At 60.1% G+C, this 55001-nt stretch carries 55 protein-coding genes and 1 pseudogene (1 of these 56 only partly in view); 15 read left to right on the plus strand and 41 right to left on the minus strand.

From position 1 onward, the window contains the following. From AC07R0_RS05380 to AC07R0_RS05400, 5 genes are all read left to right on the plus strand, one after another. Positions 1-1549 (plus strand): SPM autocatalytic domain-containing protein (locus tag AC07R0_RS05380; RefSeq protein WP_495104083.1); only part of this gene is annotated, 1549 nt, incomplete at its 5' end. Between the two features lie 143 nt (positions 1550-1692). Continuing rightward, on the plus strand, positions 1693-3852 hold the full coding sequence (locus tag AC07R0_RS05385) for a peptidase domain-containing ABC transporter (protein ID WP_495097919.1): 2160 nt from the start codon (positions 1693-1695) through the stop codon (positions 3850-3852). Further along, positions 3825-5207 (plus strand): HlyD family type I secretion periplasmic adaptor subunit, encoded by a 1383-nt coding sequence (locus tag AC07R0_RS05390; RefSeq protein ID WP_495075955.1) that lies wholly within the window; start codon positions 3825-3827, stop codon positions 5205-5207. The genes AC07R0_RS05385 and AC07R0_RS05390 overlap by 28 nt, the downstream gene beginning before the upstream one ends. Positions 5208-5340: 133 nt before the next feature. Further along, the gene (locus AC07R0_RS05395) at positions 5341-6000 is read left to right on the plus strand and encodes a hypothetical protein (RefSeq protein ID WP_495104084.1); all 660 of its coding nucleotides are present in this window, start codon (positions 5341-5343) and stop codon (positions 5998-6000) included. A 30-nt stretch (positions 6001-6030) separates the two neighbouring features. Next, the gene (locus AC07R0_RS05400) at positions 6031-7833 is read left to right on the plus strand and encodes a glycosyltransferase family 4 protein (protein WP_495104085.1); all 1803 of its coding nucleotides are present in this window, start codon (positions 6031-6033) and stop codon (positions 7831-7833) included. A 14-nt stretch (positions 7834-7847) separates the two neighbouring features. On the opposite strand, the gene AC07R0_RS05405 is transcribed toward AC07R0_RS05400, so the two are convergent. From AC07R0_RS05405 to AC07R0_RS05415, 3 genes are read right to left on the minus strand one after another with little or no spacing between them, the layout of a single operon-like run. After that, positions 7848-9701, minus strand: coding sequence for a glycosyltransferase (locus AC07R0_RS05405; RefSeq protein ID WP_495104086.1), 1854 nt, complete (start codon positions 9699-9701; stop codon positions 7848-7850). Beyond that, positions 9701-10642 (minus strand): hypothetical protein, encoded by a 942-nt coding sequence (locus tag AC07R0_RS05410; protein WP_495104087.1) that lies wholly within the window; start codon positions 10640-10642, stop codon positions 9701-9703. The genes AC07R0_RS05405 and AC07R0_RS05410 overlap by 1 nt, the downstream gene beginning before the upstream one ends. Before the next feature lie 13 nt (positions 10643-10655). Then, positions 10656-11603, minus strand: coding sequence for a UDP-glucuronic acid decarboxylase family protein (locus tag AC07R0_RS05415; RefSeq protein WP_495076088.1), 948 nt, complete (start codon positions 11601-11603; stop codon positions 10656-10658). A 327-nt stretch (positions 11604-11930) separates the two neighbouring features. Here AC07R0_RS05415 and AC07R0_RS05420 point away from each other — a divergent pair, with 327 nt between their 5' ends. Continuing rightward, a complete protein-coding gene (locus tag AC07R0_RS05420) occupies positions 11931-12581 on the plus strand; it encodes an outer membrane beta-barrel protein (protein ID WP_495104088.1) in 651 nt (216 codons plus the stop codon). Here AC07R0_RS05420 and AC07R0_RS05425 read toward each other — a convergent pair. Continuing rightward, positions 12574-13497: a LysR family transcriptional regulator gene (locus AC07R0_RS05425; RefSeq protein WP_495104089.1), complete on the minus strand. Its 924-nt coding sequence runs from the start codon at positions 13495-13497 to the stop codon at positions 12574-12576. The genes AC07R0_RS05420 and AC07R0_RS05425 overlap by 8 nt on opposite strands. A gap of 103 nt (positions 13498-13600) precedes the next feature. On the opposite strand from AC07R0_RS05425, the gene AC07R0_RS05430 reads away from it, so the two are divergent. Further along, positions 13601-14371, plus strand: coding sequence for an SDR family NAD(P)-dependent oxidoreductase (locus AC07R0_RS05430; protein WP_495104090.1), 771 nt, complete (start codon positions 13601-13603; stop codon positions 14369-14371). A 7-nt stretch (positions 14372-14378) separates the two neighbouring features. Here the strand turns inward: AC07R0_RS05430 and AC07R0_RS05435 are convergent, their stop codons facing one another. The 3 genes from AC07R0_RS05435 to AC07R0_RS05445 are packed head-to-tail and all read right to left on the minus strand — an operon-like array spanning position 14379 to position 16506. Then, positions 14379-15323, minus strand: coding sequence for a GlxA family transcriptional regulator (locus AC07R0_RS05435; RefSeq protein WP_495104250.1), 945 nt, complete (start codon positions 15321-15323; stop codon positions 14379-14381). Between the two features lie 20 nt (positions 15324-15343). Further along, positions 15344-15949: a DJ-1/PfpI family protein gene (locus AC07R0_RS05440; protein WP_495104091.1), complete on the minus strand. Its 606-nt coding sequence runs from the start codon at positions 15947-15949 to the stop codon at positions 15344-15346. Beyond that, positions 15946-16506 carry an isochorismatase family protein gene (locus AC07R0_RS05445; RefSeq protein WP_495104092.1) on the minus strand — a complete coding sequence of 187 codons (561 nt, stop codon included), beginning with the start codon at positions 16504-16506 and terminating at the stop codon, positions 15946-15948. The genes AC07R0_RS05440 and AC07R0_RS05445 overlap by 4 nt, the downstream gene beginning before the upstream one ends. A 152-nt stretch (positions 16507-16658) precedes the next feature. Here AC07R0_RS05445 and AC07R0_RS05450 point away from each other — a divergent pair, with 152 nt between their 5' ends. Continuing rightward, on the plus strand, positions 16659-17288 hold the full coding sequence (locus AC07R0_RS05450; protein WP_495075945.1) for a DNA-3-methyladenine glycosylase I: 630 nt from the start codon (positions 16659-16661) through the stop codon (positions 17286-17288). 193 nt (positions 17289-17481) lie between these two features. Here the strand turns inward: AC07R0_RS05450 and groL are convergent, their stop codons facing one another. From groL to AC07R0_RS05480, 6 genes are all read right to left on the minus strand, one after another. Further along, positions 17482-19134 (minus strand): chaperonin GroEL, encoded by a 1653-nt coding sequence (gene groL / locus AC07R0_RS05455; protein ID WP_495075944.1) that lies wholly within the window; start codon positions 19132-19134, stop codon positions 17482-17484. Between the two features lie 50 nt (positions 19135-19184). Continuing rightward, the gene (locus AC07R0_RS05460; protein ID WP_495104093.1) at positions 19185-19475 is read right to left on the minus strand and encodes a co-chaperone GroES; all 291 of its coding nucleotides are present in this window, start codon (positions 19473-19475) and stop codon (positions 19185-19187) included. Between the two features lie 304 nt (positions 19476-19779). Continuing rightward, positions 19780-20178 carry a hypothetical protein gene (locus AC07R0_RS05465; RefSeq protein WP_495104094.1) on the minus strand — a complete coding sequence of 133 codons (399 nt, stop codon included), beginning with the start codon at positions 20176-20178 and terminating at the stop codon, positions 19780-19782. Further along, entirely contained in the window at positions 20163-21059 is an 897-nt protein-coding gene (locus tag AC07R0_RS05470) for an EAL domain-containing protein (protein WP_495104095.1), read from the minus strand. The genes AC07R0_RS05465 and AC07R0_RS05470 overlap by 16 nt, the downstream gene beginning before the upstream one ends. 29 nt (positions 21060-21088) lie before the next feature. Continuing rightward, positions 21089-21727, minus strand: coding sequence for a response regulator (locus AC07R0_RS05475; RefSeq protein WP_495097933.1), 639 nt, complete (start codon positions 21725-21727; stop codon positions 21089-21091). After that, on the minus strand, positions 21724-23256 hold the full coding sequence (locus tag AC07R0_RS05480; protein ID WP_495104096.1) for a PAS domain-containing sensor histidine kinase: 1533 nt from the start codon (positions 23254-23256) through the stop codon (positions 21724-21726). Before AC07R0_RS05480 ends, AC07R0_RS05475 begins: the two co-directional genes overlap by 4 nt. A gap of 183 nt (positions 23257-23439) precedes the next feature. Here AC07R0_RS05480 and AC07R0_RS05485 point away from each other — a divergent pair, with 183 nt between their 5' ends. Further along, on the plus strand, positions 23440-24159 hold the full coding sequence (locus tag AC07R0_RS05485; RefSeq protein ID WP_495075938.1) for a helix-turn-helix domain-containing protein: 720 nt from the start codon (positions 23440-23442) through the stop codon (positions 24157-24159). A 24-nt stretch (positions 24160-24183) separates the two neighbouring features. On the opposite strand, the gene AC07R0_RS05490 is transcribed toward AC07R0_RS05485, so the two are convergent. The 5 genes from AC07R0_RS05490 to AC07R0_RS05510 all read right to left on the minus strand — a co-directional run bounded on the left by AC07R0_RS05490 (position 24184) and on the right by AC07R0_RS05510 (position 33666). Beyond that, positions 24184-25848, minus strand: coding sequence for a putative bifunctional diguanylate cyclase/phosphodiesterase (locus tag AC07R0_RS05490; protein WP_495104097.1), 1665 nt, complete (start codon positions 25846-25848; stop codon positions 24184-24186). Positions 25849-27197: 1349 nt separating this feature from the next. After that, the gene (locus tag AC07R0_RS05495; protein WP_495104098.1) at positions 27198-29324 is read right to left on the minus strand and encodes a TIM-barrel domain-containing protein; all 2127 of its coding nucleotides are present in this window, start codon (positions 29322-29324) and stop codon (positions 27198-27200) included. A 63-nt stretch (positions 29325-29387) separates the two neighbouring features. Beyond that, the gene (locus AC07R0_RS05500; protein ID WP_495104099.1) at positions 29388-30674 is read right to left on the minus strand and encodes an ABC transporter substrate-binding protein; all 1287 of its coding nucleotides are present in this window, start codon (positions 30672-30674) and stop codon (positions 29388-29390) included. 229 nt (positions 30675-30903) lie between these two features. Then, positions 30904-31866, minus strand: a complete 963-nt coding sequence (locus AC07R0_RS05505; RefSeq protein WP_495104100.1) for an IS1595 family transposase — start codon at positions 31864-31866, stop codon at positions 30904-30906. Between the two features lie 105 nt (positions 31867-31971). Further along, on the minus strand, positions 31972-33666 hold the full coding sequence (locus AC07R0_RS05510) for an EAL domain-containing protein (RefSeq protein WP_495104101.1): 1695 nt from the start codon (positions 33664-33666) through the stop codon (positions 31972-31974). Positions 33667-34015: 349 nt separating this feature from the next. Between AC07R0_RS05510 and AC07R0_RS05515 the strand changes: the two genes are divergently transcribed. Next, positions 34016-34645 carry a YitT family protein gene (locus AC07R0_RS05515; RefSeq protein ID WP_495097937.1) on the plus strand — a complete coding sequence of 210 codons (630 nt, stop codon included), beginning with the start codon at positions 34016-34018 and terminating at the stop codon, positions 34643-34645. Between the two features lie 52 nt (positions 34646-34697). On the opposite strand, the gene AC07R0_RS05520 is transcribed toward AC07R0_RS05515, so the two are convergent. After that, a complete protein-coding gene (locus AC07R0_RS05520; protein ID WP_495104102.1) occupies positions 34698-35162 on the minus strand; it encodes a tellurite resistance TerB family protein in 465 nt (154 codons plus the stop codon). 46 nt (positions 35163-35208) lie between these two features. After that, positions 35209-35454, minus strand: coding sequence for an oxidoreductase-like domain-containing protein (locus tag AC07R0_RS05525; RefSeq protein WP_495104103.1), 246 nt, complete (start codon positions 35452-35454; stop codon positions 35209-35211). 246 nt (positions 35455-35700) lie between these two features. Between AC07R0_RS05525 and AC07R0_RS05530 the strand changes: the two genes are divergently transcribed. Further along, on the plus strand, positions 35701-37098 hold the full coding sequence (locus AC07R0_RS05530; protein ID WP_495104104.1) for a sensor domain-containing diguanylate cyclase: 1398 nt from the start codon (positions 35701-35703) through the stop codon (positions 37096-37098). On the opposite strand, the gene AC07R0_RS05535 is transcribed toward AC07R0_RS05530, so the two are convergent. The 5 genes from AC07R0_RS05535 to AC07R0_RS05555 all read right to left on the minus strand — a co-directional run bounded on the left by AC07R0_RS05535 (position 37085) and on the right by AC07R0_RS05555 (position 42880). Continuing rightward, positions 37085-37930 carry a peptidoglycan DD-metalloendopeptidase family protein gene (locus AC07R0_RS05535; protein WP_495104105.1) on the minus strand — a complete coding sequence of 282 codons (846 nt, stop codon included), beginning with the start codon at positions 37928-37930 and terminating at the stop codon, positions 37085-37087. The two genes, AC07R0_RS05530 and AC07R0_RS05535, sit on opposite strands and share 14 nt — an antisense overlap. Positions 37931-37974: 44 nt before the next feature. Next, positions 37975-40011 (minus strand): fused MFS/spermidine synthase, encoded by a 2037-nt coding sequence (locus AC07R0_RS05540; RefSeq protein WP_495104106.1) that lies wholly within the window; start codon positions 40009-40011, stop codon positions 37975-37977. A gap of 135 nt (positions 40012-40146) precedes the next feature. After that, the gene (locus AC07R0_RS05545) at positions 40147-41175 is read right to left on the minus strand and encodes a sensor domain-containing diguanylate cyclase (protein ID WP_495104107.1); all 1029 of its coding nucleotides are present in this window, start codon (positions 41173-41175) and stop codon (positions 40147-40149) included. A gap of 9 nt (positions 41176-41184) precedes the next feature. Next, a complete protein-coding gene (locus AC07R0_RS05550; RefSeq protein WP_495104108.1) occupies positions 41185-42366 on the minus strand; it encodes an S-methyl thiohydantoin desulfurase domain-containing protein in 1182 nt (393 codons plus the stop codon). A gap of 298 nt (positions 42367-42664) precedes the next feature. Further along, positions 42665-42880 carry a hypothetical protein gene (locus AC07R0_RS05555; protein ID WP_495075925.1) on the minus strand — a complete coding sequence of 72 codons (216 nt, stop codon included), beginning with the start codon at positions 42878-42880 and terminating at the stop codon, positions 42665-42667. Positions 42881-43222: 342 nt separating this feature from the next. Here AC07R0_RS05555 and AC07R0_RS05560 point away from each other — a divergent pair, with 342 nt between their 5' ends. Beyond that, on the plus strand, positions 43223-43768 hold the full coding sequence (locus AC07R0_RS05560; RefSeq protein ID WP_495075924.1) for a ferritin-like domain-containing protein: 546 nt from the start codon (positions 43223-43225) through the stop codon (positions 43766-43768). Positions 43769-43874: 106 nt separating this feature from the next. On the opposite strand, the gene AC07R0_RS05565 is transcribed toward AC07R0_RS05560, so the two are convergent. The 3 genes from AC07R0_RS05565 to trxC form a co-directional block, all read right to left on the minus strand. Then, on the minus strand, positions 43875-44123 hold the full coding sequence (locus AC07R0_RS05565) for a hypothetical protein (protein ID WP_495075923.1): 249 nt from the start codon (positions 44121-44123) through the stop codon (positions 43875-43877). A 141-nt stretch (positions 44124-44264) separates the two neighbouring features. Then, positions 44265-45320 (minus strand): alkene reductase, encoded by a 1056-nt coding sequence (locus AC07R0_RS05570; protein WP_495104109.1) that lies wholly within the window; start codon positions 45318-45320, stop codon positions 44265-44267. 106 nt (positions 45321-45426) lie between these two features. Beyond that, the gene (trxC, locus tag AC07R0_RS05575) at positions 45427-45864 is read right to left on the minus strand and encodes a thioredoxin TrxC (protein ID WP_495104110.1); all 438 of its coding nucleotides are present in this window, start codon (positions 45862-45864) and stop codon (positions 45427-45429) included. A gap of 109 nt (positions 45865-45973) precedes the next feature. Between trxC and AC07R0_RS05580 the strand changes: the two genes are divergently transcribed. After that, positions 45974-46885, plus strand: coding sequence for a M14 family metallopeptidase (locus AC07R0_RS05580; RefSeq protein WP_495104111.1), 912 nt, complete (start codon positions 45974-45976; stop codon positions 46883-46885). A 55-nt stretch (positions 46886-46940) separates the two neighbouring features. Here AC07R0_RS05580 and udk read toward each other — a convergent pair whose 3' ends face one another. From udk to AC07R0_RS05625, 9 genes and pseudogenes are all read right to left on the minus strand, one after another. Then, positions 46941-47597, minus strand: coding sequence for a uridine kinase (gene udk / locus AC07R0_RS05585; RefSeq protein WP_495104112.1), 657 nt, complete (start codon positions 47595-47597; stop codon positions 46941-46943). 56 nt (positions 47598-47653) lie between these two features. Further along, positions 47654-47976: pseudogene (locus AC07R0_RS05590) on the minus strand (hypothetical protein). 67 nt (positions 47977-48043) lie between these two features. Continuing rightward, a complete protein-coding gene (locus AC07R0_RS05595) occupies positions 48044-48241 on the minus strand; it encodes a type II toxin-antitoxin system RelE/ParE family toxin (RefSeq protein ID WP_495104251.1) in 198 nt (65 codons plus the stop codon). A 92-nt stretch (positions 48242-48333) separates the two neighbouring features. After that, positions 48334-48567, minus strand: coding sequence for an addiction module protein (locus AC07R0_RS05600; protein WP_495104113.1), 234 nt, complete (start codon positions 48565-48567; stop codon positions 48334-48336). 189 nt (positions 48568-48756) lie between these two features. Next, positions 48757-49101, minus strand: a complete 345-nt coding sequence (locus AC07R0_RS05605) for a HepT-like ribonuclease domain-containing protein (RefSeq protein ID WP_495104114.1) — start codon at positions 49099-49101, stop codon at positions 48757-48759. Then, positions 49091-49399 (minus strand): nucleotidyltransferase family protein, encoded by a 309-nt coding sequence (locus AC07R0_RS05610; protein WP_495104115.1) that lies wholly within the window; start codon positions 49397-49399, stop codon positions 49091-49093. The genes AC07R0_RS05605 and AC07R0_RS05610 overlap by 11 nt, the downstream gene beginning before the upstream one ends. Before the next feature lie 105 nt (positions 49400-49504). After that, a complete protein-coding gene (locus tag AC07R0_RS05615) occupies positions 49505-50044 on the minus strand; it encodes a DUF924 family protein (protein WP_495104116.1) in 540 nt (179 codons plus the stop codon). Between the two features lie 3 nt (positions 50045-50047). Continuing rightward, positions 50048-50341, minus strand: a complete 294-nt coding sequence (locus tag AC07R0_RS05620) for a type II toxin-antitoxin system RelE/ParE family toxin (RefSeq protein ID WP_495104117.1) — start codon at positions 50339-50341, stop codon at positions 50048-50050. Further along, a complete protein-coding gene (locus tag AC07R0_RS05625; RefSeq protein WP_495075914.1) occupies positions 50338-50571 on the minus strand; it encodes an addiction module protein in 234 nt (77 codons plus the stop codon). Before AC07R0_RS05625 ends, AC07R0_RS05620 begins: the two co-directional genes overlap by 4 nt. Before the next feature lie 203 nt (positions 50572-50774). Between AC07R0_RS05625 and AC07R0_RS05630 the strand changes: the two genes are divergently transcribed. Further along, on the plus strand, positions 50775-51524 hold the full coding sequence (locus tag AC07R0_RS05630) for an NYN domain-containing protein (RefSeq protein WP_495075913.1): 750 nt from the start codon (positions 50775-50777) through the stop codon (positions 51522-51524). Here the strand turns inward: AC07R0_RS05630 and AC07R0_RS05635 are convergent. Both AC07R0_RS05635 and AC07R0_RS05640 read right to left on the minus strand, forming a co-directional pair. Continuing rightward, positions 51508-51642 carry a zeta toxin family protein gene (locus AC07R0_RS05635; RefSeq protein WP_495075912.1) on the minus strand — a complete coding sequence of 45 codons (135 nt, stop codon included), beginning with the start codon at positions 51640-51642 and terminating at the stop codon, positions 51508-51510. The two genes, AC07R0_RS05630 and AC07R0_RS05635, sit on opposite strands and share 17 nt — an antisense overlap. Then, entirely contained in the window at positions 51642-53492 is a 1851-nt protein-coding gene (locus AC07R0_RS05640; RefSeq protein ID WP_495104118.1) for a glutamine--tRNA ligase/YqeY domain fusion protein, read from the minus strand. The genes AC07R0_RS05635 and AC07R0_RS05640 overlap by 1 nt, the downstream gene beginning before the upstream one ends. A 135-nt stretch (positions 53493-53627) precedes the next feature. On the opposite strand from AC07R0_RS05640, the gene AC07R0_RS05645 reads away from it, so the two are divergent. Continuing rightward, on the plus strand, positions 53628-53993 hold the full coding sequence (locus AC07R0_RS05645; protein WP_495075910.1) for a hypothetical protein: 366 nt from the start codon (positions 53628-53630) through the stop codon (positions 53991-53993). A gap of 106 nt (positions 53994-54099) precedes the next feature. On the opposite strand, the gene AC07R0_RS05650 is transcribed toward AC07R0_RS05645, so the two are convergent. After that, complete coding sequence (locus tag AC07R0_RS05650) at positions 54100-54912, minus strand: helix-turn-helix transcriptional regulator (protein ID WP_495104119.1); 813 nt, start codon at positions 54910-54912, stop codon at positions 54100-54102. 18 nt (positions 54913-54930) lie between these two features. Beyond that, positions 54931-55001, minus strand: the 3' portion of a protein-coding gene (locus tag AC07R0_RS05655; protein WP_495075906.1) for a LysE family translocator. The gene runs 526 nt beyond the window's last position; the window shows 71 of its 597 coding nt (coding positions 527-597); its start codon lies beyond the right edge, outside the window — the gene reads right to left on this strand; the stop codon is at positions 54931-54933.

Genomic DNA, 55001 nt, shown 5'->3' on the forward strand with positions numbered 1-55001 from the left:
GGACGTGGCTGCGCTGAAGACCAGCCAGATTGCGGCGCTGAGCACCAACAGCGTGGCTGCCCTGACCACCAACCAGATCGTGTCTTTGACGACGTCACAGATTGCTGCTTTGACGACGGCCGGAGTGGCTGCGTTGAGTACCAGCCAAATTGCTGCGATCGAAACGGTGGATATTGCGGCGCTCAAAACGGCTCAAATAGCAGCTTTGACAACGACAGGGGTCGCTGCGCTGGCAACCAACCAAGTTCAGGCGCTCACCACAGCGGATATTGCCTCACTTACCACGTCGCAAGTGTCTGCTTTGACGACAAATCAGGTAGTGGCATTGACGACAGGTCAAGTGGCTTCGTTGACAACGGCTAGCGTTGCTGCCTTGACGACGAACCAGATTGCTGCCATCGAGACTATTGACATAGTTGCTCTGAAGACGAGTCAGATCATTGCGCTCACCACAAACGAGATCGTAGCGCTGACAACCAACCAGGTTCAGGCGTTTACGACAACGCAGGCGGAGAGCTTTACGTCTACGCAGATATCGGCCTTCACTACCGCGCAGATATCCCATCTGACCTTGAGCACGCCAATTATTCTGGATCTGAACGGAGATGGCGTTAAAACATTGAACATCTCATCGGGTGTGACTTTCGATCTGTTCGCTGATGGTTCCAAGGTCAACACGGGTTGGGTCAGCAGTGGAGATGGCTTGCTGGTCATGGATAGAAACCATGATGGACTGATCAACGATGGCTCCGAGTTGTTTGGCTCGTCCACGAAGCTTGCAAACGGATCCAAAGCCAGTGATGGATACGCGGCGCTCGGTGAGTTGGACGCCAACCATGATGGCGTTGTCAATAGTGAAGATGCCGGTTTTGCTGACTTGCGGGTGTGGATTGACAGCAATTCTGATGGCGTCAGCGAATCAGGTGAGGTCAAAACGCTGTCGTCATTGGGTATTACCAGCATCAGTGCCAAGGCAACGGTTCAGATTAGTCAAGACAACGGCAACTTGGTGGGATTGACTTCCAGCTATGAAACATCTGACGGTGCAACCCACGCAGCAGCTGATGTGTGGTTTGTTGCCGACCAGAAGGATGCCAGCACCCCAGCTGTGACGGTGGACCAAGTGATAGCGTCACTGAATCCGACGGCAACGCTTGCGGTGGCTGCTACTGAGGTGGTTTCGTCTAAGTTGCAAGAAGTTGTTCAGCCTGTGCTGGACTCTGCGAAGACCAGTGCTTCGACGCAAAGTGTCGATTTGCGCTCCAAGGTCAGCAGTCTGGCCCAGGTGATGGGGGCATTTGATGGGACTGGGGTAGGAGGTGATGCGTCGATGCCACATATTGACTTGGCTTCTGCCGCGCTCACCAAACCCGCTGCCGCCACTTTGGCTGTGGGCAGTATGGTGGATGTCATGAAACAGTTTGACGCAAACGGCAATTTGATTGCAGGCCAGGGCAGTACGATGGCTGCAACTGTGAAGCCTTTGAATGTCTCCGGCATCCAGGATTCCGCGCAGAAGGGGTTCTTGGCGGGCACTGGCGGTAAGTAGTCCTGCTGCTTCTATCTGAGGACAAGGTGGAGGGTGAAAACCCTCCACCTTTTTTTATGCATCAGGTGGCAGAACTGGCGCTGCAAAAGGCGTCATATCAAGCCATTGAATTCACTGTTGCATGTTGAAATGTAAAGACATGTATGCGTGATTCAACCATGTCAGAACGATTTCCTCACTCAACCGTACAGTGCATTGCTGCACTTGCCCAGCATCACCGGTTGCCGGTGAATCCTGAGCGTTTGATTGAGGACTATGCGCTGGTTTCAGAGGAACCCGGTCCTGCTACCGTGCTGCGCATTGCCGCAGACATAGGGTTGAAGGCGAAGTTTGACCATTTTTCGTGGGAGAGTCTGCAGGAGCAGGCGGGGGTATTCCCCTTGATTGCCCGCATGACCGATGGCAATTGCATGATTGTCATGTGCGCGAATGTGAACGGTGATGGGTTGGTGGCAGTGCTGAACCCTCTAGCAGACAATCCCACTGAAATCTTGCGCCTGGATCGCGCTAAGTTTTGCGCACTTTGGCAAGGTGACGTGTTTTTGATGAAGCGCATTTACGCGCTGCCGGAACAAAATCAGCCGTTCGGCTTTCGTTGGTTCATTCCCGAAATTCTCAAACAAAAAGCAGCGCTGAGAGATATCGCGGTTGCGGCGATTGCCATGCATGTTCTGGCGCTGGCGTCTCCCATGTTCTTTCAATTGGTGATTGACAAAGTGCTGGTGCACCAAAGCCTGGCAACCTTGTGGGTGCTTGCGATAGGCATAGTGATTGCCTTGGTATTTGATTCGCTATTTGGTTTTCTACGTCAAATACTGACTCTTTCCGCCACGAACAAGATTGATATGCGGTTGACGCGCCGTACCTTTGCGCATCTCTTGTCGCTGCCTATCGATTACTTTGAGACAACCACTGCCGGTGTAATTACGCGCCACATGCAACAAGTGGAGAAGATTCGAAGCTTCTTGACCGGGCGGATGTTCTTTACCGTGCTGGACGCACTGTCTTTGTTCATTTTTCTGCCCATACTTTTTACCTATTCGGTCAAGCTTGCCCTGGTCACTTTGGTTTTCACCTTTTTGATTGCCGGGGTGGTTGCTGCCATGGTGCCGGTATTTCAAAAGCGCTTGAACGATCTGTATAGCGCCGAAGGCGAGAGGCAATCCATGATGGTCGAGACCATCCATGGAATGCGGACGGTAAAGGCCTTGGCTATTGAGCCAGCGCAGCGGCGTCTGTGGGACCAGCGCTCTGCCCAATCCATCAATATGCATTTTCGGGTAGGGAAAATTTCAATTACTGGTAACGCTGTCACTGATTTTTTGGGCAAGCTGTTACCTGTAGTAATTATTGTGTTGGGTGCACAGGAAGTGTTTGACCAAACCTTGTCTGTTGGCGCATTGATTGGCTTTCAAATGATCTCGGGCCGGGTTGTCGCGCCCTTGATTGCAATTGTCAGTTTGGTGAATGAGTATCAAGAGACCGCTTTGTCTGTGCGCATGCTGGGGGAGGTGATGAACCGTCCTTCGGAGGGGCGGGCCAGTGCTGGTGGCTTGCGTCCGGAATTGGCTGGAGAAATTTCGTTTAACGAAGTCACCTTCCGTTACCCGGGGTCCAGCCATGCTGCATTGGACCGCGCGAGCTTCACTATTGCGGCAGGCTCTGTTGTGGGAATTGTGGGGCGGAGCGGATCCGGCAAGACCACTTTGACCAAGCTGATCCAGGGCTTGTACGGCGTCCAGGAAGGGATTGTGCGCTTCGATCGCACAGATGCGCGCGAGATCGAACTGGCCCATTTACGCCGCCAGATCGGAGTGGTGTTGCAAGAGAATTTCTTGTTCCGCGGTTCGGTTCGGGACAATATTGCAGTTGCTAAACCTGAGTCCACGTTCGAGCAGATTGTTGCCGCAGCTGAAGCTGCAGGAGCTGCAGAGTTTATTGAACGGCTTCCCCAGGGATACAACACGCTGCTGGAGGAAAACGCGTCCAATTTGTCCGGTGGGCAGAAGCAGCGCCTATCGATTGCCCGCGCGCTGTTGTCCAAGCCGCGGATTCTGGTTCTGGATGAAGCGGCCAGCGCCTTGGATCCTGAAAGCGAAGCCATTTTTATCAGCAATCTTTCGCGTATTGCTGTTGGGCGGACTGTGATCATGATTTCCCACCGCCTATCCACGCTGGTCAACGCCAGCGCCATTCTGGTTATGCAGCATGGGCGTCTGGTTGATAGCGGTCGGCACGATGAGTTGCTGACCCGATGTGAGACTTACCAACATCTATGGAATCAACAAACAAGCCATTTGTGAAGCGATGGCTTTCTTTCAAATGGGGCAAAGGCTCCAAGAAAAAGACTGTCGTTGAATATCTGCCAGACGCGGACGAAATTGAGCGCACGCCGGTACCCAAGTTCGCGCAAATAACCTTGCGCGTACTGTTTGCCGCCCTGGTCATCTTTGCCATATGGGCCAGCTTGTCTCAATTGGACGAAGTGATTGTGGCTCAAGGCCGCCTGGTCAATCCTTTGCCGAATGTGGTTGTGCAGCCGCTGGAAACTTCCATCGTGCAAAGCGTCGATGTGCGCGTGGGGCAGGTGGTCAAGAAGGGTGAAAAGCTGGCCTCATTGGATGCTACGTTTGCCCAGGCTGATGAAACCCAGTTGCAAGCGCAATTGAATAGTCTGGAAACCCAGGTTCAAAGCCTGGGGCGCGAACTGGAGGGCGGTGGCGTCACCGGCAGTACCGGGACACAGACGGCCGATGGCCAACTGCAGGCCAATTTGTCGTTTGAGCGACGGGCTAATTACAAAGCCCAGCAGATGAAGATGACGGAAACTGCCGCCAAGCTACGCGCTGCATTGGCGACGAACCGGCAGGATCAGCAGTTTGTGGCTTCGCGTCTGAAATCTTTGAAAGAAATAGAAGCGATGCAGGAGAAGATGGTGGCCCAAAAGATTGGTGCACCCTTGCAATTGCTTGAGGCACAACAGAGAAGTAAAGAAGTTGAGCGTGATCTGGAGTTGTCCCGTAGCCGCGAGCAGGAAATACGACGCGAACTAGGTGCTTTTGAGGCGGAAAAGTTGGCCTTTGAGAAAAGTTGGCGGCAAAAAGCAATGGAGGACATGTTGGTTCTCTCGCGCGAGCGCGACTCGGTCAAAGAGCAATTGCAGAAGGCCGACAAGCGCCGCAGGTTGGTGACTTTGGTGTCTCCCGTGGATGCAGTTGTGCTGGAGATTGCCAAGCTGTCTCCCGGCTCCATTGTCAAAGAGGCGGAAACATTTTTTACCCTGGTGCCCATGAACGTGGTGTTGGAAGCTGAAGTGCATATCGACTCAGTCGATGTTGGTTATATCAAGCTCGGCGACCCGGTCCATATCAAGCTGGATGCATTCCCCTTTCAACGCCATGGAACACTGGATGGCCGGGTTCGAACATTGAGCGAAGACGCATTTCGTAAAGATACACAGGTCAAAACCGGTGGAGATGCTTACTACATGAGCCGTGTCAGCATCGACAAAGTAAATCTGAAAAATATGCTGGAGAATTCCAGAATTCTGCCGGGCATGACTTTGAATGCAGAAATTGTGGTGGGTAAACGCACTGTCATGTCTTATTTGGTGTGGCCGCTGACCAAGGGTCTTGGTGAAGCGGTGCGAGAGCCGTAGGGCTTAATTTATTCAAAACCACATGTCGAAAATAATGAAGGCTTATTGCATTGGCCATACCATGCCATTGTTCAGGCCGCCTGTTTTTTTTGAAATGTTATGCCCCGCTTCTCTGGGTATACAGAATGAGCTGGTGATTGACGACAACCGATTTGGCACAGCGATCGATGGTGGCGGCTTGGCCGAGTACTCTCAGCTCTTTGGCTTGCACGATTTGCTGCTGTCGGGTGACGTGGTTGCAGAGCATTTATTTTTGTTTCAATACCGCAAGTTTGTATCTACCCTGATGGGTGGAGTAGAGTCAGTTTCTCCCTGGATACGGGTGCTTACGCCAGATTTGGCTCCGGCTATTTTCCCCACTCAGGAGCAATTGGATGCTTTTTCCGGGCGTTTGGCCGTAGGTTCCATTTTTGACTTTGGGGAGAGTATTTCTAGCAATTACGCGCGGGTGCACGTGATTGATGATTTGGTCATGTTTGCTGCCGCCTGTGCAGACAGCGGTGTTTTGGACAAGGCGGACATCAAAGCATTCGCTACTTTGCGTGGAATCATTCCGTCTCCCGCCGTGTGCTGCATACATGTGGATGTATTCATGAGAATCATCAGCATATTGAAAGCTGTGTGGAATGCTTACTCGTCCGATTACCAGGTTGCGCGTACGGGATACCAGCGGCGGGTTGCCGGTTATCTGCTGGAGCGACTGCATAGTTTTTTATTGTGCAAGTGGCTTATGGACAATAGTGAGCCCCATATACAAATTTGGCAGCGCTATGTAGTAACTGAAGTGAAATAATTTAAAGCGGCAACAGACATGTCTTCTTCAGTGCGAAAAATTTTAATTGATGCGGTATTTTTCCAATACAACCGCTCCGGCATTGCCCGTGTCTGGCACTCCTTGCTGTTGGAGTGGCTACAAGATGGATTCGCCGCACAGTTATTGGTGTTGGACCGCCAAAATACAGCGCCGCGCATTCCCGGCATTGCTTACCGCAACATTCCCTCCCACAACTACGCCGCACCAGATGCTGATCGGGCACTGCTGCAACAAGTGTGCGACGAAGAGGGCGCCAGCTTGTTTGTGTCCAGCTACTACACGATACCGATTTCGACGCCGTCGGTATTCATGGCCTACGACATGATTCCTGAGGTCCTGAACTGGGACACGGCGACCAAAGCCATTTGGGTGGAAAAGCATGCTGGCATTCGCCATGCCAGTGCCTATATAGCCATATCGCAAAACACGGCGAATGATCTGTGCCGTTTTTTCCCAGCCATCCGTCCAGAGCAGGTGACGGTGGCCCATTGCGGAGTGGACTTCAAGGCCCCGGAGCCTGAGCAGCTTGCGTTATTCAAGGCACAGCACGCCATCGCGAAACCCTATTTCTTGCTAGTGGGTAGCCGTGGTGCCTACAAGAATGCCCATTTGTTCTTCCAGGCGTTTGCCACTCTGGGTGAACTACGGGGCCAATATGCGATTGTCTGCACCGGTCCCTGGTCGGCGCTGGAGCCCGAGTTCAGCATCCATGTGGGCGACGCCAGTGTGCACATGATTGAGGTGGACGATGCAAGCTTGCAATGCGCCTACAGCGGAGCCATTGCCTTGGTCTACCCCTCACTGTACGAAGGCTTTGGTATGCCGATTACCGAGGCCATGGCTTGTGCCTGCCCGGTCATCACTTGTCCTACGGGCTCTATACCGGAGGTCGCTGCCGACGGCGTGCTGTATGTGGATCCCACGGACGTGGCGGCCATGGCGAATGCTTTGTACCAGGTGCAGGGGCCAGTCATGCGTGCTGTGCTGATAGCCAAAGGTTTGCAGCGCGCTGCGCAGTTCTCCTGGGGGAAAATGGCCTTAGAGGTCAAAACTGCCTTGTTGCAGGTGGATCTGTCCGCGCAAGCACCGCGTCCAAGTACTGTGGTGCAACACGCAACGTATAAGAAACCGGGGGCCAATATGCTGTCTGAAATCATTCCAGCCGAGATCATTAACGACGATTTTTACAAGGTGCTGAATGCACTGGCCAGTCGCGACGATTTGAAGAGTTTTCTGGAGATCGGATCTTCCAGTGGTGCGGGTAGCACCCATGCATTTGTCTCTGCTCTGCGTAATCGCGTTGATGCGCAGAGCACGCGGCTGTACTGTATGGAGCTGAGTACCGAGCGCTTTACCGCTTTGCGCAATGCCTATGCGGACTGTGACTTCGTCAAGGTCTATAACCAGTCTTCCGCTGCATTGGATGAGTTTCCATCAGAGCAGGAAGTGGCGTTTTTCTACGCCAGCACGCGGACGACCTTGAACGCCTACCCCCTTGAGCAGGTGTTATCTTGGTTGCGGCAGGACATTGCGTATATGCGCGCTGCGGGTCTGACACACAACGGTATAGAACTGATCAAAAAAGAAAACCAGATTGTTGACTTTGATATGGTGTTGATCGACGGCTCAGAATTCACCGGTGAGGCCGAGCTGTACCACTGCATGGGTGCGCGCGTCATTGCATTGGATGACGTGAACTCACACAAATGCTTCAACGCCTACCGCATATTGACCAACCATGTCGCCTATGCGCTGACCCACCAGAATATGGAGTTGCGAAACGGCTTCGCGGTATTTGAGCGCAGGTTCTGAGGTCTGCGCACGCACTACCGTTTCACAAATACGGCGAAGCCATTCGAAATTTCGGCGTCTGCAAATATGAGTTGGTAACTGGGGTCTTGCACCAGCTGTTGCAGGCTGTGGTGGTTTTTAAAGGTTTGTGTGCAGGCCAGAAGGATGATCTTGCATCCATATAGCTGCTGCAGTTCTGCAAAGCCGGTGAATTCACGGCCATCAATCAGTACCATGTCGAACTGCTCTAAGCCCAGTTTCCCCAGCAGTGTCTGTATGCCATTGGGCTCCAAGGACGTGGCTTCCATCTCGGCCCTGTCCTGCCGCAGCCAGTCCAGCACGTTGGCTAGCGGGTAGTCCCTCAACTTTCCGCTTGTTGTTGCGTAAAACTGGCTTACATCCGCAGCCGAGGGGAAGACTTCCAGCGGTACCGTGCTGGCGTGGTGGCAATGGACAAAATTCTTCTGTCCGTGGCGTTGCTGCATGGCTGTGCAGGGCGAGAGGGCACTCTCCATGCAGTGTAGCTGCGGATGGACGGGGTTGTTTCCCAACTGCTCTACCAGTACCTCCAGTTGCGGACTGTTGGTGGCGCCCACCGCCAGCACATGCCGTATGTCGGTACGCGCTGCGAGTAACGCGATGAGTGCAGGTAGAGCTTTGCTCTGGGGCGGGGTAGTCAGGCCGCCTTGTATATATTGCATTTCTGCACGCAGGCTGGCGGCGTGGGGTGTAGCTCCAATGGTCTCGGCAATCTGTATCTGGAATGCCGCACACTGCAGGGCTTCCGTAGGGTTGGGGTAGATGTGCTGATGACCCCGGTAGCTTTCTTCCGCTGTTGCGTGCGCCAGGTCGAGCTTGGATTGCACGCCCCCCAGCAGTCCCAGGCAATGGCCTTTCCAGGGCAGGCCATTGCGTGCGAACCATGCTTGGGTGCCGCGCACCATCTGGCGGTTGATTTCGAAGGGGTTGATAACGTGCCGAAAGCTTTCGCGGATGCTTCCGTGTGCCTTTGGGGCTGCCAGCAAGCGTTGGATATGTGCCACTAGTGCATGGGCTTCGGGTTCTGACCGGGAGATGCACCCTGGCAGCTGTAGCGAGAGGTCCTGCAGCGGCCCGCGTATGTCCTCGCACACCAGCACCGGTACATCGTTCAATAGTGCTTCCATGACCGAGTTGGATATGCCCTCGGTAGTGGATGTATGTACCAAAAGGCGCGCGCGGGCCAGGTAGGCAGAGACTACGCTGTTATTCGCCCCAATAGGGCGGCCATCGATGACGATGCGCCCATCGATACGCATCAGCGCATAGGGGTCGAACGGGTAGTGAAAGTATTCAATCGACTTGCCCGCCTTGCGCACTACCTCGAAAAATGACTCCAGCAGCTGTGGGTTGGAACCTAGCGACTGGGCGAACAGGTAAGCCGTGACGTTTGCCGCCAGCAGGGACTCGATCAGCAACTGCCCGCGCTTGAGCGCCACAGGCGAGAAGACGGACACCACATCTACGGTCTTTAGTGCGGCAGGTACGGTACCCGTGAATGGCAGACCTGCGTTATGCAAGCCGTAAGGCAATTCCTGCGTCAGGGTGCGCAGGAATCGGGCGCCCACGCCCTCGAAGCGCTCAATCACCTTGTCCGGATACTGCTGTCGAGCCTGGGCCACGGTGGCTGGGTGCGCGAACATGGCACCGATGCAGCGCGGCTGGGGCAGCCAGTCCACAATGTCCTGGTAGCCATTGGCGGCAGTCAGCACATAGTAGTTTTGCTCCTCAAACAGGCGCACACGTTCTGCGGTGGGTCTCCAGTCGCCCTGGCACAGCACCAGGATGCCGGGGCTGTCCTCGCAGCGCTCTTTAAATATCTGGGCGTCTTGCAGGGTGGCGTTGGCCATCAACCGGTCTTTCGTGTGAGCAGTTTGCGAAAGTCTGCGTAGCCCATGGGGTCCAGCAGCCGGGAGGTGCGGCCCTCTAGCTTCTGAGTCCAGTAGTGGCGAAACAGAGGTGAGAAATCGAATTTGCGTTCTGCCAGTGTTTGGAAGTAACGCATCAGCGTGTCACGTTGGACTTCTTGCCAGTCCTCTACCACCAGCACTGGCAGTTCCGTAAACAGGTTGGACATGGCATTTCTTTTGACGATGGGAATGCAACCCAGCAGAATCGCCTCCCAGGTACGGTGGCAGTCCATGCCCGCGCCTTCGGGGCTGACGACGAACATGCATTCCGCTTGCCGGAGCCAGGTGCTGTTGCGTGGCACGGCATTGGCCTCGAAGAAGCACACCGACTTGTCCACCTTGTCAAAGCACTCCTGCCTGTCTCCACGTCCCATCGCGAAATGCCAGTTGCAATAAGCCGTCAGGTAGCGCAGATGGAAGTCAGGCGACGCGGCCAGCGTGTTGAGCAATGCGTTTTCCTGCGCCATCGGCGAGATGGCCGTAATGCCCCACATGCCGGGGCGCTCCCACATGGTGTGGTAGTCCATGCCAATGGGAAGCAGGGACAGCTTCGGGTGCTGGCTCACCAGGTTCTGCGCATGCCAGGCCAGCAAGTAGTCGCTGGCCAGCAATGTAGCTATGGCCGGGTGGGCCAGCAGGGCATCGTTGATGGGCACATCGCTGTCACCACTGACCAGTACGAACGGGCTGCTAATCTGCGGTAACAGTTGCACGGCAAAGTTCAGCAGGGCGTCCGTACAGACATAGATGGAGCCACCCGGCCGGTGGTTCTGCAGCAGTTCGGGCTCCAGGCCGGGGTGGCTGGAGACCGGCTTGGCGTGGTGGCTGCCGCAAGACTTCAGCATGCCCCGGCTAGACACAAAAGTCGCGAGCTGTTCCATGCGTGTCCGGTCTTTAGGCTAGCTGTGCGAAATAGGCGATGGTCTTTTGCAGTCCTTCGTTCAGCGGAATGGTGGGCGACCAGTCCAGCATCTGGCGGGCCAGCGTGAGGTCGGGTTTGCGCTGGCGCGGGTCGTCTGCGGGCATGGGGAGGTGGACGATCTTGGATGTGGTGCCTGTCAGGGCGATGACTTGCTCGGCCAGTTCGCGCATGCTGAACTCTCCGGGGTTGCCAATGTTTACCGGGCCGGTGAATTCGTCCGGGCTGTCCATCATGCGGATCATTGCTTCCAGCAAGTCGTCTACATAGCAGAAGCTGCGCGTCTGGCCACCATCGCCATACAGCGTGATGTCCTTGCCCTGCAGGGCTTGCATGATGAAGTTGCTGACCACGCGGCCATCGTCCGGGTGCATGCGGGGGCCGTAGGTATTGAAGATGCGCACCACCTTGATACGCAGTTGGTGCTGGCGGTGGTAGTCGAAGAACAGGGTTTCCGCACAGCGTTTGCCTTCGTCGTAGCAACTGCGGATGCCGATCGGGTTCACCCGGCCCCAGTACGACTCCTGCTGCGGATGCACTTCGGGGTCGCCATACACCTCGGAGGTGGAGGCCTGCAGAATCTTGGCCTTGCAGCGCTTGGCCAGGCCCAGCATATTGATGGCGCCGTGCACACTGGTCTTGGTGGTCTGCACCGGGTCGTGCTGGTAATGCACCGGGCTGGCGGGGCAGGCCAGGTTGTAAATTTCGTCAACTTCAACGTATAGCGGAAACGTCACATCGTGGCGCATCAGTTCGAAATTGCTCTTGTTCAGCAAGTGGGCCACATTGCTCTTGCTGCCGGTGTAGAAGTTGTCCACACACAGCACATCGTCGCCGCGCGCCACCAGGCGATCACACAGATGGCTGCCCAGGAAGCCTGCGCCACCGGTGACCAAAATTCTCTTTTTCGACTTCTCACGCATGGCGTCTCCTTGATTCATGTCGGTATTGCAGGCGAAATATGCTGCATCTATAACGATCATAAGGCTGCGTGTAGGTGTCAAACGGCGCAAAAGCACGTGTCAACGCCCTCGTCAGTGCGTTACCCGCGCTGATTTTTATTACATCGGCTTTACCGAGCCTGCACCGGGCAGACAGTTTGGGACGCTTCAATGGCGTTGTGCAGGTGCTACCGGTCTTTGTGTCCGGTACGCAATCCGTTTTTCAGCATCTCCCGCTGCCTGTGCGAGCGGGCATGCGGAGTCCGCTGGGCGCAGTGCGCGCGGCGGCTCCATCACCAAGGAATAGGTATGAAATTGAATACTGTTTTTGCCACCCTGGCGCCGCTGGGCCTGGTTCTGGCCATGCCTCTGGCCCATGCGGCTGACCCTACGGGCGACGTGTACGTGGGCGGTGGCTTGTCCATGAGTCGCGCATCGGGTCTAGGCGGAAAGATCGATTCGGCGCTGGCCAACCAAGGTGTGGTCAGTAGCAGCTCTGCCGATAGCAGCAGTACCAACCCGAATTTCCGCCTGGGCTACCGCGTCAGTCCGAACGTGGCCGTGGAAGCCAGCTACGACCGGGTGGGCAAGATGGACGTGCAGTCCGCCATATCGTCGCCCTCGGCAGACAGCGCGGCGGGCTCCTGGAAAGCCCATGGCCTGGGCCTGCACGTGCTGGGCATTGCGCCGATAGACAACAAGTGGTCGCTCTATGGCCGCCTCGGGGTTGAGCGCTGGAAGACCAACTTGGACCTTTCCTCCACCAGCGGTTCCACCAACTATTCAGGCAGTAGCACGCACACCTCGCTGGCCCTGGGCGCAGGCGCGGCCTATGCCATCACGCCGAATGTGGATGCCACGGCCGAGCTGGTGCATTACACCCATGTGGGGGACGACACCAACACCGGCCGTACAGGCCTGAACCAGTTCAACCTGGGCCTGCGCTACCACTTTATGTGATGTCTGCCCGTGGTGGCTGAATGTGTGGTGTGATCACCTGCGCCAGCCAGTCCATCACGGTGCGTACGCGCTTGGACAGGTTGCGCCTATGGGCGTAAAGCAGCGTCAGCGGCATCGGGCGCGGCACGAAGTCGGGTAACACTTCCACCAGCAAGCCCCGGCTCAGCAGTGTCTTGAGCCCCGTGTCTGGCACCTGTATCAGCCCTAGGCCGGCCAGGCAGGCGGCGGTATAGGCCTCGGCATTGTTGACGGTCACGGCGCCGGCCATCGGCAGGTAGTGGTCCTGCGCACCGATGGCGTATTCAAAACCCAGGGGCTTGGTGCCCAGTGTGCTGGCGTAATGCACTAATTGGTGCCCGGCCAGGTCTTCCAGTGATTGCGGATGGCCATAGCGCTGCAGATAAGCCGGGCTGGCGCAGTTGCGCATGCGCATGGCGCCCAGCGGCCGGGCTACCAGGCTGGGGTCCAGCACCGGGCCGCCCCGCAGCACGCAGTCAAAGCCTTCGCGCACCAGATCCACCCGGCGCTCAGTACTGCTCAGCTCCACCTCCAACAGAGGGTGGGCTTGTAGCAGCTCGGGCAGGCGGGGGATGACAATGTCGCGCGCCATGCCGGTAGCCATGTCCACCCGTACCCGCCCGCGCAGGGCCTGCACGCCAGGTTGCTGGAACATGGTCTGCAGGTCCTCCATGTCGGCCAGCAGGTCTTTGCTGCGCTCGTAGAAGGTTTGGCCGTCTTGCGTCAGCTGCACCCGGCGCGTGGTGCGGTGCAGCAGGCGTGTGCCCAACTGGTTCTCCAGCTGCTGCACCGCCGTGGAAACGCTGGCTTTGGGCAGGCCCAGGGCGTCTGCCGCCTGGGTAAAGCTGGCTAGTTCCGCCACCCGGGTGAAGATGTGCATGCGGTCTACAGGGTTCATTGTTCAATTATCGCGAACAAACAAATCATATTTTTGATATTTATCTGGGTTGAGGCGATCAATAGACTTGCACCCATCCTTAACCACTCTGAACGGACGCAGCATGCCATCCTCTACCAATACCCCTATCGCCATCGTTACCGGCGGCAGCCGTGGCCTGGGTAAAAACGCCGCACTGCACATCGCCCAAACGGGCAGCGATGTCATCCTGACCTACCGCAGCCAGGCTGCCGAAGCCGCTGCCGTAGTAACTGAAATCCAGGCCCTGGGCCGGCGCGCTGTCGCCCTGCAACTGGACGTGGGCGATAGCAGCAGTTTTGCCGCTTTTGCGGTGTCGGTGAAGCAGGTGCTGGGCGAGCAGTGGCAGCGCGAAAACTTCAACTTCCTGGTCAACAACGCCGGTGTGGGCATCCACGCCAGCCTGATGGAGACCACCGAGGCCCAGTTCGACACGCTGGTCAATATCCATCTCAAAGGTGTTTTCTTCCTGACGCAAAAGCTGCTGCCGCTGATGGCCGACGGTGGCCGCATCGTGAACATCTCGTCTGGTCTGGCCCGGTTCGCACTGCCCGGCTATGCCGCGTATGGCGCGATGAAGGGCGGCATTGAGGTGCTGACCCGCTACATGGCCAAGGAGCTGGGCCCGCGCGGCATCGCGGTGAATGTGGTGGCGCCGGGCGCTATCGAGACCGATTTCGGTGGCGGTGCGGTGCGTGACAACGCGCAACTGAATGCTTTTGTGGCGTCGCAAACCGCGCTGGGCCGCGTGGGCGTGCCCGATGATATCGGCGGTGTTATCGCCTCTTTGCTGACGCCGGCCAACCGCTGGGTCAACGCGCAGCGTATCGAGGCCTCTGGCGGCATGTTCCTGTAAAGCGGCTTCAGGCCGGCCGCGCCTGCGAGGGGGCGCCGCTCAGCCCCAGCTGGTGCCAAGCCCGGCGCAGCTGCGTGTCAGAACTGAAACCCGCCAGCTCTGCTGCCTGGTTCACGCTGTGGCCGGACTGCAGCGCTGTTTGGGCCACCGCCAGACGGATGCGGCGCAGGTACTGCAGCGGCGCGATCTGCGTGTATTCCACGAACAGGCGCGTCAGATGCCGGGGCGAGGTATGGGCGATCTCGGCCATGCGCGGCACCGTCCAGCCGTGGCGCGGGTCCAGGCTCACAGCGTCTTGCACCCGGTGCAGGGCAGGGTGCATATGGTTGCGGTAGCTCAAGAAGGGCGATAGCTCGGGGTCGTGCGGCCCGCGCCGCAGCGCCACCACCATGGTCTGTGCCACCTGGGCGGCGATCGGCTCGCCGCAGGTATCGGCTATGCGCTGCAACACCAGATCGATGCCGGTGGTCACGCCTGCGCTGCTGTACACCGGCGCATCTTCCACAAACACCCGGTTGGCCACCACCTCGCAGTACGGCTCCACGCCGCGCAACTCGTCCAGATGCTGGTGGTGCGTGGTCACGCGTCTACCGGCTAGCAGTCCCGCATGGGCGGCCAGCAGGGTGCCGGCGCACACGGTGACCAGTTCCAGCTGCTGCCGCTGCGGGCGCAGGCCGCGCAACCAGTGCAGCACAGTGCGGGCCGGTGCGTTGTCTACGTCGATGGTGCTGCCAGGCAGACCGACCAGCACTACCCAGCTGGGTGCGGCCAGTACGGCCGGCAGCGGCCGCAGACCGGTCAGCAGGGCGCCTACGGAAGACACGTTGTCCGCCTCCGGTCCGACGAACTGCAAGGCAAAGCGCTCGGGCTGGCCCTGGGCCCGCAGGCACTGGTTGGCAATGCGCAGCGCCTCGGCCGGGCCGGCCCAGTCGAGTAGCAGGCTGTTCGGCATCAGCACGAACAGCACCTGGATTACGGCTGGGGCTGCCACGCGTAGTCCATTTGGCGGGCGGTGCGCACTGCCAGGTCATGGCTGGCCAGCTTGCCCACCAGGTGCAGGCACATGTCGATGCCAGCGCTGATGCCGGCCGATGTAATGGTGCGTCCGCAATCCACCCAACGCGGGCCGGTTTGCACGTCCAGTGCCGGGAACAGCCGCTGCAGATCGGCCACGTCTTCCCAATGCGTGGTGACTGGGCCGCTTTGGATCACGCCGCTCTGCGCCAGCAGAAAGGCGCCGGTACAGACCGAGGCCACCGTGCTGGCTGTACCCGCGGTGGCGGCGATCCAGTCAATCGTCGGCTTGCAGGCCATGGCCGTATCGACCACCCCGCCGGGGATGACTAGCAGGTCGGTTGCGGTACAGCTGGCGAAGGTGGCGTCGGGAATTATGCGTAATCCGGCTCTGGCGAAGACTGTATCTGCGCTGCGTGCTACGCATTGTGTAGCAAACAGCGGTGCGTCGTGGGGATGGCTGCGGGCGTGGACCCGGCTGGCGGTGGTGAACACCTCGTAGGGGCCGGCGAAGTCCAGTGCTTCCACATTGTCGAACACCAGAATGGCGACGTGGATGCTCATGCTGCGGCTCCGGCCAGGGCTTGGTCTACCGTGCAGATGCGGGCGAAACGCTCCGTCAGCACGGCCGCGGTGCGGGCCTTGATGTCGGCGGCGGCCAGCACCGAGCCGTCCAGGTGCTGCATGTCCCAGGTCAGCGTGGCGTCCAGGCAGTAGTCCACCGACCAGCCCAGGTCGGATGCATGGCGAGTGGTGGTTTCGCAGCATTGCTCGGTGCGGATGCCGCTGATGATCAGCTTGCCGGTGCCGTTCTGTGTCAGCCAGACCTGCAGCCCGGTGTCGACCAGCGCGCTATGGCGGCTTTTGGTGAAAGTGGCGGCGGCTTCAAACGGCGCCAGGCCTTGAATCGGCTGGATGTGGCCAGATTCGACGGCGAAAGCGTTGTCGGCGGTCTTGGGGCCGTCCACATGGAAGATCCGCACGATGGGAATGGCACGGGCCACACAGCCTTCGATCAGGGCGTTCTGCTCTGCCAGGTAGCCGGGCAGGGTGGCTGGCGTAAAGTATGGGCGGTGCCGGAAGGATTCCTGGGCGTCGATCAGAATAAGACAGGTTTTCATGGTGTGCTTCTTTCAAATGGGTTGTTGTATGTGTACTATTTTTGTGCGGCAGCGCATGGAAATCCATTTGAAGTGCGACCAGTATCGATCATTTTGAGACATTACGCCTGTGTGTCGTGCCTGGCTGCAGGACGGATGGTTCAAAATGCCGCATGGACTCTTTACCCACCTCTACCGACAGCCCGCAGCCCCAGCGCTGCTTCTGGTGCGACAGCTCCGAGATCTATCGCAACTACCATGACCGCGAATGGGGCTTCCCCGTGGGCAACGACACCCGGTTGTTTGAAAAGATCTGCCTGGAAGGCTTCCAGTCGGGCCTGAGCTGGCTCACCATCCTGCGCAAGCGCGAGAGCTTCCGCGCTGGCTTTGCCGGGTTTGACATCGCCACGGTGGCGCGTTTCGGTCCGAAAGATGTAGAGCGCCTGCTGGGCGACGCTGGCATCGTGCGCCACCGCGGCAAGATCGAGGCTGCCATCAACAACGCCCAGTGCGCCGAGAAGTTGCTGGAGAAAGAAGCCTCGCTGGCCAGCTACTTCTGGCGTTTCGAGCCCAGCGCTGCGTCACGCCCCAGCCGCCTGACAGTAGAGGCACTGCGTGCCATGGGTCAGTCACCCGAGTCGGTGGCGCTGTCCAAGGAGCTCAAGCGCCAGGGCTGGAAGTTCGTCGGCCCCACCACCGTCTACGCCTTCATGCAGGCCATGGGCCTGGTCAACGACCACCAGGAAGGCTGCCACGTGCGCCAGGCCGCACTGGATGCGCGCAAGGCTTTCAAGCTCGCCTAAGCTTTCCTGTTGACCATAAAAAAACCCCGCAGAGTTCGCACTCTGCGGGGTTTTTTTATGGTCTTTTTCGACGTGTGTCGAATGGGACGGATTTCGTTGCGCAACGGGTCGTCCGCTAGGCGCCAAGTCGCAGACAGTGGCATCGCCACGGCAAGACTTGGTAACGACGCGGGCGGCCCGTTTCGCGGCGAAATTACATGCCCATGTCGCCCATGCCGCCCATTCCGCCCATACCACCAGGCATGCCGCCGCCAGCACCAGCTTCGTCTTTTGGAGACTCAGCGATCATGGCTTCGGTCGTCAGCATCAAGGATGCGACGGAGGCTGCGTTTTGCAGAGCGGTACGGGTCACCTTCGTTGGGTCCAGGATACCCATTTCGATCATGTCGCCGTATTCGCCGTTAGCAGCGTTGTAGCCGAAGTTGCCCTTGCCGGCCAACACAGCTGCGACGACCACGGAGGCTTCTTCGCCAGCGTTGAACACGATTTCGCGCAGAGGTGCTTCGATGGCTTTCAACACCAGCTTGATGCCGGCGTCTTGGTCGGCGTTAGCGCCTTCGATCTTGCCAGCAGCTTGCTTGGCGCGCAGCAGAGCCACACCACCACCAGCCACAATGCCTTCTTCCACAGCAGCGCGGGTAGCGTGCAGGGCGTCTTCAACGCGGGCCTTCTTTTCCTTCATTTCGATTTCGGTGGTCGCGCCAACCTTGATCACGGCAACACCGCCAGCCAGCTTGGCCACGCGTTCTTGCAGTTTTTCACGGTCGTAGTCGCTGGTCGCTTCTTCGATTTGAACGCGCACTTGCTTGACGCGGGCTTCGATGTCGGCAGCTGCACCGGCGCCATCAATGATGGTGGTGTTTTCTTTGCCCACTTCGATGCGCTTGGCTTGGCCGAGGTCAGCCAGGGTGACCTTTTCCAGGGTCAGGCCGACTTCTTCAGCGATAACCTTGCCGCCGGTCAGGATGGCGATGTCTTCCAGCATGGCCTTGCGGCGGTCGCCGAAGCCAGGAGCCTTCACAGCCACAACCTTCAGGATGCCACGGATGGTGTTGACCACCAGGGTCGCCAGTGCTTCGCCATCGACTTCTTCAGCGATGATCAGCAGAGGACGGCCAGACTTGGCAACTTGTTCCAGGGTAGGCAGCAGGTCACGGATGTTGCTGATCTTCTTGTCGAACAACAGAACAAACGGGTTGTCCAGCAAAGCGGCTTGCTTTTCTGGGTTGTTGATGAAGTAGGGCGACAGGTAGCCGCGGTCGAATTGCATGCCTTCAACCACGTCCAGCTCGTTGGCCAGCGACTTGCCGTCTTCCACGGTGATCACGCCTTCCTTGCCGACCTTGTCCATGGCGCTGGCGATGATGTCACCAATGCTGGAGTCAGAGTTGGCGGAAATGGAGCCGACTTGGGCGATTTCCTTGGAGGTGGTGGTGGGCTTGGAAGCCTTCTTCAGCTCTTCCACCAGGGCTGCCACAGCCTTGTCGATACCGCGCTTCAGGTCCATCGGGTTCATGCCGGCGGCCACGTACTTCATGCCTTCGCGGATGATGGCTTGTGCCAGCACGGTTGCGGTGGTGGTGCCGTCACCAGCCAGGTCGGAGGTCTTGGAAGCAACTTCCTTGACCATCTGCGCACCCATGTTTTGCAGCTTGTCTTTGAGTTCGATTTCCTTGGCCACGGACACACCGTCCTTGGTCACGGTAGGGGCACCGAACGAGCGCTCCAGAACCACGTTACGGCCTTTAGGGCCCAGGGTCACCTTGACTGCGTTAGCCAGGATGTTCACGCCTTCAACCATGCGTGCGCGGGCTTCGCCGCCGAAAACTACGTCTTTTGCTGCCATGAGAATTTCTCCGGATTCAATTAATTAAGGGGACGGTGAAAGGCGAGAAATTACTTCTCGACGACTGCGAACAGGTCGTCTTCCTTCATCACCAGCAGTTCGTCGCCAGAAACCTTGACGGTTTGGCCGCTGTACTTGCCGAACAGAACGCGGTCGCCGACCTTGACGGACAGGGCGGAAATTTCACCCTTGTCGTTCTTTTTGCCTGGGCCTACAGCCAGCACTTCGCCTTGATCTGGCTTTTCAGCAGCAGAGTCAGGAATCACGATGCCGGAAGCGGTCTTGGTTTCGCTGTCAATACGCTTAACGATCACGCGATCGCCGAGGGGACGTAGGTTCATGGAATCTCCTAAAGATGAAATGTTGCAAAAAGGGGATGAAGCAAAAGTGTTAGCACTCATTGCCTTCGAGTGCTAATGATAAGGGCTTCTTGTGTCAATTCAAGGTCAGAGGCTGCAAATTTGGAAAATTGGTTGCGGATGGGCGGGGCGCAGCCTGTGGAATGCGTATCGGGGCGGGTGTCGGTTTCCGCCGCCCCCCTTGTTTCAGATTGAAAAACGTGCAATGAAATCACTCACGGTTACGACGCGACATCGTGCGTCCTTTGCCACGTGGCTTACACCGCCCAGTCTGACTCCGGCAGTTTCATGCCGCAGTCAGCAACTGCTCCACCATTGGTTGAAGTTCAGACCACGGCAAAGTCTCGCCGGGTGAGGACCCCGAAGAACTTGCCTGCATGGCCGCGGAACTGCTAAATACGGCCAGCCTGGCATACGGAGAAGATCGACGTGCATGGTGCTTGAGTGCACCCAACATGTCTACGGCCAGCATGGCATCAATGAGCACTATGTCCACCTGCTCGGTCAGCAGTGTGAATACCGCGTCGGTTGCACTCGACACGTCGAGGACGCGACTTGCGGGTACCAGCGCGGTGCACCATTGACGAACCTGGTCCCGGTACAGCCCCGATTCGAATACGGTCAGGATGCATAGTGGATGCAGGTTCGGTGCATCACCGCGTGGCCTGTTCAGCCGGTTGTACACAACGCTCTTCCTTCCATTGAATCGCCTGATACCACTAGTTCGCCCCATGAACCGGCAAGATGTTCTTGGGCGGAGTTTCGGTGATGCGCCGGCCACCGGGTTTGATTTGGGTCAATACTTTTGTCAGCGTCTGACATCCTGTCTGACATCCTGTTAGTAAGCCCAATCCAGGATAGGCATCCGGCCAGTTGGCTGAACGTAATCTGAACTTCCATCGGGGGGATCAATAAAATGCCCTGGAGCTCGTTGCCTTCAAGAGCGAGTACTAAGCACTGCTGCTCTTCGGCTTCGATGTCTTCGGCAATGCAGCACAGATCCAGCCGGTGCGCCACCTCCCCGATCAGCCGCGCGATCTTGCAGGTGCTTGGGTTCACGGCGATGCCGGAGACGAATCGGCGAGCAATCTTGAGGGACGGGATCGAAAAGCACCGCAGGCAGACCAGTGAAGAATAGCCAGTGCTCAAAGGTAGGCTGGATTTGCGAAACGCCCGCCGCAACGGTATGGCCATGCGGTCGATCAGCGGTGTCTCCATCAACTTGAATCCGATCAGATCGCATGAAACCTGATGCCGATCCATTGCTATGGCCAAATATCGCGTGCGACGGTCGCGGCGGAGCTTCAGCGATGAAAAATGGAGCGCGAGCACCATCCTTGTTGTCAATGAATCCCGCATCGCCTGTGGTGTGGCGCTGACCCAGCCCCAACTGAATTGCGCAGCTTCGTTGGCACTTGTCGTCTCCTCACATGCGTGCATGATTTTTCCTTGAGTGAGATCCAGTACAACCCCTGTCGCGGCCAGCGGCTCTGGGGTCAGATCGAACTGTAGGAAAAGCGAATGCGAACGTCTGTGGGGAGTTTTTGACCGATAGCGTCCGGTCAAGTGCGACAGTTGCGTGGTCTCAACTGCCGCTAGGTGTCTGCGCCCACCAATTTGTGCCGCATCGCCAGCCGCACCAGGGCGGTGACGTTGGATACGCCAAGCTTGTTCATCAGCCGGCTTCGGTAGGTATCTACCGTCTTGGACGACAGGTGCAGTTCGCGGCCGATGACAGTGCTAGATTGTCCTTGCACCACCATCACCACTATTTGACGCTCGCGCGGTGACAGCGCTACGAACGGATCCTCGTCCTGGTTGCCCGTGAGGGCCTGCGCCACCAGATCGGCTACATCCTGCCCTAGATATCGCTTACCTTGCAGCACAACCTCGATGGCTCGCAGCACTTCGCTTGACGCTGCACCCTTCAGTACATAGCCAACCGCGCCCATGCGCAATGCCTCGGTCACATGCTGGGGCTGGGCCGACATGGTGAGCACCACGGTCTTCACATTGGCATTGCGCCGCTGCAGCTCCACCAGCACTTCGAAGCCCGAACGGCTGCCGAGGCTCAGATCAAGCAACAGCACCTGGGGCATTTGACGGAGGATTTCTGAAATGGCCACCGTGGGGTCGGCGGTTTCGCCGACCACCTCATGGCCGGCCACTTCCAATACGGCGCGCAGGCCCTCGCGCACCATCAAATGGTCGTCTACCAGATATAGCGTGCTCATGACGAAGGCTCCCATTCCAATCGAACGACCGTGCCACTGCCAGGGCCGGCGCCAAAGCCTGAGTTGATGGTGAACCTGGCGCCGATGGCCAGCGCACGTTCACGCATGCCCACCACGCCGAGATGGCCCGGTCGTGCGCCTTGTGCTTCCAGCGGCCAGCCGCGGCCGTCATCGATCACTTCCACGCGCATGTGCCGCTCGGCCCCGGTCAGCACCACCCGCACCAGGCTGGCCTGCGCATGCTGAATGGCGTTGGCCATGGCTTCGCGCACTACCATGAAGGCCGCGTATTCGATGTCGGCGGGCCAGCGCAGCGCGGAGATTTCTGGATCCACTTCCAGCAGCAGGTCCACCCCAACCGCGAGGCGATCGCGCGCCTGCAGCTCGTTGTCCAGCGCCGCGGCCAGGCCATCGTCGTCCAGCAGTGGCGGCCGCAGATCTACCAGCACTTGGCGTACTTCACGAATGGCCTGGTCGATGAGACCGCTGACACGCAGCGCCCCAGGCCCGGCCATGCTTACATCGGCCTGCCTGGCCGCGGCCGCATCGAAGCTCAGCCGGATGGCGGTGAGGGTCTGGCCCAGTTGGTCGTGCAGGGCTTGCGCGAGTCTGCGGGTGGTGACCTTTTCCTGGTTCATGAGTTGCTGCGCCAGGTCTGAGAGCTCGGTCTGGTAGCGCAGCAGCGCGGCCTCGGCCCGGGCGCGCTGGGTCACGTCGCGCAGGATCGCCGTCAGGGTCAGGCGGCCATTGACTGTGGCGCGTGAGATGGAAGCCTCCAACTCCAGTTCCTCACCATCCGCCCGGATGCCCTTGACCCGCCCGGCCCCCATGGCGCGGCGCGTCACCTGGGAGTCGACAAAACCCTGGAAGTCGCCCCCGTGCCTCTCGCGGTAGCGCGCGGGTATCAACGCGTCCAGGGGCGAGCCCAGCATGCTCGCCGCCGTACGGCCGAAAATGCGTTCCGCGGCGGGGTTGAACAGCACGATGCGTCCGTCCTCGTCGCAGCTGACCACAGCGTCGCTTGCGGCGTCGATCACGGCGGCCAGCGTCGCTTGCTGCTCACGCAGGCGCTGCTCGGCCTGCACCCGCTCGGTCACGTCGCGCAAGATGACGGTGAAAAGCTTGTGCCCCCCTACATCGACCTGGGAAATCGAGGCTTCGATGGGGAATTCTTCACCGTCCGTGCGCAGGCCGCTGATGGCGCCGGTGCCGCCCATGCGCCGTGTGGTGACGCCGGTCTCGCCGAACGACTGGACATAGGCGTCGTGGTGGGCGCGATAACGCACGGGAATGAACTTCGTGATGGGCTGCCCCAGGGCGTCTGCCGCTGCGCAGCGGAACAGCCGCTCGGCCGCCTTGTTGAACAGCACGATGCGCTGCGCGTCGTCAATGGTCACGATGCCGTCCATCGCCGACTCGAACAGCGCCGCCAGCCGTGTTTCGCTGTCGGCCAGGCTTTGCACGGCGTCACCGGGCGTCGAGAGTCCTGCTGCCTCCAGGGAGGATTGGGTCGTTTCTATTCTGGACATGGCGACATTCTGGCGCAGGCACCGGCCTGGCGGAAGCCATGGTAGCGGACTACGTGCATCACATTGCAGATGTTTCTGCTCGAAAGCCGCCATACCTCCCGTCAGCCGCCATCAAGAACTCCCTACAGCCAACCAACCCTGGGCTGCCTAAAGTTGCTCATCGCCCGTTTACAAGGAACCGCAATGAACACATCAACTGCCGTAGACTGCTCTAAGTGCAAGCTTCAGTCACTTTGCATGCCTGTCGACCTGGACGCATCCCAGCGCGACCGCATCGGCGATCTGGTGTCCAAGCGCATCCGTATCAAGCGTGGGGAGTCGTTGTACGGCGATGGTGATCCCTTCGTGTCGATCTACACCGTACGAACGGGCTTTTTCAAGACTACTATTTCTAATGAAAATGGCCGCGAACAGGTTACAGGCTTCCAGATGGCGGGCGAGATACTGGGGCTTGACGGCATCGTCACCGAGCGCCACCACGGCGATGCGGTAGCGCTCGAGGATGCGGAAGTCTGTGCCATGCGCTTCGACCAGCTGGAAGCGGTTACCCGCGACATTCCCGCCATGCAGCATCATATGCACAGAATGATGAGTCGGGAGATCGTGCGCGACCACGGCATGATGCTGCTGCTTGGCAGTATGCGTGCCGAGGAGCGTTTATCGGCATTCCTGCTGAGTCTTGCCAAGCGCCTGCATGCGCGCGGTTTCTCCGATTCGGAATTCGTTCTGCGTATGACCCGCGAGGAGATCGGCTCTTATCTCGGGCTCAAGTTGGAAACGGTCAGCCGGGCTTTCTCGAAGCTGGCATCGCAGGGCACCATCGAAGTTCAGCAAAAGTACGTCCGTATCCTCGATATCCGGCAACTCGAATGTTTCGATCAAGAGCAGGCCATTGCCGCATGAAAAACCTCTAACCTCACGGAAATACTATGGTTGTTCCAGCATGGCGTTGATCTTCTCGGCGGAAACTGCTTTGGAAAATAGCCATCCTTGGTAATAGTTGCAGCCATGCGCGCGCAAAAGCTCTAACTGGTCTTGGGTTTCAACACCTTCTGCAACGACCTCAAGGCCCATCATGTGCGCCAACACCAGAATGGCCTTTACCAATGCAGCATCGGTTTTGCGTTGTGTCATCGGCTGGACAAAAGTGCGGTCGATTTTCAATCGGGAAATCGGAAAGTCGCGTATGTAGGCTAGCGATGAATGTCCCGTTCCAAAATCATCCAGAGCGACCGCCACACCCAACCCGGAAAGTTCGGTCAGCAGCAATTTCGTTTGCTGCGGGTCGGTCATCGCTTCCGACTCGGTGATCTCCAGTTCGATTAGATGTGGTGGTAGGCCAGCCTCCCGAATTCGCCGCTGTACATGCTCTGATAAGTCCGGTTGACGGAATTGGCGTGCAGAGATATTGATGGCGACGCGAATTGGAAAGCCCGTTTGGAACCAAATCGCGGCCTGCTGACAGGCTTGGTCCAATACCCAATTGCCTAGTGGAATGATTAAACCGGTTTCTTCCGCGATGGGCAAGAATCGATCGGGCGGCATCTCCCCAAGCTCGTCGTCGGTCCATCGCAGCAGCGCCTCGACCCCGACAATGTCACCGGTCATCACGTGAATCTGCGGCTGATAATGGAGTTGAAGGGTGTTGGTCCTGATCGCAGTTTCGAGCCGATCTTGGATTCGTACCCGTTCCGCCACCCGCGCCGCCATGCTGACCGAATACAAGGCGTACCGTCCACCTCCTTCCGCCTTTGCCCGGTACATGGCCATATTGGCGTAGCGCATCAGTGTTTCCGCGTCTTTGGCATCGTCAGGGTAGATCGCAATGCCGACACTGCCACTTAGGCGAATCTTCTGACCGTCTACGCAGCAAGGCTGCTCCAGCCGATGATTCAACGTGTCGGCGACCGCGACTGCTTCTGTCGGCATGCTGAGTCCGTTCAATAGAACGACAAATTCATCGCCACTTAACCGAGCGACGGTGTCGCATGGGCGCACGCTGTCCGCGATGCGTTGGGATGCCTCAATCAGGACCTTGTCGCCAAGACCATGTCCGTGAAGATCCTTGACCGACTTGAAATCATCTAGGTCAATCATCAACAAAGCAAGTTGCGTCTGATTCTGCTTTGCCTGCAGCAGCGCATGCTCCAAATGTTGACCAAGCATCCAGCGATTTGGCATACCGGTGAGGGCATCTCGTGTCGCCTGGAATTGCATTTGCTTCTGAAGCAGCTTGATGCTTGAGATATCTCGCACAAAAGCGATCATTGCAGTTGCGCCGTGTGCCACACACTGGCTCAACGCAATGTCTACTGCGACAGATGTTCCGTCCTTGTGTTGCAGGCACAGATCCTTGACCATTCCCATCGGGCGACGCACAGGATTGCGGCCGAAGCGACGAGAGCTCTCCTTGTGACGCGTATGCAATTCTGCGGGCAGGAGTACTTCCACCGGGTGGCCTACGAGTTCAGATTCGGTGTACCCGGAAATATTCTCCATGGCTTTGTTCGTGAGCAGAATCGTGCCATCTAAATTCACCAGCAGAATTCCATCAGGGGCCGATGCAATGATTTCGGGTGCCCACGAGTCCATTGGATAACTCGCATCCCCAACCATGCGATCCTTGACAAAGACGTCTATTAGGGGACTATTGCGAGACATGGTTAGCCTACCAGGGCGGCAGCAAATTCCCGGCCCATGTCCTTGCCATCACACCGGCGTCGTTGTTTTGATTCAAGGCGCCAAATCGCCAAGGTTCCCGTATCTCGATCCTGTTGCATATATTGACCTCGAATTGACCTCGATTGACGCGCAGTCAGATGCCACCCGTCGATGCTTCTATCTTCGTCAGCAAAGACCGGTTGGGACTTGATTTGAGTCAATGTCCGATGTGACATTAGGGACAGCCCACTGCAATAATTTTTGTTGTTGCAGGATGCAACATTACACTGGCGTAGCCACTCCATCCTGTGTGAAACGGCTGCCGACAGCGTCGACCAAGAAGGTCCGGACCGGCCCCGCATTTTTCAGGTCGCGGTGCACCACTAGCCAGGTGTCCCGAGCGAAGGATGGCCTATCATCTTCGACACGCTGTAGGGTCAAGTCGTAACGGCTGCACTGCGCATCCCGGCTCTCAACCTGGAGCAGGGCTGCTCATTCCGGGCGGCAGGTGTGTTGAATTTCCTGGCTGTCTTGCCATGGTTCAATATATTGGAGTACTGGCAGATGGTGCTCTCAAAGCGACTGGGCCGCTCCGCCGAAGACATTCTTGATAGCCGCCTGCTGGCGGCAGATTTTTCAGATGACAGTGTTCACGTCCAATTTAAGGATGGCTCCGATCTGACATTTCAGCGGGCGTTTTACGTTGGTGAAACACCCGTTAATGCGGTCTTCCATCGAGTCGCAGTGTTTACAGACTCTTGCGGGTACCACGAGTTTTGGATTGACCCAGGCGATCGTATTTGGACATCCGCGAAAAGGTAGCCGTGCAACAACTCGGGAATAACTGCGATGCGCTGATAGCCATGGTGGCAATCGAAGGCATCCAGGCATAAATTGCCAGGTCCAAAGATTGAGAAAAATTCCTTGTGACTTAGGGAGCCCGTGTCAGTGCAGCGCGCATGAACAGCAGGTGACTGCCGGTCCAACCCATGCGGCGTGCGAAACGCAACATCTAGCGACCGCTGGCTGTACATCGTTGGCGAACAACAGCTGGCCTTCAAGCGCAGCAATCCACAGTTGCAGCTCGAAAAGTTCAGAGTTAAGTGATGAAAATACGTCTAAATTCAGAGTTAGATGAAACAAGAGTTCAAAGCTGGTTGAGCAAAATTTTCGCAAGTACTTGATGCACATCACCCTTGAATTCAGAGTCAAATGAATGTCGACATCCCGGTGCAGTGTCAATGCCGAAAAGTTACTGTCTGACACGTGTGAACAGGCTCTTAGAACCGGCGGGTTTCTGCCACCGGGTCGTCGAACCTGGGGATTTGGCCCGTCTGAGGCCGAGCGCAGGGAATGGCCGCGCCGGCACGGGCAAACAAAGGCAGTTGCACCAGCGGTGCGTCAACGGTGTGCCACTGGCCGCTGGCAAAAGCTGTACCGGTCTGGAAATCGAACCATTGCGCGTCATCTGCCAAGGTTGGCAGGTAGACGTGGCGAGTGGTGGCGCCTGCCTCGACCACGGGGGCTACAAGCAATGAGCGGCCCAACATGAAGTCGTCGCAGTCTTCCAGGCACTGTACATCCTCCGGGAAATCGTAAAACGTGGGGCGGATGATGGGCTCGTGGTGCTGGCTGGCGCGTTCGAACAGCGACCATAGGTAGGGCATCAGGCGGTAGCGCAGCTCGATCGCCTGGCGGATGGCCGGCGTCACCTCCGGGTGCATCCAGGGCACGCTGGTTACGCCACCAGCCTTCCAGGAGTTGACGATCGCACGTGGGTTCAGGCAGCAGGCCTGTACCCAGCGCAGAAAGAGTTCCGGCTCGGGCAGGGGGCCATGGAAGCCCCCGATGTCGTGGCCAATGTTGAACATGCCCGACAAGCTCATTTGCAAGCCCATGCGCAGGTTCCAGCGCAGCGTGTGCCAACTGGTGGTGTTGTCGCCGGTCCAGGTCTGGGCATAGCGCTGGATACCGGGCATGCCGCCCCGGGTGACGGTGTAGACCTGCTTATCCTTGGCGCGTTCCTGTTGCGCCTCAAACGTGGCCCGGGTCATGAGCAGCGGGTGGAGTGCGCGCGCGCGGTGCATGGGGATAGGGCGCCCGAAACCCGCACATTGTGCGTCTTCGTCCTGTATCGAATATTCGTTGTTGTCATTCCAGCCCACGTCGATGCCGTAGTCCAGCACCTGCTGCCGTAGCCCGTCCTGCCACCACTGAATGGCCGCTGGCTGGGTGAAGTCCAGGTGCGAACCCACGCCGTCCCAGAATGGTTCGACTATGGGCCTGCCTGTGTGGGCGTCGGCCACAAACGCACCCTGGGCCTTGGCTGCCTCATAGGCCGGGTGATCGTCCAGCAGGCAGGGTTTCAGGTTGGCCACGATGTGCATGCCGTGGCTGTGAAACTTGGCGTTCAATGCCTTGGGGTCGGGAAACTTGTCGCGGTTCCAGGTGAACACATAGCGCCGCTTGCCACGGCTGGAATAACCCGAGCCGTAGTGGAAGGAGGAGATGGGAATGCGGTTGGCGACGGCTTCGTCAATGAACTTCGAGAGATGGTTCTGGGCGTCGGGTTGGTCGGTTAGGCCCATGGCGGTTTGCGCAAAGCCCAGTGTCCAGCGCGGTGGCAGGTGGCTCCCGCCAATCAACTGGACGAACTGCGCAATCACCTCGGCTGGCGTGCGGCCGACCATCAGGTAGTAGTCCAGATCGCCGTCTTCAATCTCCACATAGCGGTAGAAGTCGTGGTAGTTGTCGTGCTCGCAGCCCAGGTCAAAAGTGCAGTTGGCCAGCGTGTCATAGTAGATCCCCACCCACTGCCCATTGGCCGCGCGGCTGATGATGAATGGCCAGTGTTTGTATAACGAATCGCCATGTTTCGGGGCGTAGCCCATCGCGTCAAACGCCGCAGTACGCAGTCGGCGGCCGTGCAGATTGAGCGGTCCGGTCTTGTCTCCCAAACCGTAGTAGCGGTCTGTGGTGTGGCGCTCCAGGTAGTGGCGCACTAGGCCTCCGCGCGATTGGTGCAAATAGGCCGTGGTTTTGCGGTCGTTCGCCACCGGCGTGTCGGCCCCGAAGGCGTGCCATTGCAGGTGCAGCGGTGCCGCGCCTAAAGTGACGGTGAGTTGTTCGGTGCCGAAGCTGCCCTGTGTGGCGTGTGTAATTGGCGGCTCGAAGCCAGACCCGTCGTCACGCTCGCGTCCTTCCCAGGGTACGTCGGGACCTGGCTGCGGGGCGATGGCCCAGGTTCGTGGCTCGCGCCAGCCATCGGCCGGGCGAAGCATCACCCGCGCCATGGTGGGGGAAACAAATCGCACGCTGAATTCGGCTCCATCGTCGAGCTGGGCGCGCGCGACGCGGGTAGTGTCATTTCCTTCCAGCGACCAGATTTCGGTTTTCCACGGTTTCATAGGGGTGCTTTTGCTGCAGTCAGATCGTTAAGGTGCTCGCCAGGAGTTGGGGCAGGCACGCGGCTACTTTTGGGCCTGCTTCACGGCCTCGGCCATGTCGGCGTTGATTTTGTTGATCACCTCCTCCACGCCGATCTCACCGACGATGGCTTGGGTGACGCGGCTGACGGTGGGGAGCATCAAGGCGCGGTTGTACTTGTAGCCCTGGTACTGGTAAGCAGCGGGTGCGATCGTGCTGGTGCCGCTGCTGAAGATGGTGAGCGCGGCCTTGGCCTGTGGGCCGGCAGTAGGGTAGTCGACGCCCTTGGCGGCTACGCCTGCATGCGCCGAGATCGTATTGGTGCGCGATGCAAACTCGGCAACATTGGCTTCCTGCGCCATGAAGTCCAGGAATTGCCCGACTTCCTTGGGCGACTTGGTCGTCTTCAATGCCACCCAGGCAGCGCCGCCCGGCATGCCCGAGCAAGCGGCCGGGCCGCACGGGTTGGGTGCCGCTATCCAGTCAAAATTGTTGCCTATTTCTTTTTGCAGGCGGGCTATCTGCCATGAACCGGACAGCACCATCACCACGCGTCCGTTTTTGAACTCATTGATGGAATCGGCGTAGGTAGAGCCACCCGAGCCACCCCAAACGTCCTTGAGAATCGTGCCATCCTTGTGCCAGCCGACAAATTTCCGAATGGCCGTCTTGTAGCCCTCATCCAGCATAAGTTCGCCCTTGGCATCGAACAGCTTGGCGCCATAGCTGACGGCCGGACCTGCAAAGCGGTGGCCGGATCGGTCCCAGGCCATGGCGGCAGGCGTTTGTGTGGCCTTGGCCACCTTGCGGCTTGCTTCCACCCACTCGTCCCAACTCGCCTTGGGGCCGGGCAGTGCAACCTTGGCTTGGTCAAACAGAGTCTTGTTCACGAACGGGCCGGTCATCGTCAGCTGCGACATGAAGCCGTAGATGCCGTTGTCGGCGGCATTCGCGCGCAACCACGGAAGTGTGCTGCCAAAGTTGTTGGTCCAATACTTGCGGTCTTTCAGATAAGGGCCGATGTCCAGATAGAACCGTGTCAGCCCTCCCAGGTCGGTTACCCGCGCAATGTCCGGCCCCTCACCCGCGGCCAACTGCGCTGGAAGCTGTTCCAGAATAGTTTTGAATGGAACCGTATCCACAATGATTTTGGTGCCCGGATTCTTGCTCTCGAACCGCCGAGCCAGCTCATTGGTGACATCGCATTCGTTGCCGTCCTGGTAGCACATCACGCGCACTTCGGCAGCCGATGCAGCAAATGCGGTAGCTGAAATGACGGCGACCGCAAGGCCCATCCAGGTCGTGCGAGTCCGGAAATGGGAAGCCTGCATAAATTTGTCTCCTCTGATGTAAGAGCGGGAGCGTGCGAAGTAAAAGACCCAAACCAAGCAGATAAAGGGTCAAATCGAGCTGTTATTGAAATACTAAACTACTAATGTATTAGCTATCCTGGGGCAAACCCTGCACGCCGCTGGCGTTATTTGCGCTGGCATGGCCGTCAGGGCTTATGGGAAGTGGCGCCTGGAAAGCGCGCCGCTTTTGTGGAATAAAACAGCCTGATTAGCTACTTGCCTCAGAGTATCGAAGAACAGTCAATGGAAGTGGCTGGGTCGTCACAGCCGCGCGCAGCAGACGCGGCAGCATGGCGGCCAAGTCAAATCTGCGGTTGAAGCGGTACGCAAACTCGGCTAGGTAGCGCGCAGCGTACTTGGCATATGCCACCGAATGGTAGGTTCCACTCAGCGCCGTCTTCACGTTGCCCAGTACCGTATTCACCCATTTGAACGCGGGCATCTGGGCCGCTTGTCGGCCACTGCCCGTGACGTAGCGTTCGTGGGTAGCGCCCATGTGCGTGACCTGTGCGAAGCAAGCCGTCCCATCAGACACCACACGCGCCGTCGGCGCCAAGCTGTGCAACGCCCAGTCCTGGAGCGCCTGCTTGGTAAACCCGGCAACCGGGCTCAGGCGCATGAACAGCGGTTTGCCATCCGGCGTTGTTTGCACCGCCGCCACGAAGGCGGTTTTGTTCAGCCCGCCTCGGCCTCCATGGATATGGCCAGCCCGCTCCCCACCCAGATACGCATCGTCAATTTCCACCCGCCCATCCAGGCGCCGGGGCTCTTCGCGCAGCCGCATAGCCTCCAGCAGCTTGTGCTTCACTAACCAGGCTGTCTTGTAGCTCACCCCGAGCTGGCGTTTAAGCTCCATGGCACTGATGGAGTTCTTGCTTTGTGTCAGCAGGTACAGCGCCAGGAACCAGACCGTCAAGGGCAGTTTGGTGTGTTCAAACACCGTGCCCACGATGCTGGAGGACTGGTAGCCGCAGATCACACACTCCCACAACTGGCGGCCTGTACCGTTACGCGTTTGAAACGAACGCGAACACCCGCAGTGCGCACAATGCCAGCCCTGGGGCCATCGCATAGCGAACAAGGCGTCTTCGCACTGCGCTTCGCGACCGTACTGACTTTGGAAGTCCGGCATAGACAGGCCGGGCTGGAATTGGATGCGGTTCATAGGCATAGGGCACCTCGCACACAACTGGATGAAACACCAGTATGGCGCATCTGAACCAAAATTCAAGTCTGTCTGAGGCAGGTAGCTAATCAGGTAAAACAGCCTGCTGCGCTAGCGCAGCAAGCGTCCCAAGCTATCAATAAAGGAGCGGGTCGGGCCAGCACTGTCGGGCTTGTCTGCGGTGCGCAGGTCGAAGTCGTCGCCCAGGCTATCCTGTATCTGCAAGTGCCGGATGAAGGCCGCTAACGGCATGGGTTTGGCGTAGTGGTAGCCCTGGCCGTAGCGCACGCCCATGGCCTGTAGTTGCTCGGCCTGGCCTTGGGTTTCTATGCCTTCGGCCACCACCTTGCTGTTGACGGCTGTAGCGATGGCGATGATTTCGGGGATCAGGCTGGAGCGCAGGGTGAGGTCCTCCATCTCGAACACGAAGGACTTGTCAATCTTCAGGTAGTCAGGGGCGACCTTCTTCACCATGCCCAGGTTGGAGTAGCCGGTGCCGAAGTCGTCGATGGAGATCAGGAAACCGTCAGCCTGCAGGCGCTGCAACTCGGGCACGATGGCCGGTGCGAAGTTGTATTCGGTCACCTCCAGCTCCACCTGCAGGTCGTTGCGGTTCAGCGGCTGCAGCACCTGCTTCAGGTGTGGCGACAGTGTGGCGTGGCGCAGGTTTTGCGGAAAGAAGTTCAGGGCCACCTTGAACCCTTGAGCTTGCGGCGGCAGGGCTTCGCCCAGCTCACGCAGGCCGCGCGCGCTGACGGCGGTGTCAAACACCCAGCCGAGCTTTTTGCCCAGCACGGCGGGGATGAACTGGTCGGGGAAGAGCAGCTTGTCGCCGTCATTCAGCCGTGCCAGCACCTCACAGCCCACGGTGCGGCCGGTGGCCAGTTCGATGATGGGCTGGTAGTGGCAGACCACGTTGTCGGCTACGCACAGGAAACGGATGCGGTGCTCCATGGACTGGAAGTACCGGCAGCGCCGCGTCACGAAATCGGTCGCCAAAAAGGCCAGCAGCAGGCATACGGCGCCCCCGCCCAGGCTGAGCAACAGGTGTTTTTTGAAGAAAGCCTGGGGCCACAGAATCGTCTGGACCGTTATCGGGCTGACCCCCGGCACCGTGGTGGTGACCAGGAACAGCGCATTTTCCCAGTCCAGGCGGACATGCGGGGTGGTGGGGCTGGCCATCGTGTCGGTGTAGCGGGCCCACTTGCTTTTGAAGATCTTGGTGCGCTGCCGCGCGTTACCGGCCCAGACCGCATCGGTGTATTGCTGAAAGCTTTCTGGCACCCGGTCGGAACCTATGGCCACCTGGAACGGCCCCCGCTCTATCACGGTGGTGCGGACTTCTCCTTTGGCGAGCTGTATCGGCGCACCCAGGAAATAGTGCCCGATGGAGCCATCGATGCCGCCCACGTTGGGTGCTCTCGGTGCGTCGAGCAAGCCCAGCTCGGTGGTGCAGTACACCTGGTGCTGGCTGTCCAGCAGCTGGATGCTGCGGATGAACTGGTATTCAAACAGCAGGCTGCGCAGCGCGTTGAGGTTGCTGGCGCTGCAATCGGGACTGAAGTTGCTATTGAGTTGGGTCAGCATCTGCCCTGCATCGAATTGCAGCGCCTGCATATTGCGCAATACGATGGCTTGCCCGCTTTCTACATCGCGCAGCAGGGACTGGAATACCAAGCCGCACGCCGCCAGGGCCAGCGTAAGAGCCAGCGAGTAGCCACACACCATGCCGACCAGCCGGGGGTATCGGCCCAGGGTGCGGGTGATGGCGACCAGGTAGTCGCTCTGGCGTGGGCTCAGCTTCATGTCTGCTGTTCAGTGGGAGCGGGTTGGCTACACGCTGCCGGTGCTTCGCAAGGTGCATGATCCGGAAATGGCAAGAGCCCTTGCATGTGTGGTTCCGTGGCAGATTGGCTGGCAAATGGTGGTTCGCCCGCACTTCGGCATACGGTGTCGGACGTCTGTTGATTATGGGTCGGTTTCGCTTGTTTTCTGTGGCCTATGGGCACGGAGTTTGCGTATAAGTCGCAGCTTGCAGTGGCGGGACTGGTGCGTGCCGGTCCGCTACCATTTGTGGCTTTTTTCCCTTCCTGCTGCCATGCGCTGAGGTGGCCGGTACTGCCATTTTCTGTTTTCCCTGTTCCCCCTATTTCCTATGACCCGTTCTGTGACTGCGCCTCCTGCTACGCCTTTGGCGCGGCATCGCTTCTATGAAGATGCCCTGGCCCTGGCCATCGGCACCTTGTTTCTGGCCTTGGGGGTGGTGATGTTTGGCCACGCGGGTCTGCTCACCGGCGGTACGGCGGGGCTGGCGTTCTTGATCCGCTACGCCACGGGCACCGAGTTCAGCGTGGCCTTCTTCCTGCTGAACCTGCCGTTCTACCTGTTCGCTTGGTGGCGCATGGGCTTGCAGTTCACCGTGAAGACCTTTTGCGCTGTGGCCTTGTTGTCGCTGTTCGCGCACTACCTGCCATATGGCCTGGTGTTTGCGCAGCTGTGGTCGCCGCTGGCGGCCGTGTTGGGCGGGCTGCTGTGCGGCTGTGGCATGCTGATTTTGTTTCGCCACCGGGCCAGCCTGGGTGGCATCGGCGTCGTGGTGCTGTACCTGCAAGACCGCTTTGGCTGGCGCGCCGGCCATCTGCAGATGGGCATAGACGGGTTGATACTGCTGGGCGCCTTCTGGACCACCGATTGGCAGCGCGCGCTGCTGTCGGTACTGGGTGCGCTGGCTATGAACATGACCCTGGCCATCAACCACCGGCCAGGGCGTTATCTGGCGGTGTGAATAGGCCCCTGGCGCAGGTTCTGCCTGCGCTGGTTGCTATCAAAATTGATATTTAAGAGATGAGCCCAGCGGCCTCTTTGGCGCGCATCTTGGCGCCTATGTATTCGCCATGGGTGACGTGCAGCAGGCCAGCGATCTTGCTGATGGCGTGGTGCTCGTAGGCGTCTACCTGGGCGTCGGCATAGGCCACCTGCCACATGGATTCCACGATCTGTATCTTCTGCGCCTGGCTGCAGCTGTCGTTGATGCTGGCCGTGAAGCGGTGGTAGTCGTAGGCGTTTTCGGCAGATTGCTCGGCCTGGGCCAACAGTTGGGCCAGGGCCGCGTCGTCCAGAGCAAAGCGCTGGCGCAGGGCGGCGGCCACGGGTTGGCGCTCGCGCGCGGGCTTGCTGCTGTCGGCCCGCATGACCTCCACCAGCAAAACGGCCGTGGCCAGTTGCAGGGCTTGCTGGCGTTCTTCGGGCGTGGGCTCGGTGTTGACCAGGGTGTCAAAAATATCTTTCAGGGCACGCAGCATGGGGTGTCGTCGGGAAATCGATGAGAGGGTGAAGGAACGGAGCCTGCTAAGCGGCAGTTGGTTCCCCGGTCTGCAGGACCAGCAGCGCGTCTTCGCGCCAGAAAACGGCGGCCGCCAGAAAGCCCTCCCATACGCAGCCGTTGCAACCGCGGCCACAGCAACTGCTGGGCTCTGGCGGTGGCGGTGGCGGGCGCAGGGTGGTGCCGCGCAACTGCGCCTGTTGCAGCAGCAGCTGGAACATCCGCACAGCGGCATCGCGGTCGGTAGGGTAGGGCACTGCGGCCGTGGTCATGGGCGGGGTATATCCAAAAAATTCCTGAATATTATGCCCTCCAGCGCAGGTGAACCGTGCGCAGGGTGCTATGAAAAGAATAGTAAAGAGGGTGCCGGTCGATGCCCACGCATGGGGTTCGAAATCTCTTGCCAAAGCCTCATGCTTTAAGCTCGCCCCATTTTTCGAGCGTGGACTGGCATGGGCATGCTGCCTGCTTAGCCTCGCGACGCTTGCACCCCTGACGCATCCCAAGACATAAGCCCTATGCCTGAAGCTATTCACCAGTCTGTCGCCACCTCCATGCAGCGCAGGTTTGCGACCCTGTTGGTGATGTTGATCGTGTTGGTTGCCGTGGCCACCATCCCGCATGCAGAAGCCCCCTTGCCGGTGGTGGCGCCGTTCCTACCGATATTTGCGGCCGTGGTGTCTCTGACCGAAGGCCTGACGGCCTACCTGCTGATGGTCCAGTACCTGACTACCCGGCGCCTGTACCTGGTGCCCATGGCCTGCGCTTATATGTATGTGGCTCTGATGGTGTCCATCCAGCTGCTGGTCTTTCCCGGGGTGTTTGGCCCGGCTGGCTTGCTGGGGGGCAATAACCAGTCCGCCGTCTGGCTATGGGTGCTGTGGCATGGCGGCTATCCGCTGCTGATTTGCGTGTCCGTGCTGCTGCGCGACTGGGGCCGCTTGCGAGAACTGGAGCGGCGCGTGTCCACGCGCCAAGGGTTGTTGCTGTTCCTGGGCGCACCCTTGCTGGCCTGGCTGGCGGCCTACCTGGCCCTGCGCGTGGATTTGCCGCAGCTGATCAATGGCAATAACTTCAAGACCCTGAGTGCCAGTGCGGAGGGGTGGACGGTCTGGTGCCTCAACCTGCTGGCCGTGGCACTGGTGCTGCGACCCCGGAAAAAAAGCCTGGATATCGTCAGCCTGTTTCTCTTCGTGGCCGTGCTGGCCTCGCTGGCCGATGTATCGCTGACCCTGCTGTCCTCGGCCCGCTACAGCACCGGCTGGTATGTGTCGCGCATGCTCAGCATTGTGTCGTCCATGAGCTTGCTTGCCGCGCTGATATTCCAGCTGACCCGGCTGTACCAGGAGCTGTCGGTGTCCCACGCGTCCCTGCTGCGCACCTCGGCGCGCGACGGCCTGACCGGTGTGTTCAACCGCCGCAGCTTTGACACCGCGGCCCAGGCCGAATGGCTGCGTGCCCAGCGTAATGGCGAAGTGCTGTCCCTGGTGCTGCTGGATGTAGACCATTTCAAGCGCTACAACGACCATTTCGGCCATGTGCAGGGCGACGCCTGCCTGCGCGCCGTGGCCCAGGCGCTGGCCCAGACCGTCAAGCGGCCGGCCGATATGGTGGCCCGTTACGGCGGCGAGGAATTCGCCATGCTGCTGCCCGGCACCGCAGGCGACTCCGCTTTGCGCCTTGCCGAGAAAGCCCGGCTGGCCGTGGTTGCGCTGCAGATACCCGCCAGTACGGCGGGCCAGCACGTATCGCTCAGCGGCGGCTGTGTCACCTGGCACGAGGCGTCTGCCTACCAGTCTCTGGAGGAACTGCTCACCGCGGCCGACCAGGCCCTCTACCAGGCCAAGGCCCAGGGCCGCAACCAGGTCTGTGCGGTGCAGGAGCCGCTAGTGGACAACGGCTTTAAGCCGCAATAAACAGCGCCGGGTCCACCATGGCCCGGTTCAGGCAGACGGACCAATGCAGGTGTGGGCCGGTGACACGGCCGGTGGCACCCACAGCGCCCAGGCGTTGACCGGTGCGCAGCTGTTCGCCGGGCTGTACGTCGATCGCGCTCAGATGGCAGAACATTCCCAGCAGGCCGCCGCCATGGTCCAGCCACACGGTGTTGCCGTTGAAGAAATAGTCGCCCGTGTCCAGCACCCGGCCAGGCAGCGGTGCCAGCACCGGCGTGCCGGTGGCGGCGGCGATGTCCATGCCGCTGTGCGGGTTGCGGGCCTGGCCGTTGAACACGCGGCGCAGTCCGAACGAGCTGGAGCGCCGCCCCGGCACCGGTACCCGCATGGCGAACGACTCTGGTAGCGGTTCGCTGAATCGGGCCATGACCTCGGCCAGATGGCTGTGCTCCCGCTCGTAGCGGGCCTCGTCGGCGGGCGACAGGTCTACCGTGCCAGGCGCCACCTTCAGCCGCTGCTCGCGGTACTGCTTGGGGCCCACGTGGTACGCCACCTGCCGGCTGCCTCCCTCGGCATTGCGCACGGTGATGGCGGCTTCACCCACCGGGGCCGCCAGCGGAATGCCGACCAGTGCCGTCCATTCGATTGCATCGCCCAGTACCAGCAGGGGTACGTCGGCGGCGAACGCTGTGGGCCGCTGCGCCGCCGGTCCGAGCGACAGGCGGGCTACGCCGCCGGGTACGTGCAGGTCTTGTGGCCAGACGGTGGGGGCGGGTGGCGCGGCGAATAACTGGGTGGTCGGCAGGGCTGCCAGGGTGGCGAGCAGGCTGCGGCGGTTTAAAAAAAATGGCATGGGGGCGGAACAAAAAAAAGCAGCCCGCAGTATCGGTCAAACCACTATTTCAGCACCCCGAACAGGTTGTTGAAATCATCGGTCCACAGCCGCAGGCCGGGGATCTGAGGGACGGGGCTGCTGGCGTTGTGGATTGGCGCCATCTGCATGCGCTGGGCGCTACGGCTGACCAGTATCCAGTCGGTGCGGCGCAGGTCGCTGTCTTCGGCCTCGTCGTGCACAAAGGCGATGTGTAGGCCCTGGGCCAGGGCGATTTTCTCCACCACCGGGGCCAGGTTCAGGAAGCGGTTGGTGACGTGGAAGGCGATGATGCCCTCGGGTTGCATGTGGCGCAGATAGACCTGCATGGCCTCTGCGGTGATCAGGTGGATGGGCACGGAGTCGCCCGAGAACGCGTCCACCGCCAGCACGTCGAAGCGCTGCGGCGCCTCGCGCTCCAGCGCCAGGCGCGCGTCGCCCAGCACGCGTTCGATCTGCGCCGGGCTGTCTTTCAAGAAGCTGAATTCGCTGTCGGCAAAGTCGAACACCTGGGGGTTGATTTCATACACCCGGTACACATCGCCGGCGCGGCCATAGCTGGCCAGGGTGCCTGCGCCCAGGCCGATCAGGCCGATCCGGCGCGGCGTGGCCGGTGCGGACAGAATGGCCCGGCCCACGCCCGAGGTCTTGCCGTAGTAGGCCGTGGCCTCGCGGCGTCGGTCGGCCGCCAGGTACTGCTCGCCATGCTTGACCGAGCCGTGGTAGAGCTGGCGCACGCTGCGCGCGGGCTCGTCTTTGTCGATGCTGTCCAGGCTGCTCAGCGTGCCGTAGAAGTTGCGCGCCATGCGCCGCGTGCCGTCCTGCTCGTCGCGCACCTGCTGCCAGGCGAAGTAGCTGCAGGCCAGCACCAGCAGAAGGCAGATACTGGCGAGTAGCCGCTGGCGGCGGAAGACCACCGCGCCCAGCACGGCCACCAACACCAGGCCAATACCCATCTCGTAGTAGGCCGGCAGCACATGCGGCGCGACCAAGCCCACGGTAACGCCGCCCAACGCACCACCCAGCGACAACATCAGGTAGAAGCGCGTCAGGTAGGCATGGTGGGGGCGCATGCTGGCCATTTCGCCGTGCAGAAACATGCACAGCACCAGCAAGCCGGTTACATACAGCGGCACGCCCGTTACCAGGCCATAGCCTATGCCGTCCTGCAGGCCATAGGCGCACAGCAGCAGCGCCACGGCGGTGGCGGGTAGCAGCAGACTGCGGCGGTACCAGCGGTCGCTTTCAAAAGTCAGCACAAAGCTCAGCAGGTAGACCGACAAGGGCAGCACCCACAGGAAGGGAATGGCGGCCACGTTCTGCGTGATGTGGTTGGTCACGGCCAGCAGCAGCCAGGATGCCAGGGCCGGCAGCGCCAGCCACAAGCCATAGGTGCCCAGGCCGGGGGCGGCCTGCGGCAGGCCTGCACCGGATGTGGGTGTGCTGCCTGGACCGGGCGCATAGGGTTTCAAGCCCGCCGCATACAGGCTGGCGGTACCGCACATCAGTACAAAAACCGCATAGCCACAGGACCAGCCCAGGGCTTGCTCCCGCAGCGTGGTGATGGGCTCGATCAGTACCGGGTAGGCCAGCAGCGAAGCCAGCGACGCCAGGTTGGACAGCGAAAAGTAGCGGTACACCTGCACACCCCAGGGGGTGCGCGCTAGCCAGGACTGCACCAACGGTCCGGTGGTGGATAGCAAAAAATAGGGCAGGCCAATCGTGCCCAGCAGCAGGCCCAGGATGCGCAGCGATGGGTCTTCCGCGCCCGTGGGCTTCCAGTGCGCGGCGGTGATGATGGGCAGAAACACCAGGCTGCACAGCAGCAGCGTGCAGTGCACAGCCGCCTGCACGCGCACCGGCCGGCGGGTCAGCCAGTCGGCATAGGCATAGCCGGCCAGCAGCACCACCTGGAAGAACACCATGCATACCGACCACACGGCCGCCGAGCCGCCAAACCACGGCAGGATCTGTTTGGCGATCAGCGGCTGCACCAGAAACAGCAGGAAGGCGCTGCTGAAAATCGTACCGGCGAACAGACTTTTCAAAAGGACAGGGGGCATGGGCTCGTTCCTGGTGGTCGGCGGTGGCGGCCTTGAGGGGGCCGGGGCCTGTCGCAGTGAATGCAACAATCAAGCCACGAAAAATGCTGCTGGCGCTCGCGCTGTGTGCACAAGCTGCTATTTATTCAGTAGCGATCAATCCGAACCGGCTGACTTGGTAGAGGGTACCAGCTGGGGCTTGGTGGGAAGGGGGACGAAAGACTGCACCTGGTTCCTGCCGGTTTGCTTGGCCTTGTACAGCGCCTTGTCGGCGTGGTTGAGCAGCTGCTCAAACGACTCGCCACCCAGGCCCAGCGTGGCCACGCCAATGCTGACGGTGAAGGGCACGCGGTCGCCGTCGTCATTGGCAACCTGCTGCTCCTGTACAGCCTGGCGCAGCGACTCGGCCACCAGGCGGGCATTGCTTCCGCTGGTTTCGGGCAGCATGACCACAAATTCCTCGCCACCCAGGCGGGCCACGGTGTCCAGACCTTCGCGCATGCGCTGGCGGCAGGCTTCGGCCACGGCGCAGATCACCCGGTCGCCCACCGAATGCCCCCAGTTGTCGTTCACCGCCTTGAAGGAGTCGATGTCCACCATCAGCACCGACAGCGGATGCTGGAAGCGCTCGGCGCGTATGCATTCCTTGGCACCCAGCTCCATCAATGTGCGCCGGTTGGCCAGGCCGGTGAGCGAGTCGCTGGCGGCCAGCAGCTCCAGCGTGGCGTTCATGGTTTGCAGCAAGGCGTTCTGCTCGGCCAGCTGGCGGTTGATTTGGGCGATCTCGTCTTCTTTGCGTTTGCGACCATCGATGTTGAAGGTCACGCCGATGAAGCGCTGGCCCCGCTGCAAGCCGGCGGCATCCATCACCCGGCCATAGTTGGCGTACCACACCCAGCTGCCGTCCTTGGCCAGCAAGCGGAACTCGCAGCGGTACTGCGGGGTGCGGCCCTCCAGGTGCTCGCCCACCGCCGTCTGGATCATCTCCAGATCATCCGGGTGGACGAACTCGAACAGGTGGTCCAGGTGGTGCAATACCTCGTCGTCGTTGTAGCCCAGCTCACCAAAGGTCTTCAGCGCCTTGCGGGTGACCTCGCCGGTCAGTAGGTTGTTCTCCCATAAATCCAGACCGGCTGCCTCCAGCGCCAGTTCCAGGCGCTCTTTGTTGAGGTCTTTTTCGTCCATGGCCGGGTTTCAGTACGAGGGCATGGCACCGGCATAACCGATGCTGCGCAGCAGGCTGGCAAACGAGGCCAGCACGCCCGGCGTGGCATACAGCTGGGGCGCGGTGCTCACCTGGATGATGCTGACCATCTTGCCCGTACTCTTGCCGGTGGTCGGGTCGAAATACACCGCCAGATCGTCGCTTGCATTCGAGAAGCCCCGCCCCGTGCTTTCCGAGTAGTAGCAGATCGAGTCCGGCGCGATGATCACCGGTGCCGCGCTTTGGCTGGAATACATGATGAGGTTTTCATTCATGTTGTAAATACTGAACGTTTGCGTACTTTCTGCGGGGTCCTGCGTGTTGTCAAGGCGGATCACCCCAGCATCCAGCGACGCCGCCGTGGTGGCCTGGGTGATGCTGGTGATGTAGAAGTTGCTTACGGCGACGCTGGCGCTGCGCCCGGTCAACTGCGCGATTTGCGCGGCCACGCTGGCAGATGACGGCGGCGTGTCTGCCTCCAGCAGGAACAGGCCCAGATTGCGTGCCTGCGTCAGCGTATCGGGTATGTAGTTGCCGTTCAGGCCAAAGCCGTTGCTGGCGTTGGACGGCCACAGCGCAATGCCGGAAAACCCGCCAAACCCGCCCACCACGCCACCGGCCAGCTTCTCCATCTGGGCGGCCGTGGGGGAGCTCAGCAGAGCCGATTCCACCGTGCTGTAGTCGGCTACGTCGGTGGCCAGGGCGCAGGGGCTGACGGGTAAATTGGCGCCGCCAACGAAGGTAGTCTGCGGTAGCTCTGGCACGGCCCGACCCGCGCCGTCGCCGTCTACGACCCATAGGCCACCGGCTGACGCAGCTGCGCCCAGCAGCGGCACCAGCGAGTTGATGGCCCCAATCTCCACTGGAATGACGCAGCCAGCGCCGTAGCTGGTGGTGGCTTGTTGCAGCCGCAAGGTGTTGGCCACCGAGTTCTGGATATCGACCAGTGTGAGCTGGTCGCCCGCATCGGGCGAGCCCATCATCGCGACCACATAGCTGTTGGTGGCGCCGTCATACGGCTGCACGGTGACGCTGCCCGTCCAGCCGCTGGCGTACAGCTCCTGCAAGATGCTGACCGCATCACGGTAGCTGCCGCCACCGCCGCTGGCCAGGACGGCAGCACCTGCTGCAATGCATTCAAAATCGGCAAACCCATAGTTATAAGAAGTCATCATTTCCTTTGCATGGATGGCAAGACGTAGAAGACGCAACTGCTTGCAGAACAGTCGGATCAAAATGTAACAGGACGTTTGCGCGTGCGTGTGAATTTTTCAAGCACAGACTGTTCCACATGCGTCACGTTGGGCATGTTGCTGCTGTGCAGATGAGGACGTGAATATGCCGCTGGCGCATATATTCAGTGCGTATGCTGCTACTGAAGCGATAGCGTATTTACAGGTATTTTGTTGTGTTTTTACAGCCTGCCGCCTGCAATGCATGGGCTGGCTGGAGCCTGCCGCGCTGCAAAGGCTAGCGCTGTAGTGCAATCTTGTTGTCGCGCAGGTATTCCTGGAACTGCGTCAGCGGTATGGCCGTCAGCCCGGCCACGCCGTTGTCGGCGGTCCAGCTCAGGGTGACGCTGTCGGGCGCCAGCTCAATTTCCACCATGCCCTTCGGAATGGTCATGGGGGCTCCGTCGCCGGGGGTGTAGGTCACGTGGCCGATGATGGTGGCGTACTGGGTCATGGGGGATCCTTTCTCAGTGGGCATGCACTCTGTGCCGTGCGACAGCTTTATTACAGCCGCCAATACCGCCCGTGCCTGTCAGACAAATTCCCGTATGCATGCCGCACAGCGCGCCGAATCACCCGCCAAATAGCCCGGGCCAGCCCTCGCTTGTAAGTTATGTCCTACAAGCCACCATGGGCTTGCCTGACGGACATGGGCCGTCAGCAGGGGGAAGATAGGCTTAGATCGTAAAAACGTTCTTAGCGTTGAAAACAGCCCAGATCCCCGTCCATCGGGTAGCCGAGTGGTCTGCTTTCAGCAAATTGCCACTCCAATGGATTCGCTTGAAAGGATCACACCATGGCCAAGGAAACACTTCTGCACGATGACCAGGACTTCCACCACGGGCAGGGTTTGCCTGGCCCCACCTTGCCCGGCGGGGACCTTCCCATGGGTGACCCAGAGGTTATCAATACCTTGAACGCCCTGCTGGAGGCTACTCGCGATGGCGACTATGGCTTTACTACCGCTGCCGGTTATACCGATTCGTCGCACCTCAAAACCAGGCTGGACCGCCGCGCCAGCGAATGCCGTGAGGCCGGCCAGGAGCTGCAGGCGCTGATCGTCCGGCTGGGCGGCGCGGCGGCCGAGGGCGGCTCGACCGCTGGCGCCTTGCACCGTGGCTGGGTATCGGTGCGCGGTACCTTGAGCCACTACAGCGATGAAGCCATGCTGGAGGAATGCGAGCGCGGTGAAGACGCCGAAATGGCGGCCTACATCAAGGCGCTGACTTCCAATCTTCCGCCCGGCGTGCGCAGCGTGGTGGAGCGCCAGGCCCAGGTCGTGCGCCGCAACCAGGGCGAGGTACAGGCGATGCGCGACTCGCTGCATACCAACCGCCGCTAAGAACTGTAGTTTTAAAGGAAAAGGCCGCCGGCGCAGGTAGCATCTGCGCTGGCTGCTATCAAAAATGAAAAAAGCGGCCGGTGCCGCTTTTTTTGTGAGCAGACGCTCAGTGCGTCACGAATTGGTAGCGCACGTCTTCGCTTTCAATCATGTCCAGCACGTCGTTCAGCACATCCTCGTCGTCGGTGCTGCTCCAGGTTTCCTCCGGATCGCTGGCAAACAGCGGCTCGATGGCGATGTCCATGAACTGTCCGTTTGGCAGCTTCAGCACCTGACCACCCTCCGAAGTCTTGGCCAGTTCCCAGTCATCGGGTACGGACAATTCCAGCTGGATGGTGATGTTGAGTTTTTTCATGCGGATTTCCTTGGTTTGAATGGGCCAAGGGTAACCGAATCGGGGTCGGGCGGGTGGCAACGGTTGTAAGACATTCAGGCCTCTGGCGCAGTGGCTACCTGCGCCAGAAGCTCTTAAAACCGTAGCAGCCCGGCGCCGTGCTTACAGCGTGGGGTAGTCGGTGTAGCCCTTGGCGCCTGGGCTGTAGAAGGTGCTTTGGTCGGGCGTGTTCAGCGGCGCCTTGAGTTGTATGCGTGCGGGCAGGTCCGGGTTGGCCAGGAAGCTGGTGCCAAAGGCCACTGCGTCGAGCTTGCCGGCGCGGATGGTCTCTTCGGCTTCTTCGGCGGTATAGCCCATGTTGCCGACCAGCACGCCCTTGTATTTCTCGCGGGCGATGGTCAGCACATCGCCCTTTTGTGCGCCGAAGAAGTCGGCACGCATCACGTGCAGATAGGCCAAGTTGTAGGCGTTGAGCTTGTCGGCCAGGAAGCTGATCAGTGCCAGCGGATCGCTGTCCTTCATGCTGTTGTAGCTGTTCAGCGGCGACAGGCGCAGGCCTACCTTGTCCGAGCCAATCGCGGCGGTCACGGCGGTCAGCACTTCGAACAGTAAGCGTGCGCGGTTCTCCAGCGAGCCGCCGTAGCCGTCGGTGCGCTGGTTGGGCGTGTCGCGCAGGAACTGGTCGATCAGGTAGCCGTTCGCGCCGTGCACCTCCACGCCGTCAAAACCGGCGGCAATGGCGTTTTTTGCGCCCTGGGCGAAGGCGGCGACGATGGCTGGAATCTCTTCGGCCGTCAGCGCGCGCGGCACGGCATGCGGCACTTTGCCATTTGGGGTGTGGATGTCGCCCTCGACCGCCGTGGCGCTGCTTGATACGATGGGTACTCCACCGTTAATGTCCGGGTGCGCGGCGCGGCCGGCGTGCCAGATCTGCAGGAAGATGCGGCCGCCCTTGGCGTGCACTGCAGCGGTGACCTTCTTCCAGGCGGCAATCTGCGCTTCGTTGTAGATGCCGGGTTCGTTGATGAAAGCCGAGGTGCCGGGCGCCACCATGGTGCACTCGGTGATCAGCAGGCCGCCGGTGGCGCGCTGGCTGTAGTACTCCGTCATCAGGTCGTTGGGCAGGTGCCCGGCGTCGGCGCGGGTGCGCGTCAGCGGGGCCAGCAAGATGCGGTTGGGCAGGGTGAGGGAGCCGAGTTTCAGTGGGTTGAATAGCATGGTGTTGAACCTGAGTGGGTGTAAATGGTTGGATGGGTGAAAGGGAAGTGGACGGTACCAGCCGTGGAATATCGGTGCCGCTGCGGGCAAATGCAATTTGGTGTATTTAGCCGCTGTGCTGCTGCACCCAGCGCACGATGTCGGCCGCACCCATGGCACCGGCCTGGCGGGCGACCTCGCGCCCGCCGACAAACAGCGCCAGCGTCGGAATGCTGCGGATCTGGTAGCGCGCACCCAAGGCCTGGTGAGCTTCGGTGTCCACCTTGGCCACGCGGATGCGCGGCTCCAGCTGGCTTGCGGCCTGCACATAGGCAGGTGCCATCTGCCGGCACGGGCCGCACCAAGGCGCCCAGAAGTCCACCAGCAGCGGTATCTGGTTGCGTTGCAGATGCTTGTCAAATGCGGCGACGTCCAGGTCTACCGGCTTGCCGGTGAACAAGGGCTTTTTACAGCTTCCACAATCTGGCGCGCTGCCGAGCTGGTCGGTGCGCACGCGGTTGGTGGTGTGGCAATGGGGGCAGACGATGTGCAGGGATTCGCTCATTCCATTTAATTGGTGGCGCAGGTCTAGGATTGCAAGGGCTGCAAAGCTTGCGGATCGACGGGCATGGCGACCCCGATAATGCCCCGTCATTTTCTTTAGCCAAGGCCCCATGAGCACCCCCCATTTCTACCCCATAGGCACCCCCGGCCAAGCCTGGGGCGCTGCCGAACTTGCCCAGTGGCGCGCACGCCAGCTGCGCCAGCGCAGCTATGCCGATGATGTGCTGACAGCGGTGGACCGCCTGCGCAACCGCTTCGACGTGGAGGGCTATGCAGAAGTCGTTTATGGCGACGAGCGCTTTGCGCTGCAGGCCATACGCAGCCGTAACTGGAACAACGCCTTGCCCAGCGTGCTGGTCACCGGTGGCGTGCATGGTTATGAAACCAGCGGCGTCTTGGGTGCTCTGCGCTTTGTGGATGCGCATGCCGAAAGCTATGCCGGCCGGGTGAACCTGCTGGTCGTGCCCTGCGTCAGCCCCTGGGCGTATGAGCGCATCCAGCGCTGGAACTTCGACGCCATCGACCCCAACCGCTCGTTCCGTGCGGACAGCCCGGCGCAAGAGTCTGCCGCCCTGATGCGCCTGGTGGCGCCGCTGCGCGGCCAGTTTGCGGTCCATATCGACCTGCACGAAACCACCGACAGCGACGGCTCTGAATACCTGCCCGCCGCGGCCGCGCGCGACGGCAAGCCCTTCGAGTCCCATGGCATCCCCGACGGCTTCTACCTGGTGGACGACACGGCGAACCCCCAGCCTGCGTTCCAGCAGGCCATCATCGAAGCTGTGGAGCAGGTGACCCACATCGCCCCGGCCGACGAGCAGGGCGGCATCATCGGTTCACCCCTTGTGGCCCACGGCGTGATCCACTACGCCATGAAAGCCCTGGGCCTGTGCGCCGGCATCAGCGGTGCCCGCTACACCACTACCACCGAGGTCTACCCTGACAGCCCCCGCGCCACGCCCGAGCAATGTATTGCCGCGCAAGTGGCGGCCGTGTGTGCCGCGGTGGAGTTTGTGGCTTGAATGTGCCGCCAGCGCAGGTGGAATATGCGTAGGCAGCTGCGAAAAGTGTAGCGGGTTAGATTCCTGATCCGCGTTCCAGGTCGCGGATCAGGCTCACCACCTTGGTGGTAATGATGTCCACCGCCGGCCCGTTGGCGCCGTGCGGCAGGATCACATCGGCGCGGCGCTTGGTCGGCTCGATGAACTGCTTGTGCATGGGGCGCACGGTTTCCAGGTACTGGTTGATCACGCTTTCGGCGCTGCGCCCGCGCTCGGCCATGTCGCGCTGCAGGCGGCGGATGAAGCGCACATCGGCAGCGGTATCTACAAAGATCTTCAGCGACATCATCTTGCGCAAATCAGCGTCAAACAGCGCGAACAAGCCTTCGATCACGATCACCGGCGCGGGCTGCACGGTGATGGTTTTGCTGGCGCGGTTGTCCTGGGTGAAGTCGTAGGTAGGGCGCTCGATCGCCTCGCCGCGGCGCAGGGCCTGCACATGCTGCACCATCAAGGGCCAGTCAAACGCGTCGGGGTGGTCGTAATTGGTTTTGCGCCGCTCCTCAGCAGACATATGCGTCTGGTCGCAGTAGTAATCGTCCTGGATCAGCACCGCCGTCATCTCGGGCCCGATGGACGACAGCACCTGGCGCGTCACTGTCGATTTGCCGCTGCCACTGCCGCCTGCGACGCCGATCACGAAGGGTTTGTAGTTGTTGTTAGGTTTACTCATGCGATCTCCGTACCCAGGTAGGCAAAGCCCGCGAGTTTACAAGCCAGGTGCGGGCCTCAGGCCTGCCACACCCCAAACCTCGCCGAGCGCAGGTCGATACCCACCTCGATCTCCTTGTCTACCGCATCTTTGTAGGCCATGGGGTTGAAGGCCTCGTATAGGTCCGGCAGCAGGCGCAGGCGTACTGTTGCACAAAACGGTTGGCCTGGATGCCGGCTTTGTGCTTGTCAAAGCGCACATCCGGGTCCAGCCCTGTCATGCCCACATACACGCAGGGCTTGCCCTCCACATAGCCCGGGTTACCCCTGCGAAAGCGCGGCTCCAGCAGCACGTCTTTGGAGAGTTCGATGACGTAGACGTGGTGGTGTTTGCGGGGCATTGTGCGGGAATCTACAGTAATTGGAGGCCATGCGTAAAAGCCGCCCAAAGCGCAGCAAATGCTGGGGCTAGTTCAGCCTGTTGCGCCAATACCCGGGTTTGCGGTGCTGATGCGCAATGGCCAGGACAAGAATGTCCATGCCGTCCTGGGTATAGACCACGCTGTAAGGAAAACGGCGTAAGCGGCAGCGGCGAATTTGGGGTGTTAGCGGGTGCCAAGCCTGCGGAAACTGCTCTATGAGTTGCAGCGTCTTGAGCGTCTCAATCCGGAAGGCATCGCCTAAGCCCGGGGCCTATTCAGCGTACCAAGTGATGGCCTCGTCCAGCTCGGTTTGGGCCGGCGACAGCAAGCGGATGCTCAGGTGCGGTTGCTGGCAACTTGGTATTTTGCGATCACATCCGATAAGGCGACGGCCTTGATTTCCCCACGCCGGTAAGCGGCCAGCCGGTCGTCTGCTTCTTTGGCCCATAGAGCGTCTAGCGCTGCATCGGGTTGGTCCAGGCTATCGAGAATGCGCTCCACCACTTCCATCCGTTCCGCGGGTGGCAACTGGGCGGCTTGGGCACTCAGGGCTTCGGCGGCGGTGGTCATGGTGGCTCCGTTGGTGAGAGGGTCAGGCGTCACTATAGCGCCACCAAAGCTAGTTGTTTTGGCACGCCTCGTTCATGTGCCAAAACGGCCGCTGCCACAGATATCGCTTGCGTGAGCAACTATAAAAGCTATAGCGAACTATCCCCAATGCGGCATGCCACGGGGGGGCTTTACCGGTGCAAGCAATTTCTATTGCAGCTCATCCAGCAGGGCTTGCACTGCGTCAAGCAACGAGGGCAGCGCGTTTTGGGCAATGTTCCACACCGTGCCCACGTTCACTGAGGCGTAGCCGTGGATCAGTTGGTTGCGAAATGCCACGATCTGCGGCAGGTCTGGAATGCGTGCGGCTAAGGCTGCGTCTAGCTTGGCGAGTTGGTTGAGGGCTTCGCCGATGATTTCAAACTTGCGCTCTACCGCTGCCTGCGCCATCGCGTTGCCCGCGTACGCTGTTGCGTCCATGCCTGCGGTAAACGACTGAATCGCCAAGGCCGATTCGCGCACATCCCATAAATAGGCACGTGGGTCATGCTGCATAGACGGCTTCGCGGTTGCGGTTGATGCTGGCCAGCACGTAGGGGTTGCGCACCGCGCCGGGCTCTACCAGGTCCACCCCACGGCCCAGCAAGGTTTCCAGTGCCGCTTTGGCTCCAAATAGGGAGTTCAGCCCGGGCTGCACGTCGGGGGCAAACTCCACTAAAAAGTCCGCGTCGCTGCTGGCCGGGTCAAAGTCATCTGCCCGCGCGGCCGAGCCAAACACCTCCAGCCGCTGGATGCGGTAGCGCTGGCAGATGGCGGTGATGCCGGCACGGTGTTGGGCAATGGCGGGGTGCATAGCGGGAGTTTAATGGAGCGTAACGGTTTCCCGTTAAATCGGCTTCTGCGCATATAAAACCTGCGCAAGCAGCTACTAAAAGCGTAGCAAATCCGAGACGTGAGGCTAGAACGAAGATCCCGGTTCGCTCAAGAAAACCAGCTCCTCCGCCGTAGAGCTGCGGCCCAGCACGGCGTTGCGGTGGGGGTAGCGGCCAAAGCGGTCGATGATGGCTTTGTGGCGCAGCTCGTAGTCAAGGTTGTCTTCCATACCCGGCTGCGCACACAGGGCCACGGCCTGGGTGTGCACCAGCGCGGACTCGCTGTGCATATAGGGCATGTAGGCAAAGATGCGCTGCGCCGTGGGCAGGCTACGGTCTTGCCCGCTGGCCACCAGCTCTTGCGCCAGCGCCAGGGCCAATGCGTCCTGCGCAAAGGCGCGGGGCGTGTCGCGGTACACATTGCGCGAGAACTGGTCTAGCACCAAGATCTCGGCCAGCCGGCCTTCGGGCGTGGCGCGCCAGGCAAACAGCTCACATTGGGCTGCGGCCTCCAGCGTGGCGCCGAAGCGGGTGCGGATGGCTTCGTCCAGGGCAGCGTCTTTGGTGAAGTGCTGCTTGGGGGTTAGCTCGGTGAACCAGAAGTGGAGGATGGATGGGGCTTGCATGGGCTAGTTCAGTCTGTTGCGCCAATACCCGGGCTTGCGGTGCTGGTGGGCTATTGCCAGTACCAGAATGTCTGCAGCATCCTGGGTATAGATCACGCTGTAAGGAAAGCGGCGTAAGCGGCAGCGGCGAATTTGGGGTGTTAGCGGGTGCCAAGCCTGCGGAAACTGCTCTATGAGCTGCAGAGTCTTGAGCGTTTCAATCAGGAAGGCCTCACCCAGGCCCGGGGCCTGCTCTGCGTACCAGGTGATGGCCTCGTCCAGTTCAGCCTGGGCCGGTGCCAGCAAGCGGATGCTCATGCGTGCTTGCGGGCAACTTGGTATTTGGCGATCACATCCGACAAGGCCACTGCCTTGATTTCCCCGCGCCGGTATGCTGCCAGCCGGTCGTCGGCCTCTTGGGCCCATAGTGCGTCTAGCGCTGCATCGGGCTGGTCCAGGCTATCGAGAATGCGCTCCACCACTTCCATCCGTTCTGCGGGTGGCAACTGGGCGGCTTGGGCGCTAAGGGCTTCGGCGGCGGTGGTCATGGTGGGCTCCATTCGCAAGGGGGTAATTCGTCACTATAGCGCTGCCAGCGGTGGTTGCTTTCGCATGGCTCGCTCATCTATCAAATAGGCCGCCGGAGTAGATGCTAGCTGCACACGTAGCTATTAAATATGACGTTTCCACCACAAGAGATGCATGCCGTCTTTACTCCTCGGTAGGATGCCGAAAGTACAGGGAGAGCACCATGGCCACCAATAACAACCAAAAGCTCGCCGTCTTGATTGACGCCGACAACGCACAGGCATCCGTTATCCAGGAACTGCTGGCCGAGGTGTCGCGCTACGGCACGGCCACCATCAAGCGCGCCTATGGCGACTGGACCACCACCAATCTCAAGGGCTGGAAAGACGTGCTGCACACCATGGCCATTCAGCCGATACAGCAGTTCAGCTACACCAGCGGTAAAAACGCCACCGACTCCGCATTGATCATCGACGCCATGGACGTGTTGCATGCCAGCAGCGTGGATGGCTTTTGCCTGGTCAGCAGCGACAGCGACTTCACCCGCCTGGCCACCCGCATCCGCGAGGCAGGGTTGGTGGTTTATGGCTTTGGCGAACGTAAAACGCCGGAGCCCTTTGTGGCCGCGTGTGACAAGTTCATTTATACCGAAATCTTGAGGGCAACGCCTGTGCCCGAGAAGGATGCGTCCAAGCTTGAGCCTGTTGCGGTGGCGGATGTGCGCAAACTACAGCCGTTGATCATTGCTGCCATTGACGCAAATGCACGTGAAGACGGCTGGGCGGCACTCGGCGGCGTTGGCAGCCATATTGGCAAGATCAACCCGGCGTTTGACGCCCGAAACTATGGGTTCAAAAAGCTCAGTGAGCTGGTGCGTTCGTTGAAGTACTTGGAGGTGAAAGAGCTGCCGCTGGTTCGGCCCGATGGCGTCACGGTGTCGAACGTACAGATTCGTATCAAGCGAGTTGCCTGAAGGTATTGGGTGGCAGTTGCGCCCGCAGGTCGGGCGCTGCGGTGGATTTGCCCGCGCCATTGGGCCCAGCAATCACCACGATGGTGGGTTGCTTGGGCTTGGGGGCGCGGGAGGCCATCACTTCCCCCAACTATCCTTCAACCCCACCGCCAAGTTAAACACCGGCTTCAGCCCCACCACGTGGTCCACGCGGTCTGCAACAAAGTAGCCGTGCCGTTCAAACTGGAACTTCTGGTCGGGCTGGGCGTTGGCTAGCGATGGCTCGACGATGGCGGTGATGACTTTCAGGCTGTTGGGGTTCAGGCTCTCGATGAAGTCTTTGCCGCCGGCGTCGGGCTGGGCGTCGCTGAACAGGCGGTCGTACATGCGAACTTCTGCGCTGACGCCGTTGGCTACGCCGACCCAGGTGATGGCGGCTTTGACCTTGACGCTGTCTGCGCCGGGGGTGCCGCTCTTGGTGTCGGGCACCACGGTGGCTTGCACTTCGGTGATGACGCCGGCGTCGTCTTTGACGCAGCTGGTGCATTCGATCACGTAGCCGCCTTTGAGGCGTACCTTGTTGCCAGGGAACAAGCGCTTGTAGCCCTTGGGCGGCACTTCTTCAAAGTCTTCGCGCTCTATCCACACTTCCTTGCCGATGGTGAACAGGCGGGGTGGCGGGGGCTGGGTGCCTTCGACCACGTGGGGCAGGGCGGGCAGGATGCAGGGCTCCAGGTGGCCGGCGCCCATGACTTCGTCCCAGTTGGTCAGCACCAGCTTGACGGGGTTGAGCACGGCCATGCCGCGGTAGGCCTTGGTTTCCAGGTCTTCGCGGAGGCAGCCCTCTAAGGTGCTGTAGTCGATCCAGCTGTCGCTCTTGGTGACGCCAATGCGTTCGGCGAAGAGCTGCATGCTTTCAGGCGTGTAGCCACGGCGGCGCAGGCCCACGATGGTGGGCATGCGGGGGTCGTCCCAGCCGCTGACTTTGTGGTCGTACACCAGCTGGGCGAGCTTGCGTTTGCTGGTGATGACGTAGGTGAGGTTGAGGCGGGCGAACTCGTACTGCTTGGGCGGCGGGCTGGCCAGCAGGCCGCCCACGACTTGACCATCGGAAAGAGTCGATCTTTCCGACAGGCGGGCCATCAGCCAGTCGTAGAAGGGGCGCTGGTCTTCAAATTCCAGCGTGCAGATGCTGTGGGTGATTTGCTCCAGCGCGTCTTCAATGGGGTGGGCGAAGGTGTACATCGGGTAGATGCACCAGGTGTCGCCGGTGTGGTGGTGGGTGGCGCGGCGTATGCGGTAGATGGCCGGGTCGCGCATATTGATGTTGGGGCTGGCCATGTCGATCTTGGCGCGCAGCACCATCGATCCATCTTCGTGTTTGCCGTCGCGCATTTCGCGGAAGCGGGCCAGGTTCTCGGCGGGCGTGCGGGTGCGGAAGGGGCTGTCCACGCCGGGCTTGCTGAAGTCGCCGCGATTGATCCTGATTTGCTCTACGGTTTGCTCGTCCACGTAGGCGTGGCCGGCTTGCACCAGGTATTCGGCGGCGCGGTACATGAAGTCGAAGTAGTCGCTGGCCTGGTAAGGGGCCGCGTCGGCGCTGCCGTTCCAGTCATAGCCCAGCCATTTGACCGAGTCGATGATGCTGTTGACGTATTCGGTGTCTTCTTTTTCGGGGTTGGTGTCGTCAAAGCGCAGGTGGCACACGCCGCCGTAGTCGCGCGCCAGGCCGAAGTTCAGGCAGATGCTTTTGGCGTGGCCTATGTGCAGGTAGCCGTTGGGTTCGGGCGGGAAGCGGGTGCGGATCTTGGCCGGGTCGGGCTGGCCTGCGGCGTGGTGGGCGCCATCGCCCGGGCTACCGGCCCAACGGCGGGTGGCGTAGGTGCCAGCGGCCAGGTCGGACTCGATGATTTGTCGCAAAAAGTTGCTGGGCTTGGTGGGCTCGGTCGCTGCTGTGGCGGATGCGGGGGAGGGGGTGGGTGCGCTCATGCTCCAATTCTAGGCGTCCAGGGGCGTGGTTACGTTTGGCAACCCTTTTCTTGGCGGCTGTGTCCACCGGTTGCGGTCTACTGCGTTGTCTATGTACGGGGCCTAAACCCCAGGACTTGCAACAAGGAGATCTGTATGAAGTTCCACCGTTCGATTTTTGCCGCTGTGTTGACTGTTGCCGCTTTGGGAGCCGCCAGCGTGGCCCAGGCGCGTAGCGATGTGTCCTGGAGTGTTGGCATAGGCGCCCCGGGTGCCTCCATGGTGGTAGGTAATGCCCCTGTGTATGTGCAGCCAGCACCCGTGTATTACCAACCTGCTCCGGTGTACTACCAACCGCCGCCACCTGTTTACGTGCGGCCAGCGCCCGTGTACTACCAGCCGCAGCCGGTGTATGTACGCCCCGCGCCGGTGTACTACCAGCCGCAAGTGGTCTACCCCGGCTGGGGTCGCCACCACGGACACCACCGCGACTGGGATGGCGACGGCCGCTGGAATCGCTGATTTAGTAAGTAAAAGTAGTCTGTAGCGCAGGTAGTACCTGCGCAGGAAGCTACTGAATACATAGCAAAAGGGCCCCATGTGGGCCCTTTTTATTTGCCCTTGGCGTTCAGGCTGTGAATGCCAGCGACTGCTGGTAGACCCGGGGCGTCACGGCGTGGCGCCTTTTGAAGTGCCGCTGAAAGTGGCTTTGGTCGGCAAAGCCCAGGCTGTGGGCCACGTCGGCCAGGCTGCCGCCGCGTTTGAGCAGCTGCTTGCCCTGGTTGATGCGCTGGTCCAGCTGGAAGGCGTGCGGCGTTTGGCCGTAGGCCTGTTTGAAGCTGCGCAGCAGGTGGTAGCGGCTAAGGCCAGCGGTGTGGGCCAGGTCGTCCAACGTGAGGTTGTCGGCCAACTGGTCGAGTATGCAGTCGCGGGTGCGCTGCAGCGCGCCGGTGGGTAGGGCTGCGGGCTGTGCCTGGCGCGGGTGGACAAAGCAGTGGGTGAGCAGAAAGCCCTGCAGCGCTTCGTCGGCGGCGAGGGTGCTGTCGCCATGCTCCAGGGTGTGGAATAGCGCGTCAAACTGCTGGTACAGCCGGGCAGAGTTGCTGTGCGCCAGCGCAAACGGGGTGTAGTCGCCGCCACCATGCCAAGCATTTTCGGCCTGCAGGCGCGCAACCCAGGCCGTGTCTACGAACAGCATGCGGTACGACCAGGGCTGGCCTGGGCGTGGGTTGCAGGCATGGGCGTCGCCGGGGTTGAAGAACACCGCCATGCCCTGGTGGATGGCAGCCTGGTGCCGGTGGTTGCGGTAGGTTGCCTGGCCGGCGTCCACCACGCCAAAGGAGAATTCATCGTGCGAATGGGTGTCGTAGCAGGTGCTGCCCTGCGTGACGCGGCGCATTTCCACATGGGGCAGCAGGGCGCTGCGGCGCAACTGTTGCATAAGCCTACCTTTCAGGGTCTAGGCCAGCATGGCTGCCACGGCGGCAACCAGCATCAAGGCCATGGTGCGATTAAACAGCAACTGGTGGC

It is taken from the genome of Rhodoferax sp. GW821-FHT07F03, assembly GCF_059418745.1.

What these genes read in the sequence shown, in the direction of transcription:
- AC07R0_RS05385 (WP_495097919.1), top strand. Translation starts at nt 1,693, where the DNA reads ATGCGTGATTCAACCATGTCAGAACGATTTCCTCACTCAACCGTACAG.
- AC07R0_RS05390 (WP_495075955.1), top strand. Translation starts at nt 3,825, where the DNA reads ATGGAATCAACAAACAAGCCATTTGTGAAGCGATGGCTTTCTTTCAAA.
- AC07R0_RS05405 (WP_495104086.1), bottom strand. Translation starts at nt 9,701, where the DNA reads ATGGCCAACGCCACCCTGCAAGACGCCCAGATATTTAAAGAGCGCTGC.
- AC07R0_RS05410 (WP_495104087.1), bottom strand. Translation starts at nt 10,642, where the DNA reads ATGGAACAGCTCGCGACTTTTGTGTCTAGCCGGGGCATGCTGAAGTCT.
- AC07R0_RS05415 (WP_495076088.1), bottom strand. Translation starts at nt 11,603, where the DNA reads ATGCGTGAGAAGTCGAAAAAGAGAATTTTGGTCACCGGTGGCGCAGGC.
- AC07R0_RS05420 (WP_495104088.1), top strand. Translation starts at nt 11,931, where the DNA reads ATGAAATTGAATACTGTTTTTGCCACCCTGGCGCCGCTGGGCCTGGTT.
- AC07R0_RS05425 (WP_495104089.1), bottom strand. Translation starts at nt 13,497, where the DNA reads ATGAACCCTGTAGACCGCATGCACATCTTCACCCGGGTGGCGGAACTA.
- AC07R0_RS05430 (WP_495104090.1), top strand. Translation starts at nt 13,601, where the DNA reads ATGCCATCCTCTACCAATACCCCTATCGCCATCGTTACCGGCGGCAGC.
- AC07R0_RS05435 (WP_495104250.1), bottom strand. Translation starts at nt 15,323, where the DNA reads ATGCCGAACAGCCTGCTACTCGACTGGGCCGGCCCGGCCGAGGCGCTG.
- AC07R0_RS05440 (WP_495104091.1), bottom strand. Translation starts at nt 15,949, where the DNA reads ATGAGCATCCACGTCGCCATTCTGGTGTTCGACAATGTGGAAGCACTG.
- AC07R0_RS05445 (WP_495104092.1), bottom strand. Translation starts at nt 16,506, where the DNA reads ATGAAAACCTGTCTTATTCTGATCGACGCCCAGGAATCCTTCCGGCAC.
- AC07R0_RS05450 (WP_495075945.1), top strand. Translation starts at nt 16,659, where the DNA reads ATGGACTCTTTACCCACCTCTACCGACAGCCCGCAGCCCCAGCGCTGC.
- groL (WP_495075944.1), bottom strand. Translation starts at nt 19,134, where the DNA reads ATGGCAGCAAAAGACGTAGTTTTCGGCGGCGAAGCCCGCGCACGCATG.
- AC07R0_RS05460 (WP_495104093.1), bottom strand. Translation starts at nt 19,475, where the DNA reads ATGAACCTACGTCCCCTCGGCGATCGCGTGATCGTTAAGCGTATTGAC.
- AC07R0_RS05475 (WP_495097933.1), bottom strand. Translation starts at nt 21,727, where the DNA reads ATGAGCACGCTATATCTGGTAGACGACCATTTGATGGTGCGCGAGGGC.
- AC07R0_RS05480 (WP_495104096.1), bottom strand. Translation starts at nt 23,256, where the DNA reads ATGTCCAGAATAGAAACGACCCAATCCTCCCTGGAGGCAGCAGGACTC.
- AC07R0_RS05485 (WP_495075938.1), top strand. Translation starts at nt 23,440, where the DNA reads ATGAACACATCAACTGCCGTAGACTGCTCTAAGTGCAAGCTTCAGTCA.
- AC07R0_RS05490 (WP_495104097.1), bottom strand. Translation starts at nt 25,848, where the DNA reads ATGGACTCGTGGGCACCCGAAATCATTGCATCGGCCCCTGATGGAATT.
- AC07R0_RS05495 (WP_495104098.1), bottom strand. Translation starts at nt 29,324, where the DNA reads ATGAAACCGTGGAAAACCGAAATCTGGTCGCTGGAAGGAAATGACACT.
- AC07R0_RS05500 (WP_495104099.1), bottom strand. Translation starts at nt 30,674, where the DNA reads ATGCAGGCTTCCCATTTCCGGACTCGCACGACCTGGATGGGCCTTGCG.
- AC07R0_RS05505 (WP_495104100.1), bottom strand. Translation starts at nt 31,866, where the DNA reads ATGCCTATGAACCGCATCCAATTCCAGCCCGGCCTGTCTATGCCGGAC.
- AC07R0_RS05510 (WP_495104101.1), bottom strand. Translation starts at nt 33,666, where the DNA reads ATGAAGCTGAGCCCACGCCAGAGCGACTACCTGGTCGCCATCACCCGC.
- AC07R0_RS05515 (WP_495097937.1), top strand. Translation starts at nt 34,016, where the DNA reads ATGACCCGTTCTGTGACTGCGCCTCCTGCTACGCCTTTGGCGCGGCAT.
- AC07R0_RS05520 (WP_495104102.1), bottom strand. Translation starts at nt 35,162, where the DNA reads ATGCTGCGTGCCCTGAAAGATATTTTTGACACCCTGGTCAACACCGAG.
- AC07R0_RS05525 (WP_495104103.1), bottom strand. Translation starts at nt 35,454, where the DNA reads ATGACCACGGCCGCAGTGCCCTACCCTACCGACCGCGATGCCGCTGTG.
- AC07R0_RS05530 (WP_495104104.1), top strand. Translation starts at nt 35,701, where the DNA reads ATGCCTGAAGCTATTCACCAGTCTGTCGCCACCTCCATGCAGCGCAGG.
- AC07R0_RS05535 (WP_495104105.1), bottom strand. Translation starts at nt 37,930, where the DNA reads ATGCCATTTTTTTTAAACCGCCGCAGCCTGCTCGCCACCCTGGCAGCC.
- AC07R0_RS05540 (WP_495104106.1), bottom strand. Translation starts at nt 40,011, where the DNA reads ATGCCCCCTGTCCTTTTGAAAAGTCTGTTCGCCGGTACGATTTTCAGC.
- AC07R0_RS05545 (WP_495104107.1), bottom strand. Translation starts at nt 41,175, where the DNA reads ATGGACGAAAAAGACCTCAACAAAGAGCGCCTGGAACTGGCGCTGGAG.
- AC07R0_RS05550 (WP_495104108.1), bottom strand. Translation starts at nt 42,366, where the DNA reads ATGACTTCTTATAACTATGGGTTTGCCGATTTTGAATGCATTGCAGCA.
- AC07R0_RS05555 (WP_495075925.1), bottom strand. Translation starts at nt 42,880, where the DNA reads ATGACCCAGTACGCCACCATCATCGGCCACGTGACCTACACCCCCGGC.
- AC07R0_RS05560 (WP_495075924.1), top strand. Translation starts at nt 43,223, where the DNA reads ATGGCCAAGGAAACACTTCTGCACGATGACCAGGACTTCCACCACGGG.
- AC07R0_RS05565 (WP_495075923.1), bottom strand. Translation starts at nt 44,123, where the DNA reads ATGAAAAAACTCAACATCACCATCCAGCTGGAATTGTCCGTACCCGAT.
- AC07R0_RS05570 (WP_495104109.1), bottom strand. Translation starts at nt 45,320, where the DNA reads ATGCTATTCAACCCACTGAAACTCGGCTCCCTCACCCTGCCCAACCGC.
- trxC (WP_495104110.1), bottom strand. Translation starts at nt 45,864, where the DNA reads ATGAGCGAATCCCTGCACATCGTCTGCCCCCATTGCCACACCACCAAC.
- AC07R0_RS05580 (WP_495104111.1), top strand. Translation starts at nt 45,974, where the DNA reads ATGAGCACCCCCCATTTCTACCCCATAGGCACCCCCGGCCAAGCCTGG.
- udk (WP_495104112.1), bottom strand. Translation starts at nt 47,597, where the DNA reads ATGAGTAAACCTAACAACAACTACAAACCCTTCGTGATCGGCGTCGCA.
- AC07R0_RS05600 (WP_495104113.1), bottom strand. Translation starts at nt 48,567, where the DNA reads ATGACCACCGCCGCCGAAGCCCTGAGTGCCCAAGCCGCCCAGTTGCCA.
- AC07R0_RS05605 (WP_495104114.1), bottom strand. Translation starts at nt 49,101, where the DNA reads ATGCAGCATGACCCACGTGCCTATTTATGGGATGTGCGCGAATCGGCC.
- AC07R0_RS05610 (WP_495104115.1), bottom strand. Translation starts at nt 49,399, where the DNA reads ATGCACCCCGCCATTGCCCAACACCGTGCCGGCATCACCGCCATCTGC.
- AC07R0_RS05615 (WP_495104116.1), bottom strand. Translation starts at nt 50,044, where the DNA reads ATGCAAGCCCCATCCATCCTCCACTTCTGGTTCACCGAGCTAACCCCC.
- AC07R0_RS05620 (WP_495104117.1), bottom strand. Translation starts at nt 50,341, where the DNA reads ATGAGCATCCGCTTGCTGGCACCGGCCCAGGCTGAACTGGACGAGGCC.
- AC07R0_RS05625 (WP_495075914.1), bottom strand. Translation starts at nt 50,571, where the DNA reads ATGACCACCGCCGCCGAAGCCCTTAGCGCCCAAGCCGCCCAGTTGCCA.
- AC07R0_RS05630 (WP_495075913.1), top strand. Translation starts at nt 50,775, where the DNA reads ATGGCCACCAATAACAACCAAAAGCTCGCCGTCTTGATTGACGCCGAC.
- AC07R0_RS05635 (WP_495075912.1), bottom strand. Translation starts at nt 51,642, where the DNA reads ATGGCCTCCCGCGCCCCCAAGCCCAAGCAACCCACCATCGTGGTGATT.
- AC07R0_RS05640 (WP_495104118.1), bottom strand. Translation starts at nt 53,492, where the DNA reads ATGAGCGCACCCACCCCCTCCCCCGCATCCGCCACAGCAGCGACCGAG.
- AC07R0_RS05645 (WP_495075910.1), top strand. Translation starts at nt 53,628, where the DNA reads ATGAAGTTCCACCGTTCGATTTTTGCCGCTGTGTTGACTGTTGCCGCT.
- AC07R0_RS05650 (WP_495104119.1), bottom strand. Translation starts at nt 54,912, where the DNA reads ATGCAACAGTTGCGCCGCAGCGCCCTGCTGCCCCATGTGGAAATGCGC.